General features: G+C 42.8%; 43 protein-coding genes and 3 pseudogenes (2 of these 46 only partly in view). 25 read left to right on the top strand and 21 right to left on the bottom strand.

All coding sequences use genetic code 11. The features are described 5' to 3' along the window. A protein-coding gene (locus P4S60_RS02450; protein WP_337114894.1) for a YdbH domain-containing protein crosses the window boundary here: on the bottom strand, positions 1–2,274 show its 5' portion. It extends 195 nt beyond the left edge of the window; the window shows 2,274 of its 2,469 coding nt (coding positions 1–2,274); the start codon lies at positions 2,272–2,274; the stop codon falls past the left edge of the window. A gap of 141 nt (positions 2,275–2,415) precedes the next feature. Beyond that, positions 2,416–6,300 carry a phosphoribosylformylglycinamidine synthase gene (gene purL, locus P4S60_RS02445; protein ID WP_337114893.1) on the bottom strand — a complete coding sequence of 1,295 codons (3,885 nt, stop codon included), beginning with the start codon at positions 6,298–6,300 and terminating at the stop codon, positions 2,416–2,418. 311 nt (positions 6,301–6,611) lie between these two features. Here purL and mltF point away from each other — a divergent pair. Then, positions 6,612–8,080, top strand: a pseudogene (mltF, locus tag P4S60_RS02440) (membrane-bound lytic murein transglycosylase MltF). 368 nt (positions 8,081–8,448) lie between these two features. Further along, entirely contained in the window at positions 8,449–8,619 is a 171-nt protein-coding gene (locus P4S60_RS02435) for a hypothetical protein (protein WP_167350237.1), read from the top strand. Here P4S60_RS02435 and tadA read toward each other — a convergent pair whose 3' ends face one another. Continuing rightward, the gene (tadA, locus tag P4S60_RS02430) at positions 8,620–9,117 is read right to left on the bottom strand and encodes a tRNA adenosine(34) deaminase TadA (RefSeq protein WP_337114892.1); all 498 of its coding nucleotides are present in this window, start codon (positions 9,115–9,117) and stop codon (positions 8,620–8,622) included. A gap of 180 nt (positions 9,118–9,297) precedes the next feature. On the opposite strand from tadA, the gene P4S60_RS02425 reads away from it, so the two are divergent. Then, positions 9,298–10,602 (top strand): inosine/guanosine kinase, encoded by a 1,305-nt coding sequence (locus P4S60_RS02425; protein WP_063703044.1) that lies wholly within the window; start codon positions 9,298–9,300, stop codon positions 10,600–10,602. A 6-nt stretch (positions 10,603–10,608) separates the two neighbouring features. Here P4S60_RS02425 and glsB read toward each other — a convergent pair whose 3' ends face one another. From glsB to ftsY, 5 genes are all read right to left on the bottom strand, one after another. Beyond that, on the bottom strand, positions 10,609–11,529 hold the full coding sequence (glsB, locus tag P4S60_RS02420) for a glutaminase B (RefSeq protein ID WP_337114891.1): 921 nt from the start codon (positions 11,527–11,529) through the stop codon (positions 10,609–10,611). 80 nt (positions 11,530–11,609) lie between these two features. Then, positions 11,610–12,473 (bottom strand): RNA polymerase sigma factor RpoH, encoded by an 864-nt coding sequence (gene rpoH, locus P4S60_RS02415; protein WP_054551048.1) that lies wholly within the window; start codon positions 12,471–12,473, stop codon positions 11,610–11,612. Positions 12,474–12,859: 386 nt separating this feature from the next. Then, a complete protein-coding gene (gene ftsX, locus P4S60_RS02410) occupies positions 12,860–13,846 on the bottom strand; it encodes a permease-like cell division protein FtsX (RefSeq protein WP_337114890.1) in 987 nt (328 codons plus the stop codon). Further along, positions 13,843–14,520, bottom strand: coding sequence for a cell division ATP-binding protein FtsE (ftsE, locus tag P4S60_RS02405; protein WP_054560978.1), 678 nt, complete (start codon positions 14,518–14,520; stop codon positions 13,843–13,845). The genes ftsX and ftsE overlap by 4 nt, the downstream gene beginning before the upstream one ends. A 53-nt stretch (positions 14,521–14,573) precedes the next feature. Continuing rightward, complete coding sequence (gene ftsY, locus P4S60_RS02400; RefSeq protein ID WP_337114889.1) at positions 14,574–16,415, bottom strand: signal recognition particle-docking protein FtsY; 1,842 nt, start codon at positions 16,413–16,415, stop codon at positions 14,574–14,576. A gap of 193 nt (positions 16,416–16,608) precedes the next feature. Between ftsY and rsmD the strand changes: the two genes are divergently transcribed. The 13 genes and pseudogenes from rsmD to P4S60_RS02335 all read left to right on the top strand — a co-directional run bounded on the left by rsmD (position 16,609) and on the right by P4S60_RS02335 (position 31,914). After that, positions 16,609–17,226, top strand: a complete 618-nt coding sequence (gene rsmD / locus P4S60_RS02395; protein WP_337114888.1) for a 16S rRNA (guanine(966)-N(2))-methyltransferase RsmD — start codon at positions 16,609–16,611, stop codon at positions 17,224–17,226. Between the two features lie 145 nt (positions 17,227–17,371). Beyond that, complete coding sequence (gene rpsU, locus P4S60_RS02390) at positions 17,372–17,587, top strand: 30S ribosomal protein S21 (protein WP_002957797.1); 216 nt, start codon at positions 17,372–17,374, stop codon at positions 17,585–17,587. A 21-nt stretch (positions 17,588–17,608) separates the two neighbouring features. Beyond that, complete coding sequence (locus P4S60_RS02385; RefSeq protein WP_062568695.1) at positions 17,609–18,055, top strand: GatB/YqeY domain-containing protein; 447 nt, start codon at positions 17,609–17,611, stop codon at positions 18,053–18,055. A 136-nt stretch (positions 18,056–18,191) separates the two neighbouring features. After that, entirely contained in the window at positions 18,192–19,943 is a 1,752-nt protein-coding gene (dnaG, locus tag P4S60_RS02380) for a DNA primase (protein ID WP_119852442.1), read from the top strand. A gap of 123 nt (positions 19,944–20,066) precedes the next feature. Further along, positions 20,067–21,929 carry an RNA polymerase sigma factor RpoD gene (rpoD, locus tag P4S60_RS02375; RefSeq protein WP_337114887.1) on the top strand — a complete coding sequence of 621 codons (1,863 nt, stop codon included), beginning with the start codon at positions 20,067–20,069 and terminating at the stop codon, positions 21,927–21,929. Positions 21,930–21,993: 64 nt separating this feature from the next. Continuing rightward, a pseudogene (prmA, locus tag P4S60_RS02370) lies at positions 21,994–22,874 on the top strand (50S ribosomal protein L11 methyltransferase). A gap of 268 nt (positions 22,875–23,142) precedes the next feature. Further along, positions 23,143–24,114, top strand: coding sequence for a tRNA dihydrouridine synthase DusB (gene dusB, locus P4S60_RS02365; RefSeq protein WP_171038310.1), 972 nt, complete (start codon positions 23,143–23,145; stop codon positions 24,112–24,114). Positions 24,115–24,135: 21 nt separating this feature from the next. Next, complete coding sequence (gene fis / locus P4S60_RS02360) at positions 24,136–24,426, top strand: DNA-binding transcriptional regulator Fis (protein WP_002957804.1); 291 nt, start codon at positions 24,136–24,138, stop codon at positions 24,424–24,426. A gap of 229 nt (positions 24,427–24,655) precedes the next feature. Continuing rightward, entirely contained in the window at positions 24,656–26,242 is a 1,587-nt protein-coding gene (gene purH / locus P4S60_RS02355) for a bifunctional phosphoribosylaminoimidazolecarboxamide formyltransferase/IMP cyclohydrolase (RefSeq protein ID WP_337114886.1), read from the top strand. 99 nt (positions 26,243–26,341) lie between these two features. Beyond that, positions 26,342–27,163, top strand: coding sequence for a class I SAM-dependent methyltransferase (locus P4S60_RS02350; RefSeq protein WP_337114885.1), 822 nt, complete (start codon positions 26,342–26,344; stop codon positions 27,161–27,163). A gap of 15 nt (positions 27,164–27,178) precedes the next feature. Continuing rightward, on the top strand, positions 27,179–28,465 hold the full coding sequence (purD, locus tag P4S60_RS02345; RefSeq protein WP_337114884.1) for a phosphoribosylamine--glycine ligase: 1,287 nt from the start codon (positions 27,179–27,181) through the stop codon (positions 28,463–28,465). Between the two features lie 94 nt (positions 28,466–28,559). Next, positions 28,560–31,058 (top strand): EAL domain-containing protein, encoded by a 2,499-nt coding sequence (locus P4S60_RS02340; protein WP_337114883.1) that lies wholly within the window; start codon positions 28,560–28,562, stop codon positions 31,056–31,058. 46 nt (positions 31,059–31,104) lie between these two features. Then, entirely contained in the window at positions 31,105–31,914 is an 810-nt protein-coding gene (locus tag P4S60_RS02335; RefSeq protein ID WP_337114882.1) for a DUF2797 domain-containing protein, read from the top strand. On the opposite strand, the gene P4S60_RS02330 is transcribed toward P4S60_RS02335, so the two are convergent. Beyond that, the gene (locus P4S60_RS02330) at positions 31,911–34,415 is read right to left on the bottom strand and encodes an EAL domain-containing protein (RefSeq protein ID WP_337114881.1); all 2,505 of its coding nucleotides are present in this window, start codon (positions 34,413–34,415) and stop codon (positions 31,911–31,913) included. The two genes, P4S60_RS02335 and P4S60_RS02330, sit on opposite strands and share 4 nt — an antisense overlap. A 78-nt stretch (positions 34,416–34,493) precedes the next feature. Here P4S60_RS02330 and P4S60_RS02325 point away from each other — a divergent pair, with 78 nt between their 5' ends. Further along, positions 34,494–34,787, top strand: a complete 294-nt coding sequence (locus P4S60_RS02325; protein ID WP_337114880.1) for a hypothetical protein — start codon at positions 34,494–34,496, stop codon at positions 34,785–34,787. Here P4S60_RS02325 and P4S60_RS02320 read toward each other — a convergent pair. The 6 genes from P4S60_RS02320 to P4S60_RS02295 all read right to left on the bottom strand — a co-directional run bounded on the left by P4S60_RS02320 (position 34,784) and on the right by P4S60_RS02295 (position 39,723). Further along, entirely contained in the window at positions 34,784–35,704 is a 921-nt protein-coding gene (locus P4S60_RS02320) for a histone deacetylase family protein (RefSeq protein WP_337114879.1), read from the bottom strand. The genes P4S60_RS02325 and P4S60_RS02320 overlap by 4 nt on opposite strands. A gap of 68 nt (positions 35,705–35,772) precedes the next feature. Then, the gene (locus tag P4S60_RS02315; RefSeq protein ID WP_337114878.1) at positions 35,773–37,320 is read right to left on the bottom strand and encodes a serine hydrolase; all 1,548 of its coding nucleotides are present in this window, start codon (positions 37,318–37,320) and stop codon (positions 35,773–35,775) included. Beyond that, complete coding sequence (locus P4S60_RS02310) at positions 37,317–37,832, bottom strand: gamma-glutamylcyclotransferase family protein (protein WP_119852453.1); 516 nt, start codon at positions 37,830–37,832, stop codon at positions 37,317–37,319. The genes P4S60_RS02315 and P4S60_RS02310 overlap by 4 nt, the downstream gene beginning before the upstream one ends. A 7-nt stretch (positions 37,833–37,839) precedes the next feature. Continuing rightward, the gene (locus P4S60_RS02305) at positions 37,840–38,460 is read right to left on the bottom strand and encodes a LysE family translocator (RefSeq protein WP_119852454.1); all 621 of its coding nucleotides are present in this window, start codon (positions 38,458–38,460) and stop codon (positions 37,840–37,842) included. A gap of 6 nt (positions 38,461–38,466) precedes the next feature. Next, positions 38,467–39,249 carry a hypothetical protein gene (locus P4S60_RS02300; RefSeq protein ID WP_063703008.1) on the bottom strand — a complete coding sequence of 261 codons (783 nt, stop codon included), beginning with the start codon at positions 39,247–39,249 and terminating at the stop codon, positions 38,467–38,469. A gap of 3 nt (positions 39,250–39,252) precedes the next feature. Next, on the bottom strand, positions 39,253–39,723 hold the full coding sequence (locus P4S60_RS02295) for a CreA family protein (RefSeq protein ID WP_055196731.1): 471 nt from the start codon (positions 39,721–39,723) through the stop codon (positions 39,253–39,255). A gap of 103 nt (positions 39,724–39,826) precedes the next feature. Between P4S60_RS02295 and P4S60_RS02290 the strand changes: the two genes are divergently transcribed. Continuing rightward, positions 39,827–40,414 (top strand): outer membrane beta-barrel protein, encoded by a 588-nt coding sequence (locus P4S60_RS02290; RefSeq protein WP_337114877.1) that lies wholly within the window; start codon positions 39,827–39,829, stop codon positions 40,412–40,414. Positions 40,415–40,424: 10 nt separating this feature from the next. Next, a complete protein-coding gene (locus tag P4S60_RS02285; protein ID WP_054560998.1) occupies positions 40,425–40,754 on the top strand; it encodes a 5-carboxymethyl-2-hydroxymuconate Delta-isomerase in 330 nt (109 codons plus the stop codon). Here the strand turns inward: P4S60_RS02285 and P4S60_RS02280 are convergent, their stop codons facing one another. Next, on the bottom strand, positions 40,755–42,884 hold the full coding sequence (locus P4S60_RS02280) for a winged helix-turn-helix domain-containing protein (protein ID WP_337114876.1): 2,130 nt from the start codon (positions 42,882–42,884) through the stop codon (positions 40,755–40,757). A gap of 330 nt (positions 42,885–43,214) precedes the next feature. On the opposite strand from P4S60_RS02280, the pseudogene P4S60_RS02270 reads away from it, so the two are divergent. After that, positions 43,215–46,234, top strand: a pseudogene (locus tag P4S60_RS02270) (TonB-dependent receptor domain-containing protein). Positions 46,235–46,306: 72 nt separating this feature from the next. Here the strand turns inward: P4S60_RS02270 and zapE are convergent. Next, positions 46,307–47,413, bottom strand: coding sequence for a cell division protein ZapE (zapE, locus tag P4S60_RS02265; RefSeq protein WP_337114873.1), 1,107 nt, complete (start codon positions 47,411–47,413; stop codon positions 46,307–46,309). Between the two features lie 58 nt (positions 47,414–47,471). On the opposite strand from zapE, the gene rsuA reads away from it, so the two are divergent. Continuing rightward, positions 47,472–48,170, top strand: coding sequence for a 16S rRNA pseudouridine(516) synthase RsuA (gene rsuA, locus P4S60_RS02260; RefSeq protein ID WP_337114872.1), 699 nt, complete (start codon positions 47,472–47,474; stop codon positions 48,168–48,170). Positions 48,171–48,324: 154 nt separating this feature from the next. Further along, on the top strand, positions 48,325–49,899 hold the full coding sequence (locus P4S60_RS02255; protein WP_337116814.1) for a methyl-accepting chemotaxis protein: 1,575 nt from the start codon (positions 48,325–48,327) through the stop codon (positions 49,897–49,899). Between the two features lie 61 nt (positions 49,900–49,960). Here the strand turns inward: P4S60_RS02255 and P4S60_RS02250 are convergent, their stop codons facing one another. Together P4S60_RS02250 and P4S60_RS02245 are read right to left on the bottom strand one after the other, a co-directional pair. Next, a complete protein-coding gene (locus P4S60_RS02250; protein WP_442961471.1) occupies positions 49,961–50,635 on the bottom strand; it encodes a YggN family protein in 675 nt (224 codons plus the stop codon). 477 nt (positions 50,636–51,112) lie between these two features. Continuing rightward, on the bottom strand, positions 51,113–53,542 hold the full coding sequence (locus P4S60_RS02245; protein ID WP_337114871.1) for a zinc-dependent metalloprotease: 2,430 nt from the start codon (positions 53,540–53,542) through the stop codon (positions 51,113–51,115). 160 nt (positions 53,543–53,702) lie between these two features. Between P4S60_RS02245 and P4S60_RS02240 the strand changes: the two genes are divergently transcribed. From P4S60_RS02240 to P4S60_RS02230, 3 genes are all read left to right on the top strand, one after another. Further along, positions 53,703–54,671: a class 1 fructose-bisphosphatase gene (locus P4S60_RS02240; protein WP_337114870.1), complete on the top strand. Its 969-nt coding sequence runs from the start codon at positions 53,703–53,705 to the stop codon at positions 54,669–54,671. A gap of 190 nt (positions 54,672–54,861) precedes the next feature. Continuing rightward, a complete protein-coding gene (rluA, locus tag P4S60_RS02235; protein ID WP_337114869.1) occupies positions 54,862–55,515 on the top strand; it encodes a bifunctional tRNA pseudouridine(32) synthase/23S rRNA pseudouridine(746) synthase RluA in 654 nt (217 codons plus the stop codon). An 80-nt stretch (positions 55,516–55,595) separates the two neighbouring features. Next, positions 55,596–56,519, top strand: a complete 924-nt coding sequence (locus P4S60_RS02230) for a DUF3530 family protein (protein ID WP_337114868.1) — start codon at positions 55,596–55,598, stop codon at positions 56,517–56,519. On the opposite strand, the gene djlA is transcribed toward P4S60_RS02230, so the two are convergent. Further along, the gene (gene djlA / locus P4S60_RS02225; protein WP_337114867.1) at positions 56,502–57,374 is read right to left on the bottom strand and encodes a co-chaperone DjlA; all 873 of its coding nucleotides are present in this window, start codon (positions 57,372–57,374) and stop codon (positions 56,502–56,504) included. The genes P4S60_RS02230 and djlA overlap by 18 nt on opposite strands. Positions 57,375–57,397: 23 nt before the next feature. Then, on the bottom strand, positions 57,398–57,671 hold the final stretch of the coding sequence (murU, locus tag P4S60_RS02220; protein ID WP_337114866.1) for an N-acetylmuramate alpha-1-phosphate uridylyltransferase MurU. Its footprint extends 383 nt past the window's final position; 274 of the gene's 657 nt are visible here — the last part of the coding sequence; its start codon lies beyond the right edge, outside the window; its stop codon occupies positions 57,398–57,400.

The following is a 57,671-nucleotide window of genomic DNA, read 5'->3' as shown; positions in this document are numbered from 1 at the left end:
AACACTGCTACGTAGTTTTTTAATATCTAAATTCTCAAGTAAACTCAGCGTGGTACTCAGTTCCTGTTGCTGCGCTTTTACAGCGTCAAAACCCGCATTATTGGTGATCAGTAATTTACCATCACCCTGATTAACTAACTGCCCTTGCTTTACCTCAATGCCCTGTTTACTTATTACTACGGGTAAGGTGCCTGCTAAGCGGCCACTTAAGCTAATCCCTGATTCAGCATCAAGGGTGACCAATTTGCTGGCATCAATGTTTTCAAATTTAACAGTCGCTGTTTGGTTATCACTGAGTGGGCAGTACTTATTCACCACAAATGCCCCGCCCATAACCTGACCAGTTAGATTAGCTGCACAAGGCTGATTAGCCGTTACCTGCAACTGACCTTGTATATTTTTGACCACGGCACCTGCGCGCAGTTCATTGAGTGTAAATTTAGTCGCTGCAATATTAAGCTGCCCTGAATTAAACGTGCCGTTCAAATTCACTGCAAAATCATTCGCTAGATAATCATTATAAAGCGCACTGAATTTACTTATTTGCACGCGCCCTTGTGCTTGTTGAAGATTTACATCCCCTTTTATAATGCCTGAAACAACCCCATCAGTGACGGTAGCAAGCGGCTCAAACTGAGCAATTATTGGGTTTAGCTTGGATACTGCCTGCTCTGGTATCACCAATTCAAATGGGTGAGCAACCTCAGACATATGATGACTAACAAGTGCTTCAAAACCATCTGCAAATACATGATGCGTTGCCTGCAAGGCGCGGCTTTGAAGAGCCTTTGAAACAACAGACAATTTATTTAAGGTGAGCTCTGCTGTTGATAATTTAGCGGCCGTGGTTTTGGCATCAATATCAACAAATAACTCCCCCACACTGAGATCTGTACCAAGAGTAAGCTCATTGCTGATTTTTGCTGCATTCATATCATCGTAAGTTAATGATTTAACCTTGCTGTTAGCTTTAACAACTAGGTGCTGCTGGGCATTATGCTCAGCGTCAATCGCGCTGCTAAAATCAGTTATCTGTGCACCCGATATTAAGGCATTTTTAACACTGATATTGGTATTCAGTTTAGCTGTAGGGCGAGTAAATAAGTCATCGATATTTAGCTTTCCTTTAGCCCCAATACCCTCAACCAGAGCACCGTCAGCCTGAAAATCTAAAAATGCTGGTAATGACTCCATTGAAAGTTGAAAATCAGCGCTAACGCTGCTTTCATGCAAATGCGCATTGAGTTTAAGCTCATCTATATCTTTACTATTAAAATCAAAGCTAACTTGGCTATTAAGTGATGCGAGCGGCTCCAGCAAAGAAAGGGTGATATTACTGACTATCACTTCACTTTGCCCTTCTATGGCTTGCAGCTTTACGATTGGGGCTGATAGCAGCTTATCTTTTAAACTAACTGGTTTTTCAATGTGTAACTGCCAAGTAAGCGGTAACTGGGCTTCAATAAATGATTGATGCTGTTGGTCTGCGATGGTGTTTAAGCAGTCTCGGTTTGCACTAAGTTGATTTTGTAAAGCTGATAAATCCGCGTATAAATGCTGTTGATTTAATTGATACTTAGCACTCAATTGCCCTTCACTAGCAAAACCTAAGTCGCATTGCGCTAGAGCATGCTGATAACTTGCATTGATTGAGCTTTCAATTGCAACTGTAATTCCATCAAACTTAATCTGTGACTGAGTGGTAAAATGGCTGCTTGTTGGCAATGTTACGAATCGTTCAGCCACTTGCTCATCAAACGTGATGTTGGCTTTGACTTCATAATTAGATATTGCAACGTCTGCATTAAGATCCCGCGAAATCGTAAAATGGTTTAGGCGTTTTTCTTGTATCGCCAACCTAACAGGGGTGTCGGTAAACGGTGAGACTACATCAAGCTGCTCAATGCTTATTAGCGGTCTTTGCTCGGGTAATACCAAGGCAAGCTTTTTAAATTCAGTCTTTGAAGCGTTTGGTTGTTGTTTATTTGCAAGGTCACTAACGATGAGGTTAGCGCGAGAAACACTAACCTGTTGCTTATTCGCAATTATGCCAGCTAACTCAATTTGCTGTCCTTGGTAGGTTAAGCATAATTTCTCGATATTCAAATCAAGCTTGCGAGTTAATGACCAATCAACACAGTGAAGCGCAACGCCATTTTTACTGAGCATAGGCGTTAAGTACCACGATGTCAGTGGTAGTCTGAACAGATACGCCAGCAGTGCAATGCTTAGCACGATCCCTAGCAACCCAATACACGCTCGCTTAAAACTCAAAAAACTCTCCTTGCCTTTGAACTTACACTTACTAGCAACTAGCGTCATTATAAACAAAAAGGCCACACATGATAGTGCAGCCTTTTTAGTTTAAACGGTTTGTATGAACCTAGCTTGTATAGCTAGGTACATAACTAAGTTCTAGCCAACGTTTTTACGAGCGTTGCGGAACATACGCATCCATGGGCTATCTTCGCGCCACTCATCTGGGTGCCATGAGTTAGCAACCGTACGGAATACACGCTCTGGGTGCGGCATCATCACCGTTGCACGACCATCAGTAGACGTAATACCTGTGATACCTTCTGGTGAACCATTCGGGTTAGCTGGGTATTGCGTTGTTGGGTTACCGTAGTTATCAACAAACTTCACTGCCACAGTACCTGACTCAAGCGCTGCTTTAACTGCATCAGCGTTTGCGAACTCAGCATGACCTTCACCATGTGAAACAGCGATAGGCATACGTGAACCAGCCATACCATTAAAGAATACCGATGGGTTTTCTTGCACTTCTACAAGGCTAAAGCGAGCTTCAAAACGCTCTGACTTATTCGTTACGAAACGTGGCCAGTGCTCAGTGCCTGGGATCAATTCTTTCAATGTTGAAAGCATTTGACAGCCATTACACACACCTAAGCTGAATGTATCTTCGCGGTGGAAGAAGCTTTGGAACTGCTCACGCGCCATCTCATTAAATAAGATTGACTTAGCCCAGCCTTCACCTGCGCCTAATACGTCACCGTAAGAGAAACCACCACATGCCACTAAGCCTTTAAATTGCTCAAGTGTTAAACGACCTTCAAGAATGTCGCTCATGTGCACGTCAACCGCAGCAAAGCCTGCACGGTTAAATGCCGCAGCCATTTCTAAGTGAGAGTTAACGCCTTGCTCACGTAGAATCGCCATTTTCGGCTTCGCACCAGTTGCAATGTAAGGCGCTGCAACATCTTCGTTTAAGTCAAAGCTTAGTTTTACGTTAAGGCCTGGGTCTTTTGCGTCAAACTTAGCATCAAACTCTTGCTTAGCACACTCAGGGTTATCACGACGTGCCTGCATTTGGTAAGTTGTTTCTGCCCAAATAGTACGAAGCTCAGTACGCGTATGGTTAAGAACCACATCATCACCACGAGTGAATAGCACGCGGTCATCAGCGTTTAGTGCACCAATTTCATGACTGATAGCTGCTAAGCCGTGATCTGCAAGAACTGCTTTCACTGCGTCTAAATCCGCGTTTGCCACTTGGATAACCGCACCTAGCTCTTCATTATAAAGCGCTTCGATGTCTGAACCTGTTAAGCCAGCAAGGTCAACAGTTACACCCGTGTGACCAGCAAATGCCATTTCAGCGATAGTCGTGAATAAACCACCATCAGAACGGTCATGGTAAGCAAGTAACTTGTTATCAGCAACAAGCGCTTGCATTGCTTCATAGAAACCTTTTAATAGTGCTGGGTTATCAACATCAGGTGTCACATCACCTAGTTGCTTATAAACCTGTGCAAGGCTTGATGCGCCCATACGGTTTTGACCCGCACCTAAATCAACTAATAGTAGTGATGACTCACCTTTATCAGTACGAAGTTCTGGTGTCACTGTTTTACGAACATCTTCAACACGACCAAAAGCAGTAATGATCAGTGATAATGGTGCAGTAACTGATTTTTGCTCACCGTTTTCATCCCATTGAGTTTTCATCGACATTGAGTCTTTACCCACAGGGATAGTTAAACCAAGCGCCGGACAAAGCTCTTCACCCACCGCTTTAACAGCTTCGTAAAGACCTGCATCTTCGCCAGGGTGACCTGCAGCAGCCATCCAGTTTGCAGATAGCTTGATATTTTCAAGGCCACCGATGTTAGCACACGCGATGTTCGTTAGTGACTCAGCCACAGCTAAACGAGCAGAAGCACCGTAGTTTAAAAGTGCAGCTGGTGTACGTTCACCTAGTGACATTGCTTCACCGTGGTAAGTATCAAACGCGGCGGCTGTTACCGCACAGTTTGCTACTGGCACCTGCCAAGGACCGACCATTTGGTCACGCGCAACTAAACCCGTTACCGTACGGTCACCAATGGTGATTAAGAATGTTTTTTCAGCAATCGTTGGTAAGCGTAATAAACGCTGTGCAGCATCTGCCGCATCAATGTTAGCAACGTCTAATGGCTGTGATTGCGCTTTTTTAGATTCCACTTCACGGTGCATTTTTGGTGCTTTACCAAGTAAAACATCAAGCGGAAGATCAACAGGGTTGTTACCGAAGTGGCTATCTTCAACCGTTAAGTGACGCTCTTCTGTCGCTTCACCAATAACCGCATATTGTGCACGTTCACGTTTACAGATTGCTTCAAAGCGCGCGAAGTCTTCAGCAGCAACCGCTAATACGTAACGCTCTTGAGATTCGTTACACCAAATTTCGTGTGGTGCCATACCCGGCTCATCGTTTGGAATATCACGAAGTTGGAATTTACCACCACGACCACCGTCGTCTACAAGCTCAGGGAATGCGTTTGAAAGACCACCTGCACCCACATCGTGGATGAAAGCGATTGGGTTTGCATCACCTAGCTGCCAACATTTATCGATAACTTCCTGACAACGACGTTCCATTTCTGGGTTTTCACGTTGTACCGATGCAAAGTCTAAGTCTTCGTTTGATTGGCCTGATGTCATACTAGATGCAGCACCACCACCAAGACCGATGTTCATTGCCGGACCACCTAGTGCGATAAGTTTTGCACCTACAGGGATTTCACCTTTTTGAACATGCTCAGAACGAATGTTACCTAAACCACCTGCAAGCATGATTGGCTTGTGGTAACCACGTACTTCTTCGCCATTATGGCTTGATACTTTTTCTTCGTATGTACGGAAGTAACCAAGTAAGTTAGGACGACCAAATTCGTTATTGAATGCCGCGCCACCTAATGGACCTTCAGTCATGATATCCAGTGCATTAACGATACGACCTGGCTTACCAAAATCGCTTTCCCATGGTTGCTCGTAACCAGGAATTCGTAGGTTAGATACAGTGAAACCAACTAAACCGGCTTTAGGCTTAGAACCACGCCCTGTAGCACCTTCATCACGAATTTCACCACCAGAACCTGTTGATGCACCCGAGAATGGCGCAATCGCTGTTGGGTGGTTGTGCGTTTCAACTTTCATCAAGATTTCGATGTTCTCTTGATGGTATGCGTACTCGCCTTCACTATTCGGGAAGAAACGACCCGCTACAGAACCCTTCATTACCGCGACGTTATCTTTATATGCAGATAACACGTTTTCAGGGTGTTGCTCATAGGTATTTTTGATCATTTTGAACAATGATTTTGGCTGTTCGATGCCATCGATTGTCCAATCAGCGTTAAAGATTTTATGACGACAATGCTCAGAGTTTGCTTGTGCAAACATGAATAATTCGATGTCGTTCGGGTTACGCCCTAACTTTTGGAAGTTTTCTACCAAGTAATCAATTTCGTCTTCTGCAAGCGCAAAACCTTGCTCAACGTTTGCTTTTGCAAGCGCTTCACGGCCACCACCTAAAATGTCAACTGATGACATTGGACGTGGTTCGTCGTGACGGAATAATTTAGCTGCATCAGCCATATCCTCGTGCGTTGCTTCAGTCATACGGTCATGTAATAACGCTGCAACTTCAGCTGTTTGCTCAGCTGATAAATTACCTTCAACGTAGTATGCAATACCACGCTCAACACGGTGAACTTGGCTTAAGCCACAGTTATGTGCGATATCAGTTGCTTTTGATGCCCAAGGCGAGATAGTACCAGGGCGCGGCGTTACAAGAATTAACGTGCCAGCAGGGGTGTGCTCAGCAATCGTTGGACCATAAGTAAGCAGCTTTTCAAGCTTTGTTTGCTCATCAGCTGAAAGCTCAGCTGTAAGATCAGCAAAATGCATGAACTCAGCGTAAACGTCAGTGACTGGAAGTTGTGCCTGTTGGCAACGCGCTAAAATTTTCTGAACTCTAAAATCGGAAAGTGCTGGTGCACCACGAAGGATCAACATAGGTATTTTCATCCGGGGTTAGGGATTGAACGATATTTTAGGCGCATATTATAGTGCAAATAACGTCTAGATTTAACTCAAAATTACGCTTTTATTTAAATAATCTTCATAACCGCTATTATGGTCGCAACAATTAACCAACTTAGTACTCTATATTTCTTTGCAGGTTCTTGTTCTGTATGACTTATCTCTCAGCGACCCTGTTATTGTTATTAATTTTTAAATAGATAACTAAAACTATTCGCCAAGTGACGCGGCTTTGAAGTTTTGCTATAACGGTAAGGTAATGGTTTAAGGGGCATTTATAATCTATGCAAAAGTTACTCGCTATTTTTAGTTTAGTGCTCATGTTATGTGCGTGCGATATGCAGCAGCAATCTTCGCAGCTTGCACATATCAAGGCACAGAACAAAATTAGAGTCGGCACATTAGCTGGCGCGAGTAATTACTATCAAGCACCACAAGGTGTGCAAGGCTTTGAATATGAGTTAGCGCAAGAATTTGCAGACTATGTTGGTGTTGAACTCGAAATGGTGCCTTTTTTCAACCTCTCCGATATGTTTGCGCGTTTAGAAAGTGGTGATTTAGATCTTATTGCCTCGGGTCTTACCTATAATACAATTCGTGCTGAGCATTATCGGTTTGGCCCCACCTATCGTAGCATTAGCCAAAAACTAGTTTATAAACAAGGCCGTAATAGACCTCGTGAGTTTGCAGATTTAACAGGCAACCTGACTGTTCTAGCCAAAAGCAGTCACTCGTTGGCACTACAACAATTAAAACAGCTCAATCCAGAACTTAGCTGGAACGAAACAGAAGACATGGATGAAGAAGAGCTTTTACAAGCTGTCATCGACGGTGAAATTGATTACACCTTAGCAGATTCACACACCCTATCACTATTTCGCCGCTATCACCCAAATTTGAGTATAGGTTTCTCGGTTACCCGCAATGACCCTATCGCTTGGCTACTTAGAAAAGATGGTGACGACTCATTATATGCCTTAATGGTGCCATTTTTTGGCGATGTAAAACAAAGCAACCAGCTTTATGTGCTAGAAGAAAAATACTTCGGTCATGTTCGCCAATTCAATTATGTGAATACGCTAGCGTATATCGAAGCAATAAAAGACACTTTACCTAAGTACCAACCTTGGTTCGAGCAATACGCAGGTAACATAGATTGGCGACTACTCGCCGCGCTGAGCTACCAAGAATCAATGTGGAACCCAAAAGCGAAGTCACCAACGGGTGTGCGTGGCATAATGATGCTCACTCAAGCAACGGCAAAACATGTTGGTGTAAGCAACCGCCTAGCTCCAGAGCAAAATATCAAAGGGGGGCTGAGTATTTAGAACAATTAATTTCTCGCATTCCAGACCGTATTCCGCAACCCGATCGAACCTGGTTTGCCTTAGCGTCTTACAATGTCGGCTGGGGACACGTAAATGACGCGCGGATTATTACCGAACAAGAAGGGGCAAGCCCCGACAAATGGGCTGATGTAAAAAAACGCTTACCGCTTTTAATTAAAAAACGTTATTACCGTAAAACCAAATATGGTTATGCTCGGGGCGATGTTGCTGTACAGTATGTTGATAACATTCGTCGTTATTACGATGCCTTGGTTTGGCTTGATGAAAATGATGCAATTGCGGATCCCGAGAGCGAGCAACAAACCGCTGAAGAAGCAAAACCAGCAACAGAGGCGAGCGAAATAAAGCCAAGCGACAACACTCACCAAAGCAACACAGAGCAACAGAAGTCAGAAAACAACTAACTTCAAGCACCGAAATCTGTTTACTTGTCATCAAATGATCATTATCTTCTATTAGGGTTTGTTGACCTTTCAGGATTAAAGTTTGTTCAATCTAGGGGCGAATTAATCGCGGCGCGAGATTTGTAACCTCGCGGACTAAGTAAAACTTGAGCAACAAAGAGTTAATCGCCCCTAGGAAGAACCCGAAGGGCAGCGCGTGTTTGCCATTTATCCGTCGTTATCACCTATTTATGTGGAACAACCACACTACATAGGTTTTGCCTTGGCTAAATACCAAACACACTGCTGCAAAGTTAACCTCGAAAGATAAACAAACCCTATTTATGGAATGGACCATGCCATGCTTTACTCTCACTTAAGGAGCACACATGTTAAAAAGAAGACGCAAGACACATAAGTTCAAGCGTAATGTTATTTACTCGACAGCGACACGCCGTCGTATCATGCTGCGTAACACGCATAAAAAAGTTATTTGGCGTCGCCGCTTATTTGCGATGCAGTTAATGGAAGCTCAAATTCCTGCAACGCCGGTTGTATAACTAGGCGTTGCGAGCTGCCAGCTTTGCCGCCTTTTTCTCTTCTCTACGACGCTTAAAAAACGCAGATATCACCGCCCCACACAGCTCCCCCATAACATCGCTGGTTACCTCAACTTGGTGATTAAGTCTGGGTTCTTGTAGCAAATTCATAATTGATCCTGCCGATCCCGTTTTTGCATCTTTGGCACCAAACACTAATCGCTTTATACGACTATGAACCAACAAGCCTGCGCACATCGAACAGGGCTCTAACGTTACATATAAGGTGCAATCTATTAGTCGATAATTATTAAGTACTTTACCTGCTTCGCGGATTGCCATCATTTCAGCATGAGCAGATGGATCGTTATCGGTAATTGAGCGGTTATAGCCATAAGATATCAGTTGATTGTCTTTTACCAGCACAGCACCAACCGGAATTTCATTAATCGCAGCCGCTTCATTGGCGTAGTTTAATGCTTTTTCCATCCAATACTCGTCGCTAAATTGTTCGCTCATATATCACACAAATCTTGTAAAACTGTGAGTAATTATACCTAGTTAGTAAATAAAAAGGGCAATAAATACTGCTACACTAAAAAATTAACGCAAATTTTAGCGGCTTTTTCATGGCTCAATGGACCCATATTGCGCTATAATCTCGCGCTTTTTTTATTTAGCTTACAACACGGGTAGCAAATGAAATTTCCTGGACGCCGCAGGCATAAACATTATTTTCCGGTGGAAGCCAAAGATCCACTAACAAATCAACTTAACTCAACCGAACGACTACAACGTAGTTATATTACGGGTATCGACCAAATTGTGGTGGATATTGAAGCGAAAGTTGATCAAGCTTTCCTAGATGAATTTCAATTGCGCCGTGGCATGTCGCAAGTGATCGATAGCGATATTACCAATGCGTTATACGACAGACTGAAACTCGACAACATGATCGACTATGAGTTTGCCGGTGGTACGGTGGGTAACACCATGCACAACTACTCAACCCTAGCTGATGACCGCTCGGTGCTGTTAGGGGTAATGAGTGAAAATATCAAAATCGGCAGCTATGCATATCGTTTTTTATGTAATACTTCTAGCCGCGTTGATCTTGATTATCTTCAACCTGTCGATGGCCCAATTGGTCGCTGTTTTACTCTTATTGACGAAACCGGTGAACGTACCTTCGCGATCAGCGCAGGACTTATGAATCACCTTCGTCCTGAATCTATCGATAAAGAACTCATCGAGAACTCTTCAGCATTGGTGATCAGCGCATACTTAATGCGTACGCAAGGTGATGAAACCATGACTGAAGCTACCATGCAGGCAGTGAAATATGCCAATGATGCGGGTGTGCCTGTGGTTTTAACACTCGGTACTAAGTTCTTAATTGAACAAGACCCAACTTGGTGGGCAGAGTTTGTCAAAAAGCATGTCGACATTCTTGCGATGAACGAAGAAGAAGGTTTAGCTATCACTGGCTTTGAAGATCCACTTTTAGCTGCTGACAAAGCACTAGACTGGACTGATTTAGTTATTTGTACGGCCGGCGAAAAAGGCTTGTTTATGGCAGGTTACGTAGACGAATCTTTCAAGCGTGAGACAGAGTATCCGCTCTTGCCAGGCGCTATTGCTGACTTTAACCGTTATGAATTTTCGCGCGCAATGCGCAAAGAGGACTGCCAACACCCAATTCGTGCATACAGCCACACCGCACCGTTTATGGGTGGTCCAGACAGCATTAAAAATACCAATGGTGCGGGCGACTGTGCGCTAGCTGCGGTACTGCATGACTTATCAGCAAACGTTTATCACAAACTTAATGTGGCAAACTCAGCGAAACATCAGCAGCCAGCTATGACGTACTCATCGCTTGCACAAATTAGTAAATACGCTAACCGTGCAAGTTATGAAGTACTTGTTCAGCACTCGCCACGTTTATCGCGTGGTTTACCTGAACGTGAAGATTGTTTAGAGCAAGTTTACTGGGATCAGTAATCTCCACTAAAAAATCGAAATATCAAGTTTCTGGGATAAACGCTCAAGGGCCGCTATCCCAGCTACTGAGTTACCATACGAGTTAAGTCTTGGTGCCCAAACAGCCACAGTAAATTGATTCGGTAGCACAGCTAATATGGTACCCGACACCCCTGACTTACCCGGCATGCCAACACGGTAGCCAAAATCCCCTGCAGCATCGTATAAACCACTGGTAAACAATAACGAGTTTAGTTGTTTATTTTGCCTTGCACTCAACACTTTATTGCTGTTGGCATCTTTGCCTTGATTAGCAAGGTAATTGTAAGCTTTTGCTAATTCTACGCAGTTCAGTTCAATAGCACAGAAGTTAAAATAGGCCCATAACACATCATCAACTTCATTATTAAAGTTGCCGAATGACTTCATTAGATGCGCCATCGCGGCATTACGATGACGAAACTCATACTCAGAATTTGCCACTTTCTTATCAATAACAACCTGAGCATTCCCTGATAACTGACGAAATGACTCAAGCATTGAATGCATCGGTGCAGATAAACGGCTATATAAAGCATCACAGGTAACAATCGCACCAGCGTTGATAAATGGGTTGCGTGGTATGCCTTGTTCAAATTCAAGCTGTGTAAGAGAGTTAAAAGCAGTGCCTGAAGGCTCTTTACCAACTCGTTGCCACAGCTCATCACCATAACGTTGAAGTGCTAAGGTTAAGGTCATTACCTTAGACACAGATTGAATCGTGAATCGCGCACCACAATCACCCGCACAATAGGTTTGCCCATCCACTGTATGAATCGCAATAGCGAACTGGTTTGGCTCAACCTCTGCAAGCGCAGGAATATAATCAGCAACCTTACCTTGGCTCAGTAATGGTTGAACTTCTTTTGTGATTTCATCTAATACTTGTTGATAATCAATCTGTGACATACCGCGTCCTTTAAAACAAAAAGCCCCGCATTTGCGAGGCTTTGTAGTCTACTAAAGATGGTTTGCTATAGCGATTGCTATTAGCTCATTGCTGATTGCAGCTTTTTCATCGCTGTTTTTTCTAGCTGGCGAACACGCTCTGCAGAAACGTTATATTTCTCAGCAAGCTCTTGCAGTGTTGCTTTGTCGTCAGCTAACCAACGCGCACTTACGATGTCTTGTGAGCGCTCATCAAGGGTTTTTAACGCGCTGAATAAACGTGCATGAGACTGTTCTTGCCATTGCTGCTCTTCGATATCATCAGCAAGGTCAGCACTGCCATCTGTTAAATACTGTACTGGCGAGTATGTGCTTGTCGGTGCGTCGTCATTGTCGTCGCCCGTTAAGTCAAAGCCCATATCTTGGCCACTCATACGTGATTCCATCTCACGTACTTCTTTTTCACTTACACCTAGCTCATTAGCAACGGTGCTAACCTCTGCTTGGTTAAACCAACCTAAACGCTTTTTGTTTTTACGTAGGTTGAAGAATAATTTACGTTGCGCTTTTGTTGTTGCAACTTTCACGATACGCCAGTTTTTAAGTACGTATTCATGAATTTCGGCTTTGATCCAGTGTACTGCGAATGAAACTAAGCGAACACCTACACTTGGGTCGAAACGTTTTACCGCTTTCATCAGACCAATGTTACCTTCCTGAATTAAATCAGCTTGCGGTAAGCCATAACCTGAATAGCTTTTCGCAATATGAGCAACAAAGCGTAGATGCGACATAATGAGTTGCTTCGCAGCTTCAAGATCACCTTCTTCCTGAAGACGTGTCGCCAACTGCTTTTCTTTCTCTGCATCAAGCATAGGAATAGTGCTAACCGCTTGAAGGTAGCCGTCCATACTTGCGCTCTGTTGACCTGCAGTAAGTGCCATTGCGTATAAATCTTTACTCATTTTTCACCTCAGTGATAAACATTTGAAACCATCTTAGCACTCTTTAAGCGAGAGTGCTAACTTCAATTAAAAACTTTTTTAAAGTTCAAATCAAGTGGTTTTTGCATCTATTTTTAGTCTACGCTAACACGCTGAATAAGCGATGAATTCTAGCCTGGAGTGATATTTTGATAAATTAACAGCGACTACTATTTATCGCTAAAAGAGCAGTGTAACAAAAAATTCATACCAATCGTGTTAAGTTACTGACCAATTATAGCGACAGATAAATGAAGTGATAACAAGGCATATATTTTGACATGTAGTAGTTCTACATGAAAAATTTATAACGCAGTTAGCGCTTTATTTAGCTCGCTAGATTGGTTAAATACTTAAGTAGATTGGTATTACACTTTATCGGGTTCAATTTCTTTTATGTAGCGGTTAACTGATAGGTAAGAACCAACAAATCCTAAGCCTGTTGCAAGCGCGACTAAAATGCCAAACTCTGAGAGTGTTAAACCAATTAAATCAAAGCTGGTTTCATAAACACCCGCCACATCACTTACAGCAGCACCAAGCCACCACATCATTAATGCAACACAAATAAAAGAGAATAAACCGCCAATAATACCGTACCAAATCCCTGTCCATAAAAATGGTGCATGAATAAAGGTATTTGTCGCCCCAACTAACTTCATCACTTGAATTTCATCTTTCTTATCCATGATTGATAAGCGGATAGTATTACCAATGATCAGGGTGACGGAGGTTAATAATAGTAGAGCAATGGTGATCACGCTTTCTTTTAATAAACTTAAAAGTGCATTTAATCGCTCAAGCCAAGCAATATCGAGTTTACCAAAATCAACTTCTCTTTCGGCTTCAAGCTTTTGCAGTAATTGTTTTGCTGTATTTGGCTGACGGTATCGTGCTGTCGGTGTAACAATAACAACATCTGGTAACGGGTTCGCATCTAAATATTCAAGTGCTTGGCCAAATCCTGATACTTGTTTAAATTCAGTGAGGGCGTCGCCCTTTGATACAAACTCCACTTTATCTACTTCAGGGTAGAGTGCTAAACGCTTAACCAAGGTTTGTGTTTGTTGTTCGCTCATAGTTTCTTTTACGAACAACGAAATCTCTGCTGCATCTTCAAAGCCAGTACTTACTTGCGAGACATTTTTAACCACTAAATAAAGTGTCGCTGGCAGCGTTAAGCTTAATCCTAATACGGCAATGGTCATCATTGAAGCAAGAGGTGTTCGCCACATTTCACCTAAGCTATGCACACCTTGACGAATAAGATTAATAAAGAAGAAATAAGGCGCTGCTAAAAATGACTTTTTCTGACGTTCGTTTTGGCTGTTGCGGCTTTTAAACAATAAACTCATAGTGCCCCCTCAGCTAACGGATCGTCAATCATACGGCCATCTTTCAGTGTTAGGCTGCGATAACGCATACGCGCAATTAAGCCAATGTCATGGGTTGCAATCAGTACGGTTGTGCCATGATTATTAAAGTCTTCGAATAAACGTAATATGTCCATTGAAAGCTCAGGGTCTAAGTTACCGGTTGGCTCATCAGCTAATAGAATTGGCGGTGAATTGACAATAGCACGAGCAATACCAACACGCTGCTGCTCACCACCTGATAAGGTTGCTGGATTACACTTCGCTTTATCAAGTAACCCAACTTTATCAAGCGCACCGTGAACACGTTTAGCTATTTGCTTGTGGTGCGTGCCTTCAATAATTAAAGGTAAGGCAACATTATCAAACACAGAGTAACGTTCTAGTAAGCGGTGATTCTGAAAGATGATACCAATGTCGCGGCGCACATAAGGGATCTGGCGTGATTTAACCGCATTCAAATCAACACCATTAATAAGCACCTGCCCGGCTGATGGACGCTCCATCAAGCTAATAAGCTTCAATAGGGTACTTTTACCTGCACCACTGTGCCCGGTTAAAAAGGCCAGTTCGCCAGGCTTGATATGAAAGCTGACTTTTTCAAGGGCACGATGGCCGCCTGGGTATGTTTTACTGACTTGCTGAAAATTTATCATTTTAGTTATCAATCATCTTGCAGCGAAAAAGGGAGCAAGCTCCCTTTAGTTAATTATGCGTCATCCTCGTCTTGGCTAAATAGTGCATCAATAAAGTCACTACTATTAAAGGTACGTAAATCATCAATACCTTCACCAACACCGATGTAACGAATTGGGATATTAAATTTATCTGCAACGGCGAAAATCACACCACCTTTAGCGGTACCATCTAGTTTAGATAAAGTAATGCCCGTTAAACCAACACATTCATTAAATAATTTAACTTGGCTAATTGCGTTTTGACCTGTACCTGCATCAATAGTTAGCATAACTTCATGCGGTGCATCTGGGTCAATTTTCTTCATTACACGGGCAATTTTTTCAAGCTCTTGCATTAGGTTATCTTTATTTTGCAAGCGGCCTGCTGTATCGGCGATTAACACGTCAACATTACGGGCTTTTGCCGCCTGAAATGCATCAAAAACCACTGACGCACTGTCTGCACCTGTATGTTGAGCAATCACAGGAATGCTATTACGCTCACCCCATACTTGCAGCTGTTCAACCGCTGCAGCACGGAAGGTATCACCCGCAGCAAGCATCACTGACTTACCTTCGTTTTGGAACTGCTTCGCTAATTTACCAATCGTGGTGGTTTTACCTACACCATTTACACCCACCATTAAGATAACAAATGGCTTTTTCTCACCACTTACAACCAACGGCTGCTCAGCGGTTTTAAGCATACTAGCCATTTCTTGCTTCATTAACTCATATAAAGCATCGCCATCTTTTAACTGCTTACGATCAGCGGCATCCGTTAGGTTATCAATCAACTTCATTGTTGTATCAACACCTAAATCGGCTGTCAGTAATTGTGTTTCTAGTTCTTCAAATAACTCATCGTCAATTTTCTTACCGCTAAATATAGACGCAAAACCAGAACCGATATTAACGCGAGTTTTTAATAGACCTTTTTTAAGGCGTGCAAAGAAACCTTCTTTCTTAGGTTTTTCAGCAGCGGCTTGAGCAGCTTTCTCTTGCTCTAGGCGCTCTGCTTCCGCTTTTTCTTCCGCGATGCGCTCTTGTTCTAAACGTTCCGCTTCTGCTTTCTCTGCCGCGATACGTTCTTGCTCTAAGCGTTCAGCTTCTGCTTTCTCTGTAGCAATGCGCTCTTGCTCTAAACGTTCAGTTTCTGCTTTTTCTGCCGCGATGCGTTCTTGCTCTAAGCGTTCCGCTTGTGCTTTCTCTGCCGCGATACGCTCTTGCTCTACACGTTCAGCTTCTACCTTTTCTGCCGCAATGCGTTCTTGCTCTAAACGTTCAGCTTCTACCTTTTCTGCAGCGATACGCTCTTGCTCTAAACGTTCAGCTTCTGTCTCTTGCTCTAAACGTTCCGCCTCAGCCTTTTCTGCAGCGATACGTTCTTGTTCTAAACGTTCAGCTTCTAACTTTTCTGCAGCGATACGCTCTTGCTCTAAACGTTCAGCTTCTGCCTTTTCTGCCGTAATGCGTTCTTGTTCTAAACGTTCCGCCTCAGCCTTTTCTGCAGCGATACGTTCTTGTTCTAAACGTTCAGCTTCTAGTTTTTCTGCAGCGATACGCTCTTGCTCTACACGTTCAGCTTCTGCCTTTTCTGCCTCAATGCGTTCTTGTTCTAAACGTTCCGCCTCAGCCTTTTCTGCAGCGATACGCTCTTGCTCTAAACGTTCTGCTTCTAACTGTTCTGCGGCAATGCGTTCTTGTTCTAAACGTTCAGCTTCTGCCTTTTCGGCTTCAATTCGCTGTTGTTCTTCTATTTGCTTCTGGTTATCAGCCTCTTTTGCTGCTTGCTCTGCTTGTTGCTTATCTGATTTGCCAAAACCAAACCAAGACAGGAATTTACTTTTTTTGCCATACTTGCTAATAACCACTTATAAAAATCTGATAAACTTACATGAATAATAGTTTGGTGACAGTTCAGCATTTTAGCCAAACATAAACAGGTACCATCTATCGCTAAGGTCGCAATACTATCACTTTTAGCGCAGTAGAAAAATGACACGCTAGCTATTGCATACAATATTATCTGAGCTAGGGGTCAGTTACCAATGATTAGTGAGTTAAATGAGAAAAAAATCAACAGCTAACCGCCAAGTGAAAGCAACGAACAATAAATCAGCAAATGGCTTTATTCGTATCATTAGCGGACAATTTCGAGGTAGGAAACTCCCTGTAAAAGATGTGCAAGGATTACGTCCAACCACAGATCGCATTAAAGAAACGGTGTTTAACTGGCTAATGCAAGATACCCGAGGCGCAGCTGTTCTTGACTGCTTTGCCGGTTCTGGCGGCTTAGGGTTTGAAGCTTTATCTCGCTTTGCAGAACGCGCTACCTTTTTTGAGCTCGATAAAGGTGCCGCTCTTCAGCTAAAAGAAAACATTAGCACGCTTAAATTAGATAATGCAGCGATTAAACAAGATAATAGCCTTTCTCTATTAGCTAATAATGCGCAAAACGAGCAATTTGATTTGGTTTTTGTTGACCCCCCATTTCGACAAAACTTAGCTGAAAAAACTTGTTTTTTACTCGAAGAAAATAACTGGTTAACTGCCCAAGCGTTAATATATGTTGAAGTCGAAAGCGAGTTAAATAGCCTTAACATTCCAGATAACTGGATGCTTTTAAAAGAAAAAACTGCCGGACAAGTGATTTGCCGCTTATATCAGCGAGAGGCAAATTAACACTGTTTTGCAAACGTAGTTTCTGTTAATATTATCCTTTACATGTGGTGTTGCTTCGGATTACAATACCGCACCATTTTTGAACCACTTGATCGTTATTTGATCAACTTGAGCAACGCTCATTATTTAGGTAGGTGAATTTTTAATGCCAGTAATTAAAGTAAGAGAGAACGAACCGTTTGACGTAGCACTTCGTCGCTTCAAGCGTTCATGTGAAAAAGCAGGTATCCTTTCAGAAGTTCGTCGTCGCGAACACTATGAAAAACCAACAGCTGAGCGTAAGCGTAAAAAAGCTGCTGCAGTAAAGCGTCACATGAAGAAGCTTTCTCGCGATAACGCACGTCGCGTTAAATTATACTAATCAGTATTTGGTCTTGTATAAATGAGCCTTTTATTAACGCTAAAAGATGCGCAAAAAGATGCGATGAAGGCAAAAGACAAAGAACGTCTTAAGCCAATCCGCATGGTACTTGCAGCAATCAAGCAACGTGAAATAGACGAGCAAATTACACTTGATGACGACGGTATTACCGCTGTTCTAGTGAAGCTTGTAAAACAACGTCGCGATTCTTACACCCAGTACATTGATGCGGGTCGTGAAGATTTAGCTGAAATTGAAGCCAATGAGATTAAAGCACTTGAAGAATTCTTACCTCAACAACTGAGTGAAGAAGAAATCATTGCTCTTATTGACTCGGCTATTGCTGATACAAATGCAGCGGGTATGCAAGACATGGGTAAGGTAATGGGAGTTATCAAAAGCAAAGCTGAAGGTCGTGCCGATTTAGGTAAGATTTCTGGCTTAATCAAGCAACGATTAACTGCCTAACCCCCACATACAGATGTATGATTCAAGCAAACCGAGCCTAGTGCTCGGTTTCTTGCTTTTAGTCTTTCATAAACACAGTAATTGTGTTCAAATCTTATTTTAGAACGCAAAGATAGCGCAGGAAAAAACAACAGCTATGGCCGGAAAGATCCCTCGACAGTTTATTGATGATTTACTCGCCCGCACAGATATTGTTGAGTTAATTGATTCGAGAGTTGGCCTAAAAAAAGCAGGTAAAGACTACCAAGCCTGTTGCCCATTCCACAACGAAAAGTCACCCTCTTTTACCGTTTCTCAAGATAAACAGTTTTACCACTGCTTTGGTTGTGGCGCCAATGGCAATGCAATTTCATTTGTTATGGAATACGACAAATTAGAATTCGTTGATGCCATTGAAGAGTTAGCGAGTATGCTCAATTTAGACGTACCTCGTGAACAAGGTGGCAGCTCAGGCCCACAACGTACAGCCGAACAAAAGCGCTCTGATTACGATTTAATGTTACACGCAGCACGCTTTTATCAGCATCAATTAAAGCATCATGCCAACTCGAAAACGGTTATCGACTATATCAAAGGTCGTGGCTTAAGCGGAGAAACAGCGAAAAAGTTCATGATTGGCTATGCTCCGAGCGAATGGGAAGCGCTATGCCAGCAACTTGGCCGCAATAAAGATCAAAAAGAGCAGCTCATTGAGCTAAAGCTTGCGTCTGAAAAGTCGCCAGGTCGTCAATTTGACTTTTTCCGTGACCGACTCATGTTCCCTATTCGCGATAAACGTGGTCGAGTTATTGCATTTGGTGGCCGAGTTATGCAGGCGGATCAAGGTCCTAAGTACCTTAACTCACCAGAAACCCGTATCTTCCACAAAGGCTTTGAGCTCTATGGTTTATACGAAGCAAAGCAAGCTCACAAAAAGCTCGACCATATTTTAATTGTTGAAGGCTACATGGATGTCGTTGCTCTAGCCGAGCAAGGCATTGAATATGCCGTTGCCGCCCTTGGCACAGCAACCACTGCAGAGCATATGCACACTTTATTTAGAACCACAGATAAAGTGATTTGTTGTTACGATGGTGACCGCGCTGGTCGTGATGCAGCATGGCGAGCGCTTGAGAATGCGCTTCCTTATCTTGCAGATGGTAAATCATTGAAGTTCGTGTTTTTACCAGACGGTGAAGACCCTGATTCGCTAGTACAAAAAGAAGGTAAAGACGCTTTTGAAGCAAGATTAAGTGAAGCAGATGATTTTACCAAGGTGCTGTTTAATAAGCTCAGCCAAGAGGTTGATCTCACTCAAGATGCAGGTAAAGCAAAACTACTCAGTGATGCCCTACCGCTAATTGAAAAAATCCCCAGTGATTTTTACCAAGAAAATATTTTGGAACATCTTGGCCGTTTAATTGGTCGTACGCGGGAGCAATTAAATAACCGCGTTAAATCGCCAAAACAGCAACATGCTATTGAACGAAAATTTAAAATCACACCGATGCGCCAAGCCATTGGGATTTTATTGCAACACCCTAATTTGGCGACCAGCATAGCCTATATGCCAGAATTAGCAGAAATGAAAATCGCGGGCATTGAATTATTTTTACGCATTCAGCATTTAGCCCTAGAGCGTGAAGGTGTCACCACCGCACAAATTTTAGAGTCATTTAGAGATGGCGCTGAATATGACGCGCTAGTGAAATTAGCAACTTGGCAGCACCAAATAAATGACGATCGTTTAGAGACGGTTTTTAAAAATACTTTTAAATTTATTGAAGACCAGTGTTTAAATTATCGACTAGAGACCCTATTAATAAAAGACAAAACCCAAGGCTTAAGCAGCGAAGAAAGGCTAGAATGCCACTTACTGACACAAGCGTTAAAAGGCAGCAACAGCTAGTCAGAATTGAATAATGCTGTTATACTGTGCTATTCACTGCGTCTAGTTAGTTTTCGTGTCGCTTAATTAATAAGCGAGCTGGCGCCTGTTGTATCAACTTTCAGAGTGGAAGAATAAATCTCTATGGATCCAACTCCTCAGTCACAATTAAAGCTTCTGATTCAAAAAGGTAAAGAGCAAGGTTATTTAACTTTTGCAGAAGTTAATGATCACCTTCCACAAGACATTATCGACTCAGATCAGGTAGAAGATATCATTAGCATGATTAATGACATGGGTATCCAGGTAAGCGAAAGCGCACCTGATGCTGATGAATTAATGATGCAAGAAACAACGACAGACGAAGACGCAGCAGAAGCCGCGGCCGCTGCACTTGCGACTGTAGAAAAAGAGATCGGTCGAACAACTGACCCTGTCCGTATGTATATGCGTGAAATGGGTACTGTTGAACTTCTTACACGTGAAGGCGAAATCGTAATCGCTAAACGTATTGAGGAAGGTATTAACCAAGTACAGATTTCTGTTGCTGAATACCCAGAAGCAATCACTTATCTACTAGAGCAATGGGACAAATTTGAAGCTGAAGAAATGCGCTTAAGCGACATTATTTCAGGTTTCTTTGATCCTAATAATGAAGACGAATCACAAATTTCTGCTACTCATATCGGTTCAGAGTTAAACGAAGAACAGCTTGACGACGAAGACGACGAAGCTGATGACGAAGATGAAGATGAAGATGGCGATGATGATAGTGACGGTGATGGCGACACAGGTCCTGATCCTGAAGAAGCCCGCATTCACTTTGAAAACTTACGTGATCTTTATAATAAAGCGCGTGATACATTCGAAGAGAAAGGTCGCTCACACCCTGATTCACTAGTAGCTATTGCAGAAATCGGCGAACTATTTAAAACGTTTAAATTAGTGCCAAAACAGTTTGACCGCATGGTAAACAACATGCGCGATATGATGGACCGCGTTCGCGTTCAAGAACGTATCATCATGAAGCAAGCTGTACAAATTGCGAAGTTACCGAAAAAGAACTTCATCAAGCATTTTGCTAACAACGAAACAGATTCAAGCTGGATTGACCTTGAAATTGCTGCAAACGAGAAATACTCAGTAGCACTTGAAGAAGTTAAGCCAGAGATCATTCGTTGTATTAATAAGTTATGTGCAATTGAAGAAAGCACAGGCCTTAGCATCGAGCGTATTAAAGACATCAACCGTCGTATGAGTATCGGTGAAGCGAAAGCTCGTCGTGCGAAAAAAGAAATGGTTGAAGCGAACTTACGTCTTGTAATTTCGATTGCGAAAAAATACACCAACCGTGGTTTACAATTCTTAGACCTTATCCAAGAGGGTAACATTGGTCTAATGAAAGCGGTTGATAAGTTCGAATACCGCCGTGGTTATAAGTTCTCAACTTATGCGACATGGTGGATCCGTCAAGCAATCACGCGTTCGATTGCTGACCAAGCACGTACCATCCGTATTCCTGTGCACATGATTGAGACGATCAACAAGCTAAACCGTATCTCTCGTCAAATGCTACAAGAGATGGGTCGTGAGCCGAGCCCAGAAGAATTAGCTGAGCGTATGTTAATGCCTGAAGACAAGATCCGTAAGGTACTTAAAATCGCAAAAGAGCCAATTTCAATGGAAACACCAATCGGTGATGATGAAGATTCGCACTTAGGTGACTTCATTGAAGATACCACTATCGACTCACCTATTGATTCTGCAACAATGGAATCATTACGTGGCGCTACAAACGACGTATTAGCAGGCTTAACAGCCCGTGAAGCTAAAGTATTACGTATGCGTTTCGGTATCGATATGAACACTGACCATACATTAGAAGAAGTAGGTAAACAGTTTGACGTAACACGTGAGCGTATTCGTCAAATCGAAGCGAAAGCGTTACGTAAATTACGTCACCCTTCTCGTTCTGACTTACTTAAAAGCTTCTTAGATGCTAAGTAATTTAGTATCGCATTATTAACTAAAAGGCCGCTGTTGCGGCCTTTTTTCTATTCGAGAGATATTCATGGCTTGGATCCAAATTCGCATCAATGCAAACGCTGACAACGCAGAATTAATCAGCGACTTATTAATGGACACTGGCAGTGCGTCAGTAACCTATGTTGACGCCAAAGATACCCCAATTTATGAGCCAAAGCTTGGTACCGTTCAACTATGGGCTGATACCACTGTGATTGGCCTTTATGACGCAAACCACGATATGGACAGCGTTGTAGAGACACTCAAAGCTGAAGCAACACTTGCCGATCAGCTTGTTTATAAAATTGAACAGCTAGAAGATAAAGATTGGGAACGTGAATGGATGGATAACTTCCACCCAATTCAATTCGGTGAGCGCTTATGGATCTGCCCAAGCTGGCGTGATATTCCCGATCCTAATGCTGTTAATGTATTACTCGATCCGGGTCTTGCTTTTGGCACCGGTACCCATGCAACGACTGCACTTTGTTTAAAATGGCTAGAAAGCCAAGATTTAACAGGTAAAACCGTGGTCGACTTTGGTTGTGGCTCGGGTATTTTAGGAATAGCAGCGATCAAACTAGGCGCTGAGCGTATGATTGGTATCGATATTGATCCTCAAGCTCTTGAAGCTAGCCGAGATAACGCGCGCGTAATGGCGTTGCAGATAAACTAGAAGTCTATTTACCAGAAGATCAGCCTGAGTTTACAGCTGATATTGTCGTGGCGAATATTCTTGCGCAACCGCTTCGCGAACTACATGAAGTGATCTTAGGTCTTTTAAAACCGAATGGTAAAATTGCCATGTCGGGTATTTTAGAAGAACAAGCTCAGTCTGTAGCCGACGTTTATGCGCCATTTTTAGCGCTTGATGAGATTGCAGTTGAAGGTGAATGGACCCGAGTCAGTGGTACTAAGCACGCTTAACAGCTAAAGAGTATTTACTCTAATCTAATAGGTAAAGCCAGTATTTAACAGGCTTTACCTTATTTTTACAGTTAGTAGTTTCTCACTTTTCGAACAGCAAAAATATTTTTGTTCAAATATCAAACAAATCAACCTTTCCGTCAAACTGTTATCAAATGTCAATACAAAAAGGGCAAAAAAAAGTCACTTTTGTTCAATTTATAGCCTTTGATTTTTGCAAAAAAAACCGTAAACTTAGCGCCCCTTGAAAAGAGGCCTATTGAATAACGTGCGTATCGGTTCATACCAACTTGAGAACAACGTAATTGTCGCGCCAATGGCAGGCATTACAGACAGACCATTTAGACAACTTTGCCGTCGCTTAGGTGCAGGCCTAGCTGTTTCTGAAATGCTCTCGTCAAACCCGAAAGTATGGAAAACCGAAAAATCGATGAACCGTATGGATCACAGCGGTGAGTCGGGAATTCGCTCGGTGCAAATCGCCGGAGCCGATCCTGAGCTTATGGCGCAGGCAGCACAATTCAATGTCAGCAATGGTGCACAGATCATAGATATTAATATGGGGTGCCCTGCTAAAAAAGTGAATAAGAAACTCGCAGGCTCTGCCTTATTACAGTTTCCTGAATTAGTACAAGAGATACTCGATGCCGTTGTAAATGCTGTTGATGTCCCTGTCACTTTAAAAATCCGTACTGGATGGGATCAGGATAACCGTAATGGTGTCGAGATTGCGAGAATTGCTGAACGTTATGGCATTGCCTCACTGGCGGTACATGGGCGAACGCGCGCATGTATGTATAAAGGTGAAGCTGAATACGCCACGATTAGGGAAATAAAACGTTCAGTGTCTATCCCTGTCGTTGCCAATGGTGATATTACTTCACCAGAAAAAGCAAAGCAGGTTTTGGATTATACGGGTGCAGATGCCATTATGATTGGTCGAGCCGCCCAAGGTCGCCCTTGGATTTTTAGGGAGATAGACCACTATTTGCGAACTGGAGAACATTTGCCAGCACCTGAAATTGCAGAGGTGCGTAGCATTTTGATGGAGCATTTAGACAATCTTCATCAGTTTTACGGGGAGCCAATGGGAGCGCGTATCGCTCGAAAGCATGTATCTTGGTATTTGCAAACCCATGACAGTGACGGTCAGTTTAGGCGAGTATTTAATGCGTTAGATAACCCACAGGCACAAGTCGACGCATTAGAAGAATACTTTAAAACACTAGCAGCTAACTAAGAAAGAAAGAGACATATAACGATGTTCGAACAAAACGTGACTTCTCCATTTATCACAAACCCTCATGTACAGTCACACGAGAAACCACAGCCGTTGCGTGATGCAGTGAAAAAAGCTGTTCATCACTACTTAAAGCAACTTAATGGTCAAGACGTACAAGACGTGTACGACCTTGTTCTTTCTGAGCTAGAAGCACCATTACTTGAAGAAGTAATGACGTACACACGTGGTAACCAAACTCGTGCTGCAATCTTACTAGGTATCAACCGTGGTACTTTACGTAAAAAGCTTAAAAAATACGGCATGAACTAATACCCGTTATATTGAATCCGTAATCATTCTAACGAGCTATCGTTATAATTGCTTACAGCTTCATAGTAACTGGTAATAAGTTATTGAAAAAAGCACCTTAGGGTGCTTTTTTTATAGCTGTTAAAAACTATGCAAAATCCTCACGCTTTAAACGTCGTTTTTTAAAGCATATTCAGTTAAAATACCGCCTTTCTAAGCTAGCTCAAACATTGAGGTAATCAAAACTACAATGGATACACATCGTCCAATTCGTCGCGCACTATTAAGTGTGTCAGATAAAACCGGTATCGTTGAATTTGCTCGCGCTCTTGAAGCACAAGGCGTGGATATTTTATCAACTGGCGGTACTTGCAAATTACTTGCTGATAACGGCATCAAAGTCACTGAAGTATCTGACCATACTGGTCACCCTGAGATCATGGATGGTCGCGTAAAAACACTTCATCCAAAAATTCACGGCGGCATCCTAGCGCGTCGCGGTCAAGATGAAGACGTAATGAGCGAGAATAACATCTCTGCTATCGATATCGTTGTAGTTAACTTATACCCCTTCGCAAACACTGTTGCGAAAGAAGACTGCAGCCTAGAAGATGCGATTGAAAACATTGATATCGGTGGCCCAACTATGGTTCGCGTCGCGGCGAAAAACCATAAAGACGTGACTATCGTGGTAAATGCAAAAGATTACGACCGTGTAATCAGCGAAATGCAAAGCAACAACGGCTCAACAACGTATAAAACACGTTTTGACTTAGCAATCGCGGCTTACGAGCACACAGCTCAGTACGATGGCATGATTGCAAACTACTTCGGCAAAATGGTTCCTGACTACACAAAAGAAGCTGCTGAAGAGACTAAATTCCCACGCACTATCAACATGCAGTTTACTAAAAAGCAAGATATGCGCTACGGTGAGAACTCACACCAAGACGCTGCTTTTTATGTTGAAAACGACTTAACTGAAGCATCTGTTGCGACTGCGGTTCAACTGCAAGGTAAAGCTCTTTCTTACAACAACATTGCTGACACTGACGCAGCATTAGAGTGTGTAAAAGAATTCGACGTACCAGCGTGTGTTATCGTAAAACATGCGAACCCTTGTGGTGTGTCAATTGGTGACAACATTCTTGAAGCCTATGACCGTGCATTCAAAACTGACCCTACATCAGCATTTGGTGGCATCATCGCATTCAATAAAGAACTTGATGCAGACACCGCTGAAGCAATTGTTTCTCGTCAATTCGTTGAAGTTATCATTGCACCTAAAGTATCTGAAGCAGCTGCACAAATCGTATCTGCTAAGCAAAACGTTCGTTTATTAGAATGTGGTGAATGGACGGGTAATGCAACAGGTCACGACATCAAGCGTGTTAATGGCGGTATTCTAGTTCAAGACCGCGACCTAGGCATGGTAACGCAAGGCGACCTTAAAGTTGTATCTAAGCGTCAACCAACTGAGCAAGAATTAAAAGATTTATTATTCTGCTGGAAAGTAGCTAAATTCGTTAAGTCTAACGCAATCGTTTATGCACGTGACGGTATGACGATTGGTGTAGGTGCAGGTCAAATGAGCCGCGTTTACTCAGCGAAAATTGCTGGTATCAAAGCTGCTGACGAAAACCTTGAAGTAAAAGGTTCAGTTATGGCATCGGATGCATTCTTCCCATTCCGTGACGGTATTGATGCAGCTGCAGAAGCTGGCATCACCGCTGTTATTCAACCAGGTGGTTCAATGCGCGATGAAGAAGTTATCGCTGCAGCTGACGAAGCTGGTATGGCAATGGTATTTACAGGTATGCGCCATTTCCGCCACTAATCACATAAAGGGTTAAGCAAATAGCTTAACCCTTTTTGTTTGCCACAAATTCACGTATTCTGATTAATAATAATTACCCATATAATGAAGGAACAGATGATGAAATTTGCCGTAAAATCGTTACTTGTTGCAAGCCTTGCACTGACATCAGCACAGGCTTTAAGCCATGGCCATGAATCAGCGCTTACACAAGCCGTGCAATCAAGCGAACGTGATGCTAAAAATAGCGCACGTGATCAATATCGCCATCCAGTTGAGACACTTGAGTTCTTTGGCTTCAAGCCAAGCATGACCGTTGTTGAAATTGCACCGGGCGGTGGTTGGTACAGTGAAATCCTTGCACCGGCTGTTAAAGGCCATGGTGTTTACTACGCGGCACATTTCCCTGCTGATTCTGACGTGGGTTATTACCAACGTTCATTAGCTGGTTTTAAGAAAAAGATGAGCGATGACGCACGCTTCAGTGAAGTAAAACTGACTGAGTTTGCGCCAGTGACGCATCTTGATATTGCACCAGCGGGTAGCGCAGATCTTGTCTTAACATTTAGAAATGTACACAACTGGTACATGGGTAAAGATAAAGAAGGCGCGTTAAGTGCGTTTAAAGCATTTTATAAAGCACTTAAACCAGGCGGCACTTTAGGTGTGGTTGAACACCGCCTACCTGAAGCGCGCAATGATGAAGATCAGAAATCATCAGGTTATATGAAGCAAAGCTATGTAGTTGATATTGCAAAGCAAGCTGGCTTTGAACTGGTGGCAAGCAGTGACATTAATGCAAACCCACTTGATACAGCAGATCACCCTAAAGGGGTGTGGACACTACCACCAAGCCTTCGTTTAGGCGAGCAAGATGCCGCGAAGTATAAAGCAATTGGTGAAAGTGATCGTATGACGCTGAAGTTTAAAAAACCGCTATAAATAGGATTATACGCCATGAATGTACTTGTCATCGGCAGTGGCGGCCGCGAACACGCTCTTGCGTTTAAGGCTGCACAAAATACTAAAGTAAACACCGTTTTCGTCGCGCCAGGTAACGCAGGTACTGCACTTGAGCCAAAACTAGAAAACGTTGCTATCAATGTTGAAGACCTAGCAGGTTTAGTTACTTTTGCTAAAGAAAACAACGTTGAATTAACCATTGTTGGTCCAGAAGTACCGCTTGTTTTAGGTGTAGTTGATACATTCCGTGAAAACGGTCTAGCTATCTTTGGCCCAACAGCAGGTGCTGCACAGCTAGAAGGCTCTAAGTCATTCACTAAAGACTTCTTAGCACGTCACGACATTCCAACAGCTGATTACCAAACGTTTGAACAAATCGACCCTGCACTGGCTTACCTAAAAGAAAAAGGTGCGCCAATTGTTGTTAAAGCTGATGGCTTAGCAGCTGGTAAAGGCGTTATCGTTGCGATGACTGAGCTTGAAGCTGAAGAAGCTATTCGCGATATGCTTGCAGGCAACAGCTTCGGTGAAGCGGGTAGCCGTGTAGTTATCGAAGAGTTCTTAGAAGGTGAAGAAGCTTCTTTCATCGTGATGGTTGATGGCAAAAACGTACTGCCATTTGCAACCAGCCAAGACCACAAACGCGCTTACAATGGTGACCAAGGTCCAAACACTGGCGGCATGGGTGCATACTCACCGGCACCAGTAGTGACTGATGAAATTCACCATCGTATTATGAACGAAGTGATCTACCCAACGGTTGAAGGCATGGCAAAAGAAGGCCACCCTTACACTGGTTTCTTATACGCAGGTTTAATGATCACCGCTGATGGCACGCCAAAAGTAATCGAATACAACTGTCGTTTTGGCGACCCTGAAACGCAACCTATGATGCTTCGTCTTAAGTCTGATCTTGTTGAACTTATCGAAGCGGCTAACCGTGAAGAACTAGATAAAACAGCAATCGAATTCGACCCACGTGCAGCAGTCGGTGTTGTATTAGCAGCTAAAGGCTACCCAGATAGCTACCCGAAAGGTGATGCAATCAGCGGCTTACAAGTTACTTACCCTGAAGGTGAGAAAGTATTCCACGCAGGGACTAAGCAAGACGGCGACAACGTAGTAACAGCTGGCGGTCGTGTACTGTGTGCTACGGCACTTGGCAACACAGTAACTGAAGCGCAGCAACGTGCTTATAAACTGATTGATCAAATCAGCTGGGAAGGCATGGAATATCGTACTGATATCGCTTACCGTGCTATTGCTCGCGAACAGAATTAAGGTCAAACCAGTCTAATTCTGAAAAAAGCGCAGTTTATCTGCGCTTTTTTAATGCTACACTGTTAAGAACATTTACCTAGATAAAGAACTAATTTTGAATAATAAAGCACTGAAATATAACTTTGTTTCATTTCTTATTCTGACAATTTTGTTTTTTATCATTGCTACCCTAGCTGCACATTTAGCCAGCCCTACCCGCTACACCATAGATAAAACAGCCCCCATCTACAGTAATACGGCCTATCGAATAGATACCAGTAAAGCGCTGACTCTCAAGCAGTTTTTAGCTGAACCAGACAAGCTGAAACATCGCCCTTTTAAAGATGTTAAATGGGATTTAGCGGCGCAAGATTATTGGTTAAAGCTTGATTTAGAAAACCGCCAAACAAAGCCTGTGGAGCTGGCAATTCACTTTGATAACCCTATGGTTGATTACCTTAGCGTTTATCATGTTGATGATAAAGGGCAGCTTATAGATACAACCGAGCTGGGTGATAAAGTATCTGGTCTTAGTTTGTTTCAGTACAGTACACCGCACAGCATGCTTACAATGCAGGGCTATGAACAAACATCCCTCATTATAAAAATAGATACGGTGGGTATTAGCAAAACACCTATTAATATTTATGGTGAAAAAGAGTTTCAAGACCTACTACGTTCGCAATCAGGAATTTGGGGGATCTTCATTGGTGTGCTGATCATGGCTGCCCTGTATAACTTGGTATTATTTTTAGGGATCCGTGACCGCGTCTACCTTATTTATATAGGCTACATCATCTCAGCACTGCTACTTATGGGCTCAGTGCTCGGCTTTGGTTTTTATTTATGGCCGTTATCGTGGCAAATCTTTTTTAATGAGCAAGTGGTCTTCAGTAACTATGCGATTGCATTTTTCACCGTCGCGTTCTGCACCATGTTCTTACGCTACCATAAAGATAATTGTCGCCTATACAAGCTCAGTATCAGCTTTTTAGCCCTGCTGTTTAGTCTCAGTCTTATCAGCTTTTTTATGCTGGAATACCATTCTTCAAAAATCTTTTTTGCCATCATGGTGCCGTTATACATTTTATGTATTTGCATGATTTACAAAAAGTTGGTGAGCGGTTTTCGCTGGGCAAAGTTTTATGTCATGTCGTGGGTACCACTGATTGTAGGCGCTGCCATTCAGCCTTTAGAACTAACGGGCTTTATTCCTTATAGCTTTGCAGTTAGGCACATATTTTTAGTCGCCATTCTCTGTGAGATTGTGCTTATGGCAATGGCGCTGGCAGACCGCGTTCGTTATCAACGTGAAAAAGCGCTTTATCATGCAACCCATACTCAACAGACTGAGCTACTTAACCAAGCAATGCTCAAACAAGCCTATATGGCAATTACCTCGGAGCAAAGACTCGCTAACCTTTGCTTAGTGAAAATCGAGCAATTTAATGCCCTAATGAGTATTCTAAAGCCAAGCCAAAGCAGCCAAATAATTATCACTGTGGCTCAATCACTAGAGCATCAAATTAATAAGAATAGGCAATTTATTAATTTAGAATCGGCGTTAGATAACAGTCCAAAAGTAGCTGACTTAGGCAATGGTGTACTGGCTTTTATTTCTACCAAAATTCAATCGCAAGCAGAGCTGCACCAAGAACTTAGCAACTTATGCAAACAGCTGCCTAAGCAATATAAAGTGGCGGGCTTAGACCTGCAGCTTTACTACCGCTATAGCATTACCGAACCGGTGAGTGATGATGGCTTTGATATTTGGCTACAACGTGGCTACTTAGGGTTGTCACAAAAGCAGCAAAACATCGACTTTAACACACCGCATATCGATATGGATGTCAGCCTTGCCGCCGAGTTACAACAAGCAATGCGAAGCAATACCTTAGCCATTTACTTACAGCCCATTATTAATTTACGCGACGGTGCTATCTGTGGCGCAGAGGCATTGTTACGCTGGCCTACAGCGGGTAAATACCTGGATATTGAGCAACTCATTTTATTGGCTGAACGTACTGGTTTAATTAACGAGTTGAGCTTATGGGTAATTGATCAGGCTTGCCTAGCCGCTGCCCAGCTTAATCGACAAGGCTATCGCGAGCATACCATTAGCGTTAATTTAAGTGCCAAGAATCTCGCCATCCCCAAGCTTGTCGAAAAAGTCGAAAACACCATTTTAAAACATGGTATTACTGCGGATCAGTTAAAGTTTGAGTTAACTGAGTTTGCGCTTATAAAAAACCATGATGAAATGGTCAGCTTTATCTGCGAACTTAACAAACTCGGTAGCAAGGTGGTACTCGATGACTTTGGTACTGGTTATTCGTCGTTAAACTACTTGGTAAATTATTCATTTAGCACGATTAAAGTCGATAAGAGCTTTATTCTGGATTTAGTAAATAACACCACCAACCAAGTAGTGGTAAAAACGGCCATTGATATGGCTCATAACCTTGATATGAATATCACCATCGAAGGCATTGAAGACCAAGAAACAGAAAAAATGCTGATCAAGATGGGCGCAGATCAAGGGCAAGGCTATTATTACAGCAAAGCGGTGCCGATTAATGAGTATCTAAGCTTTATTGCCTCACAATTTAAATAGGCCGTGTTACACTGCCTTTTTTAACATCTTTAGGGGCCATGTAAAGATGCAAGGTACGATCAGAAAATTAAAGTCGACACTGACCTCTCCTGTCGAATATCAATTACCTATCGGTGATGAGCTAGTTTCATTAAATGACTATATTGGTAAGCCGCTCACGCTGACTTTCACCGGCAATATTTTTTGCTGTAACTGTGGTAAGAAAACCAAGAAAAGCTACTCTCAAGGCCACTGTTTTGTCTGTATGCGTAAACTGGCTAGCTGTGACATGTGTATCATGAAACCTGAAACGTGCCATTTTGATAAGGGCACCTGTCGTGAGCCACAGTGGGGTGAAGAAAACTGCATGATCCCGCATTACGTTTATTTAGCCAACACCTCAGGCCTAAAAGTAGGTATTACCCGCCATACTCAAATTCCTACACGCTGGATTGACCAAGGTGCGACGCAAGCTTTACCTATCTTCAAAGTACAAACCCGTCTTCAATCGGGTTTAGTTGAGGTTGCTTTAGCCGAGTTTATTGCTGATAAAACCAATTGGCGAAACATGCTGAAAGGCCAATCTGAAGCGATTGATTTAAAAGCCGCTGCCAGAGAGTTGATCCCACAAATTGATGCTAAGTTGAGTGAACTTGCAGAGCTATTTGGCGCAACAGCCATTAAAAAGCTCGATGAAGATGTAGTTGAGCTAGACTACCCAGTAAGTGAATACCCAAGCAAAATCAGCTCTTTCAATTTTGATAAAGCACCAGAAGTATCAGGTATTTTAAAAGGCATTAAAGGCCAGTACTTAATTTTTGATACTGGCGTCATTAATATTCGTAAGTTTACTTCTTACGAAATTCGCCTAGCTTAAGCTCTTTTTTCGGTATTGAGATAAAAATCATACCATTGCTGCTTCGCTATTGGCCGGCAAAAGTAATAACCTTGAATGGTATCGCAGTTAAGTGAACGTAAGTAATTTAACTGCTCTACTTTCTCCACCCCTTCTGCGACAACATGAATACTTAAACTTTTCGCAAGGCTAATAATCGCCGTGACAATTTCACTATTCCCGTATTCATCGGGCACTTTTGCGATAAAACTGGCATCTATTTTTAACGTATCAATTGGCAGTTTGGTTAAGTAACTTAAAGCCGAATAGCCCGTTCCAAAGTCATCTAACGTAATATGCACACCTAGTTTTTTAAGCGCGAGTAACTCTTGCTTAGCCTCACTAAAGTGGCTGATAAAACAGCTTTCAGTAAGCTCTACTTCAAGCTTGTGTGGGTCTACATCGTAACACTCTAGTAAACGCTCAACATTCGACGCTAGTTGCCCCTGACGTAAGTGATTTGCCGAGATATTAATTGCTAATCGCCCTGCTTCAATGCCCTGTTGCTGCCACTTTTCTAACTCTTTACAGGCCTGCTCGATGACCCATAAATCAAGTTTCACAATTAGGCCAAGTTCTTCAGCAAGGGGAATAAATTTAGCAGGTGATATCACCCCAAGGTTTGGCTCATGCCAACGTAAGAGTGCCTCTACCCCTAAAATTTTGCCTGAATTTAACTGCTGCTTAGGTTGGAAATAAAGCTCAAACTCATCGCTTTCGATGGCGTTTTGTAATCGGCTCATCATTGCCAATCGCTCTAAAGAGCGTGCATTCATCGCAGGCTTGAATAATTGAAATGAATTACGCCCCACTTCTTTAGCACGGTACATAGCAATATCTGCATGCTTAAGCAGTGTAGCGCTATCTACGCCATCATCAGGGTAAACCGCGGCGCCAATTGAGGCTGTAATCGCAACCACGTGCTCGTTAATAGCAAGCGGCATACTCACTTGCTGCAAGACTTGTTCGGCAAAGTTGAGCAGTGTTTCAACCCGATTTACTTCGCATAATAAAACAAACTCATCGCCACCTAAGCGTGCAAGGGTATCCCCTTCAGGAAGAATTGATAAAATACGCTCTGCCACTTGCTGCAATAAGTTATCGCCAGCGTCATGCCCTAAGCTGTCGTTGACCTCTTTAAAGCGGTCTAAGTCGATAAACATCACCGCTAATAGATCATGGTTTCGTTTGGCAGAACTCAGTGCAATAGAGAGTCTGTCGTGAAATAAGCGCCGATTTGGCAGGCCTGTTAGCTCATCGTAATAGGCGAGCTGGGCAATTTTTTCTTCTGCACGTTTACGCTCTGTAATGTCGCTAAAAATTGCTGCATAAAGTATTTCATCAAAGTTAGGATCTTTAATCTGGATAATGGTGAGCCACTCGACAAACTCTTCACCATCTTTTTTGCAATTGCAGATCTCGCCCTGCCAGACCCCTTCGTATTCAATGGCATGCCACATTTTTTGATAAAACGAGCGGCTATGTTTTGTAGAGCTTAAAATATTGGGGCGCTTACCGATTACTTCATGCTCGGCAAAGCCGGTCAGTTTAGTAAAAGCTGGGTTAACTTGAATAATCGTGCCGTCTTTACGGGTTAGCATGATGCCATCGAGTGAGGCATCAATAATTTTATTTGCCAAAAACAAGTTACGTTGTGACTTTTGTAAAGCAATATCACGCTGCTCAATTGCCCGCTCAAGTTCGCAGCAATAAGCTGATTCAATCTCTGTGATCAAATCAGCAAATGAAATCACCCCGCAAATTTCATCATCTCTGACCACCAAATGACGCACATTACGCTCTGTCATAGTGCGATACGCATCAAATAAACTGCTTTCACAATCAATTTCAATTAACGGGTAGCTGGAATATTGCCAACAAGGGTTTAGCCACTCGGTTTGAATTATCAGCTCAACAATATCACGCTGAGTAATAATACCGTGCAGTTCAAGCTCTTGGTTATAAATCAGTACACTATCAAGGCGGCCTACACGCATCAGTTGCACAACCTCTTCTATCGGAGTTTGCGCATCCACTATCTCTAGGTCAGTGCGATACTGCTCATGAATAGGCCGAAATTGTAAGTAGTGGTCCAAACCTTGGTTATGCACAATATCTGAAAGGTTTAACATACCTGCAGGCTGGTTCTCGCTATCCATCACCAATAAATGGCGAATGCCATGCTGTTGAAAACGCAAGGTTGCATCACTGACAGAGCATTGATTTGGTACCGTAATAACAGGCGCTGACATGACCTCGTGAATGGCTAGGTTTTTATAAAGCGGGCTGCTGATGTCAATTTTCAAACAATCAGCTTCCGTCCAAATCCCAACAACAGACTGCTCATGCTTGATAAAAATCGCCGTCACATTGTGAACATGCATCAACCTCACCGCATCGACCAAAGGCGTATGCGCAGGACACGATACCAGCTTTTGCGAAAAGACATCACTCACCTTTTGATGTCGTCTTGGTTGATTCATAAGTCGACTTTCCTAGTTCTTACATGAATTGGCAATTATAATCATTTCAACCTTGGCAACTTTGACACAGGACAATAAATGCACTCATCATTTCCTAAGATTATTCTTTCAGATCATGAATTGGCATTAGTAGAAGATGCAGCCGATATAGAAAGCTTTGTATATGGCTTAAGTGAAGAGCAGCAGCAAGAAGCTATACTACTTTTGGCAACAGGGCAGTATGTCAACTTACAGGGAAAAAATGTAAAAGCGTTAACTGACGTTGAGCTTGCTAATAAAGTGACAGCGCATCTAGCACAAGAAGGAGTATGCTGTTTAAGTAAGGTTATTCGGCTTACACCAACGCAAGCCTTTGCGATGCTGGCAGACTAAGGGGCATCCACCAGCGCTTTAATGTGCGCAACGGCACTACGCCCAAGGGCTGATAATGCATAGCCCCCTTCAAGATAAGAGATAATCCCTTTGCAATCTTGTTGCTGACAAAACTCTGCTAATTGTGTGGTTAACCATGCATAATCGTCTTCAACAAACTTCAAGCTTGCCATGTCATCTTCAAGGTGAGCATCAAACCCGGCGCTAATAAACAATAGTTCAGGTTTAAATTCATTGAGTTTTGGTAGCCACTGCTCAAGATAAACAGCTTTTAAGTCATTACCATCACTGGCAATTGGCAGCGGTGAGTTCACTAACGTCGCGTTATTTTCAACGGCAGTATTTGGGTAAAATGGGTGTTGAAACAAAGAGCAGAACAACACAGTGTCATCATTTAAAAAGATATCTTGTGTGCCGTTGCCATGGTGTACATCAAAGTCCAAAATAGCGATGCGTTTTACACCTTTGCTTTGCGCGTATTTCACGGCAATGGCTAGGTTATTAAAAACGCAAAATCCTGCAGAGGTACTGCGGTTTGCATGATGCCCTGGTGGTCTAACAGAACAAAACGCGGCATCCAGCTTATCTGCAAGGATTTCATCAACGGCGAGTAATCCAGCGCCAACGGCTCGTTCAATCGCTTTCATTGAATCTGGGCACAACCATGTGTCGCCGTCTAACTCAGCAAGCCCTTCAGCGGGAATTGTTTGCTCTACGTGACTAACCAAAGATTCATCATGAGCACGTAAAAAGTCGTCGCGGCTGGCTTTAGGAGCTTGTAAGTGAGTAATTGCCACATCAACACCACTTGCTAGCAAGCGGTCGGTGATCACATCTAAACGCGCGGGGCATTCGGGGTGATCCTCAATCATTTTATGTTTACGACAAAATGGATGTGAGATAACTGCCGTTCTCATAATACGCTCCTTGAATTATTTTCCCCCAGTATAACAAAGCCACCTAACGGTGGCTTTGCGACTTTGGTTTACTTTTTAGCGCGTAAATCTAAATTTCTAAAGTCAAAACTAAAGTCTGTCACCGCCGTTGAGACAGCGCGCATTTTCGCACTACTCACTCGATTATCTGGGCTCATTTGAAACTCAATGTAAGCATCTGCTTCAAGTAACTTTTCATCCCACTTAACAATGAACGTATTGCCGGTGTAATGCTCAAGCTGACCTTTCAAACGCTTTGTATGTGTAAAATCAATACGTAGCTGATCATTTAACTCTTCAATAACCACATCACCATACCAGTTATCGTGCAGCGTGCCTGTGTAGTTGATGTTCGGTAATTTTGGTTGATAATCCGCAGGTGTTTCTGGTTTTGCGTTTGCGTAAGCTTCTTTTTTACCTTCAAAGTGCTTTTTGGCAAGATCTTCAACCCAGTCTTTATCTTCAAGATCTAATACATCTTCTAGCACTTCATAGGTCACTGCAGAGAGCGCGCTAAACGCTTGCTGGTTACTCAAAATAACAATACCGAGGTTTTTCTCAGGTACTAAAGTCACTTGAGACACCATACCTAAGATACCACCACCGTGGCCTAGCTTTTTAATGCCGTGGAAATCTTCAATGCTCCAACCTAAACCATAACCTCTAAATTGTTGGTGGTAAGCTTCATAAGCACTTTTTGATGCCATTGAGGTAATGTGCGGATGCCACATTTGTTGCTGCTGCTTTTCAGTGAATAACTGCTGGCCATTTGGCATTTTGCCATGAGCAAGCTGCGTGCGTAGCCATTGGCTCATGTCGCTCACGCTTGATGCAATCGCACCAGCGCCACGAAAATCTTCAAGGTAGTTCACAAAAAATGGATGAAGTTGGCCATCCATTGGAATATGACCCGTCGCCCAGTTTTTATTGCTACTAGGAATACGTGAAAAACCTGCACGTGAGTTTTTCATATCAAGTGGCTGAAGAATATTCTTCTCGATGTAATCATTCCAGCTCATGCCTGAAACACGGGCTACTACCTCACCGGCTGTTACAAACATTAAGTTGTTATACGCGTATTTACTGCGAAAGCTACTCGCTGGTTTTAAGTATTTTAGACCTGCGATGATTTCCTCAATTGATTTGTCAGTATCTGGCCAAATCATTAAGTCGCCTTGTCCTAACCCCAAACCGCTACGGTGGCTTAGTAAATCGCGAATGGTCATTTCACGCGTGACATAAGGGTCATAAAGACGAAACTCTGGTAGATGATCAATCACTTTGTCATCCCAACTCAGCTTACCTTCATCAATTAATTTAGCTAACGCTGCTGCGGTGAATGCTTTGGTGTTTGACGCGATACCGAATAAGGTGTCTTTATTTACTTTTTTACCCGTATCAAGGTTTGCGATACCAAAGCCTTTCGCTAATACGACTTTATCATTTTCAACAATCGCCACTGCCATACCCGGCACATCAAAACGTGCCATTGAAGTTTCGATTACTTTTTCAATTTTCTTACTATCGATATCAGCATAACTGTAAAACGAACAGCTTGATAACAGCGCCGCGGCAACGGCTAATTTACGAAATGTCATAATGTCCCTTGGTGATTTTTATTGTTGTGAATAGCGAACTCTCTCGCTGCTCGGGTTTTATCTGGATCATCGCAACTTGGTCTTGCGAGTATTGCTTCACTGTAATGATTTGGTACACCTGCTTCAAGCGCTCCGCGATGAACATGCTGAAGATACCAGTCGAATGGCAGTAAAGACTCATCTAAGGTGTTAGCAATATAACAATGGGCAGCAAGTTGCTCGCCATCAATGAGTTCAACGGTAATATCCACACAGTCATAACGCGGCCCTTCAATGTCATCTAAAATCGACTTTTCAGCTTCGTTTAACTGATACACAACGCCATACACTAAGGCATCTAGCTGCGCTGTTTTACGCACGCTGCATTTCGCCGAGCCATCGGTACTCACCATATCAAACGTCAGCTCATAGCCTTTTAAAATAGCTGTGCCCACCCGCTTTGCTTCAGGCAACCTTGCCAGCAATCGACTCGATGACATATTTGAACCAAATGAAAAGTTATACAGCGCCATATTCACCTCACACAACAACACGAATAGCTAAGGCAATTAAGATCACCCCAATGCCTCTATCAAACCAGTATCCGCTTTTTAAGAAAAATGCTCGCACTGATGCTTTTGATAACACCAATGATAAAAATGAAAACCACAGCCAAGTCGCCATTGCCATATACACGCCATAACCAGCCTGCACTAAAACTGGTGTGTCAGGGCTAATCACAAGAGTAAACAACGACATAAAGAACAGTGTTGCTTTGGGGTTAAGGGCATTGGTAAAAAAGCCGCGTCGAAATGCTTTATACACAGATTCAGGCTCAGCAGGAGCAAGAGTTTGCTGCGTGCTATCGGTAGGTTTTGCGCTTCGTAAAGCTTGCACACCTAAGTAAGCCAAATAAGCCCCCGCAAGGTATTTTAAAGCCATGAATAAGCTAGGTGACTGCGATAAAATTAACGCCACACCTAATACACAATAAGCAATATGCAAAAGAATAGCCGCACCAACACCGGCACTGGTCCACAGCGCATTTTTACGACCCTGTTGAATACTTTGCTTGAGTACAATTGCAAAATCAGGGCCTGGGCTTGCTACTGCAAAAAAGTGAGCAATGGCTATCAATAAAAACTCATCTAAATACTGCACTGAATATCACCCTACTGCTTGTTCATCTAATGCCAATAACAACGGATTTGCACTGTCACTCACCAATGCTTTAATTTGCTTTTGCGCTTTTTTATATTGGCTGCGTAAATGGGGCTTTAAAAACTTCTTCGACTGATTATCCCCTTTAAAATGAGTAACTAGCGCATGCATAAATAGCGTTTGTGGCTCAGTCAGCGCCGCTTGGCGATTGGCATAAGGGTTATAACCGCAGCCGCAGCCACCTTTAAATTGATACACCGTATTACTCATCATCACCCCAAAGCCTAAATAGCATGCCAACGCATCGCTCGCTTGCGGTAAGTACTCTTTGCCGCCGGGCGGTAAGACACCCACATGATGAATCAAAATGGTCGCTAAGGTACCAGCAAAACTTGCCACTAAATCTTGTGGTTGATTGATTTGGTTCGGGTTAAACGAGATATTTACCGGATGATTTGCCGGTACAATTAAACTTGCCTCGCTACCGCGTAAACTGTCTTGAAACTCAAAATGCGGAAACACCTGAGGTGTAAGCCCAGATGGCGCAACTAAGTTAATTGGCCACGCCTGCATACCCGCATACTCAACAACCCGACTAAATACCTTTTCAGCCATTTCACTGACGCTCGACACCCTATCCGGAAAGAACTGCCCGTTAGGTAAAATGATTTGCGTGTGTTTTAAAAAATATTCACTATCAAAGTGCTCAACAGCCCATAAAAAGGTATCGATTAACCACTGCTGCTCTTGCTCATCAACAACTGGAGCTGACTTAAATAACGCTAACATAAACTACTCTTGTGATTGTGCCCATTGCCATGCATCCGTATTGTAAAGAGGCACAGTTGATAAAGCATGATGATGGCTGCCGCTCGACTCTTTCGTTGAATAAGACAAATATAATAAAGTGCGTGTTGGCGCATCATAAATACGACGTACTTTTAACGATTTAAACAAAATACTTTTCGATGATTTAAATACCACTTCGCCCGATTTACTGCGGTCAATTTGTTGTAATTGGTCAGCGGTAATGGGGCCTGTTTGACGACAGGCAATAGACATATCGGATGGATCAGCAAAATCAAGGTTCGCTTCAATATGGCTAATGTGACAAGTTACACCGCTTATAAGCGGGTCTTGTTGTGATACCACTTTAATATCTTTGGTAGTAAATAATCCCAAACTCACCGAAGCAGCATCATCCGAGCAACCGCTCAACAAAATCAGTGGCGCAGTAAGTGCAGCTAATTTTAGTAACTTCACCCTAGTGTTCCTTATTAAAAAGCGATAGTTGTCCGTTTACAACGATTTGCTTGCTATGTTTCAATACTATCTCAAAATATCTTCAACAACGAGCACCTAAACAATGAAAAAATCGCTTGGTTTACTGTGTTTAATGTTATTAAGTAGTACCGCTCACGCTGACTACTCTATTAGCGCTGGTTTCGGCAAAAACTTTACTAACTCGGTGCAAACCGAAGAAAACCTTAAAATTGAGCTTGAGGATGACAGCCATTTTACTGTCAGTCTAGATAGAACCATTGATAATGCTCGTTATGGCTTCTTTTATTCAGCAACCGAACTTGATATGAAAGGCCAAACCAACAAGCAAGTCGAGATGCAATACCTGCTATTTCAAAGTGCCGTAGAAGTGCCATTAGCTGACCGTGTAGTTGGTTTTGTTGGTGCCCAAATTGGCGCAAACCACGTCAGCACTGACTTTGCCGACTCTGATACATATTTTACATCAGGCCTTTATGCTGGCGCAGATTATTTATTTACTGAACAAGCTCGGGTTTATGTTGAAACTCGCTGGCTGGCAACTATTGTAAATAATGCAAGTAACGTATCGTGCACATTGCCAACATCAGAAGACAATCAATGTCTATGGCACTTTGATGGTGATGTGTTAAACCAATTTCAGACAAACATCGGTTTTAGTTACCGCTTTTAAGGAAAACCCCATGCCGCACATTGTTATAGAACACTCAGAAGACTTGCCAATTCTGCCACAAGTGTTAGTTGAAAAAGTTCACCAAGCCGTTTTTGACTCAGGCTTATTTGAGCTTTCGACCATAAAGACTCGTGCAATTGCTTATCAGCATTACGAATTAGGTGAAGGCAAAGATGGCTTTATTCACATCGGCGCATCAATCATGGCAGGCAGAACCATAGAACAAAAGCAAATGCTCAGTGAGCAATTACTAAGTTGCTTAAGAACATACTGCCGCCGCTCGTATAGCTTAAGCGTTAATATTTACGATATGGATGCTGATATCTACCGTAAGTGTTAATTACTTTGGTAAATAAGCTGCAGGTAAGCGCTTGATTTCTATCTCAGGCGATAAGTACGCGGTGTAAACTAGCCAACGCTCATTGGGTATGTAGGTCAAGCCCGATGAGCGACTGTAAGCTCGCTCTGGTAAGGCAATTAAATCATGATGCTGCTTGCTTGCTAAGTCATAGTAGCTAATACGGTAATCACCTAAGCGTTCTTTATAGTAATAAATACGCCCTTCATGGTACGCGTTTTTTGCCACCAACAACCAGGCATAACTGCGCGCTAATTTAATATCATTCACCAGCATTTCTTCAACCCCCGTATCATGGTGTTTAATCCAAATAGCATGGTGCGAATTGGTAAATAATATATCGCCCGTTTGTGTTTCAACGCCATATTGCGCAGGCACGTCAACTGCTTTACCGAGGTTTTTTCCTGTTAAGTCATAACGGTAAAGGTAATCACCATCAGACACCAAAATATGCTGGCTATCCGCGCTAAACTTGGGTTTAACAGCATGACTAAATGGCAGTTTGATTTGTTGGCTTTGCTCTACTTTGAAATCATAAAAATATAAGCGGGTGCTACCATTATCGTACAATGAAAACAAAATATAGCGCCCATCAGCTGACCAAGTTGGATCACGAATTTCTCCCGTGTTATGTGCAAAGTCAGTAAGCTGCTTTCGCGAGCTGCTATCGGGGTTAACAATCCAAAGCTGTGAACTGCCTGATTCATTCGACACATACAGCAGTTTATTTTGCTGCTGATTATATTCAGGAAATAGCGAACTAAAGTTGGTCGACAACATAGAAAACGGCGAGTTAGCCACTTGCTCGTCTATTTTCAAACGCGTGATCACCTTATCTAAATCCCACTGATGATAATAAACACTGCCATCGCTACTGTAATTAGGCGAGCTCATGCCCGCGATTTGCGTGTTAATTAGGGTTTGATCATTAATATCGTAAAAATAGCCATACCGTTTGCCGCCCTCAACTGCACTAAACGCCAATTGTTCTTTAGATGGATGCCAATCCACACCATGAATATCAACAAAGTCATGAGTTAAGCGTTGGCTTTGTCCTGTTTTTACATCAATTAAAAACAGCGCTTTTTGATTGTTTTTAACATTACGTGTAACCACAACTCGCTGTGCATCAGGCGAAAACGACACAGACTCATACACAGTTTCACAGTCATCATTACAAGGAATAACTGTTTCTTTTGTTTGTTTAGCCTGTAAATCAAGCAGTTTGATACGAGTGGCATAGTCACCAGACTCACTAGTGTGCTCAGCAATGTAGGCTAAGGTTTTACCATCACTACTGATATCAAGATCAGGCGCATAGTTATTACTGCACTGCCCTAGCACGACACTAGTGGCATTTATCAAAGAGAGTTTTACAATTTCACAGACATCTGACGCCATACGGTAATAATATAATGTGTTTGCATCAGGGCTAAACACTGAGCGGCCTTCTGTAAACGGTGAGTCCGTTAATTGCTTTGCTGGGTGCTCAGGAAAATGTAAATCCCGTAAATACAGGTTATTTGGTTTACCAAGTTGTCGCCATGAATACACCAAATAATGCTGATCATCAGAAATTGAAGGATAAATCTCACGACCAGGGCTTGCCGTCACGCTTTCGATGCTATTAAGCGGCAACACAAAGCTTGAATTTGTTTGCTTAGCAGGCGAAGAGAACAACCAATACATCACAACTAGGCTAATGACACACAAAGCCACAAACAGCTGGCGGATTTGCGCAGTAGTGATACTAAAACCCACTGACTTTTCTTTATCGGTTGTATCTATTGACTCGGGCTTTAACAAAACGCGATAACCCGTTTTTCGTAATGTCTCTATGTAAGTTTGTTCTGGGTCGAGTTCCTTGAATGCTTTCCGTAAATGCCAAATTGCATTTGTTAAGGCTTTTTCACCCACGTAAAAATTGCCTTCCCAAACACTATTGATGAGCTCTTCACGGGTGATTGGTTCAGGGTAACGCGCCACTAAGCAAGCTAACAACTCAATAAACTTAGGCTGCAAAAGCTGTTCACTGCCATTACAGATCAGTTTATTTTCGAGTGGGTTAACAATACATGAGCCCAGCTGATAAACGCGATTAGATGTTTCCATTAACTCTAAATAAAACCCCATTTTAGAAGTACAGCAGTATAAAGCCCTATCAATTTATCGTAAAAGTGGTTCTTTCACCAGCTTTAACGTTGCAAAACAGTTAACAATGAATATTTCTTAAACTATTGATCTTAAATAAATAGATATTCAATAGATGTAAAATAGAGACATAAACGAGCCACCTAAGATTGTAGTTAAGTTCACATTCCTATAAAAATTTTTACGTCAATACCGACCAACCAGAGTGTTGCTCACTGTAAATTTTAACTGCCCTTAAAAAGAGCATCACTCTGGTTCTAAAAACTAAAAATAAAACAACTAGGAACGCCTGTGAGAAATCTACTAACCAAACCTTGTGCTATTGCACTTGCTGTTGCCAGTGGTTTTAGCCAACACGCATTTGCCAATGAGGCTGAGATTGCCCGCACTGCCAAGACCACCCCAACAGCCAATGAACAAACTGAAGAGCCTGAAAAAATCGTCGTAACGGGTTCACGTATTAAACGCGATAGCTTTTCAATTCCAACACCGCTGGTCACAATGGACCGAGAAGCCATTGCCGATACAGGTTTAACCAACTTATCGGATATTTTGGTTGATAACATGCCTGCACTGAGTGAGAGCATAGGTAATACCACCAGCCAATCAAGTGTTTCAGCGACCGGTTTATCAACGGTTCAACTTAGAGATTTAGGCGCTAATCGTACCCTCACACTGATTGATGGTCGTCGTGTTGTTTCTAATAGCTACAGCGGCAACTATGTCAGTTTAAACACTATTCCGAGCGGCATGGTTGAGCGCGTTGAAATAATCAGTGGCGGTGCATCGGCAACCTATGGTGCCGATGCTGTAGCGGGTGTGGTGAATATTATCACCCAATCAAAAAAGAAGGCTTTGATTTTAAAGCTAATACAGGTGAAACCACCGATGGTGGCGGTAAAGAGTTTACCCTTGATTTAAATTACGGCAGTTCATTTGCTGACGAGCGTGGTTATGCTTACTTCAGTGCTAACTGGGACCGTGATTTCGGTATGAGCTATTACGACCGTAAACGTGCGCAAGTCGAAGACGCTTATCGTTACGATGATGATCAGATGTGTAACCAAATGCTGACTAATGACGGTTATCAGTGTATGCGCGATATCACACAAGCTGATTGGGTAAGTAAGAGCGACGGTATTCCGGGCGGTGTGTTCTTAGAAAATAATAACAACGACACTCAGTTTTGGTATGACGGTCAAACCTTACGTGATGATTGGAAAGGCAACGAAGAAATTTACGGTGTCAATTCAAATCAATACGTGATGCTTGATGTACCAAGCGATAACGTTTCTGCGGCAGTTAAAATTGATTATGACTTAACTGACGATGTAATGTTTTACGCGCAAGTTCAATACAGTGAAAGTGGCTCGTTTAACGATAAGTCACCTGAAGATGAATACGAAGGTGCCTATGTACCACGTTACGACCCTACCACGGGCGAGCCTCTTGCAGATGTGGCACCGGGCTATATCCCAATCGACAACCCGTATGTTCCACAAGAAATCCTTGATGCTAACCCATATAAAAATCGCATTTATTGGGATCGTCGCTTCAGTGAAGTGGGTAATATCAGCACCGATAATACCCGTAAAACGATACGTAGCTGGGCAGGTCTTCAAGGCACCCTATTTAACGGCGAGTGGGACTGGGATCTATCAGCAAGTTATGGTCGTTTCACCCAGCACCAACTTCGTAGCAATGAGTTAAATACCGTAAAACTTAATCAAGCTTTGCAAGCTGAACAGTTAGCAGATGGCACAATTCAATGTATTGATGAAGCTGCTCGCGCAGAGGGCTGTGTACCAATTAACCTATTTGGTGAAGGCTCTGTCACCGAAGAAATGGCTGCTTGGATCCGCACCAACCCAATTATTGATACTGAAATAAAACAATATGGCGTGGTTGGCTACATAACAGGTGACTTATTTGAATTGCCAGCAGGCTCCGTATCTGCGGTATTTGGTGGTGAATACCGTAAAGATAGTCAGGACCTTTCAACCAGCGATGATATGAAAGGCGGCGGCATTACCTTTAACTATGTACCAAATTTTTATGGTGAAGTTGAAGTCTATGAAGCCTTTGCAGAACTTGCAATCCCGCTGTTAAAAGATGCCCCTTTAGCAAAAAGCCTAAGCGCAGAAACCTCATTACGTTTAGCAAATTACAGCATGGATAATGTGGATACCGTTGCCAGCTACAAGCTAGGCGTATTTTGGGAGCCAGTCGAAGGCTATGCATTTAGAGCAAACTACGCCCGTGCTCAACGTGCGCCAACAATCACAGAGCTTATGTCACCACCGCGTGGCGATTACGACAGCTATGATGATATTTGTGATGGTTTAACGGCAACATCAACCAAACCAGGTCACGATAACTGCCGCAAAGAGCCTACGTTAGCTGCGCAACTTGCTGCTGATCCAGACTTTGAATTTAGCGATGAGAACAATAGCTACTCACCGGGGACTGGTAACGAAAATCTAAAAGAGGAAACCGCAGATACTTACACCTTTGGTATCACCGTCGCTCCAGCATTTTTAGAAAACTTTAATCTTGCAGTTGATTACTACGATATTGCCATTGTTGATGCGATTTCGCAGATCAGTAATGAAAACATCATGCGTGAGTGTTACAACTCTGAAGCTGCATGGGGCGAAGACAACGTATTTTGTAATGACATTACCCGCAACAGCGAAGGTAATATTATTAAAATTTTACAACGTCAATATAACCTCGATGAGCTAACTGCTCGCGGTTACGATGTAGTTGCACAGTACAAACTCGATTTAGATAACCTAGGTCAGTTATCGTTTAAACTGGATTACAACCATGTAATCGAAAACTCGCAAACCTATGAAGGGCTTGATGGCAGCTTAGTGACTAGCCACTACGCAGGTTACGGTAGCAGCAAAGATAAAGCTTCAATGTCAGTGACATGGCGTAACGACAACTTACGTATTCGCTGGCGCACTAATTACTTAGGCTCATTCATTGCAAGCCAGAGTCTTGAAGAAGATTATCAAGAGTATATTGCCGAAAACGATGCTCGCTGTGAGGCTGGTGAAGATACCTGTATCAGTAACCCAGAGAAACTTGCCTACCAAGATTATGGCTCGTTCTTAAAACACAGTATTTCAGCGTCTTACACCATGTCACTGAGTGAGCAGAGCCAACTGCGCGTATTCGGTGGTGTAAATAACGTGTTCGATAATAAAGGGGATTTCTACCCTTCAGGACGCGGTAATTACTATAGCGCATACGGCGGTGGTGCAGGTCGATACGTGTATGTAGGTGCTCAATATAGCTTTTAAGCACATATGAAGATCCCCAGCTAGGCTGACAACAAAGGCGCATTTTTAATGCGCCTTTTATCTTTTCGAATTCTACCAGTTTTGCATCTCAACTAATCGAGACTCGGTACGCGCATACTCAAATGCCAGCTTTTGGCCTTGATATAAATCGCTAATACCCACCTCGGCCGAAATCACCAGTAATCGATTGCGATCATAAAACTCATCAACCAAAGCAATAAAGCGCCTTGCTTCATCATCTAAAAAGTGTTCTTGTAAATCCTGCTTTTCTCGCTGATAGCTATCTTCAATACCATGCACAATTTGTTTGCCCGTGGCTCCACGCCCCATGACCGGCACATCGACTAAATAAACGCGCTGAAAACGCTCTGCCAAATAAATATAATCCGCGGTGCTCCTAGGTCCTGAGCAAAGCGCCATAAAATCAAACATAATGGCGTCTTGAGCGAGCAAGATACAGCTAAGCTCGCGATGGCAAATCGCTATCGTTGTTTGCCTTTGTACTGATTGCTCTTGCTTCAAAAAGCGCTCTGTTAGCGCCTCTTTGTTATCAATAAAGTAGTGTTCGGTTTGTTTGCCAAAGCGAAAACGATGATCTTTGTCGCCTTCGACACTCAAAATATGGCAATGCTCATTTAATAAATCGATTGTCGGTAAAAATCGTGCTCGCTGTAAACCATTACGATATAACTGCTCCGGTTGGCAGTTTGAGGTCGCCACCAACACCACTTGCTGCTCAAACAAGGCGTTGAACAAGCCACCTAAAATCATGGCATCGCCAATATCAGACACAAAAAACTCATCAAAACATATCAAGCGAATGTGCTCTGCCCACTCTTTAGCAATCACAGTCAGCGGATTTTTCTGCCCTTGCAGCTGAGTTAAGCGCTCATGCACTTGTTTCATAAAATGATGAAAGTGCAAACGCTGTTTGGCTTCAATGTTAACAAGCTTAAAAAACACGTCCATTAACATAGATTTACCACGCCCTACTGGGCCATATAAATAAACCCCTTTTACTGGCTTTGCGCTTTGCCACCAATGGCTTGGTGCAGCTAATTCTGTGGCTAGATTATCAAGAGCATTAATCGCTGTGCGCTGGGCACGGTCTTCTTGCAAATCACCTTTGGCTATTTGCGCTTGGTAATGCTGTAATATTTGTCCTTGCTGTACTGTCATAGGTAACTAGTATCCGCTATACTCGCCGCCATTGTAGCCGACTAAAAATGTGATCCCAATGAAATTTCCATGCCGTTTAGATAAATTTATCAGCCATATTGCCGAGTTACCGCGCAGTAAGACCAGAGCTGGTATTAAACGCAAATACGCCACTGTTAATGGTGAGGTGATTACCTCATTCGATTTGTCTGTAACACAAGATGATGATATTCGCTGGCAAGGTGAGCCTCTGGTATTTTTAGGTAAACGCTACTACATGCTACATAAGCCAGCAGGTTATGTATGCGCCAATAAAGATGACCTTCACCCAACGGTATTTGATTTACTTGATGAGCCAAACATGAGCGACTTTCATGTTGCAGGTCGCTTAGATATCGATACCACAGGGTTAGTGATCATCACCAATGATGGCGACTGGTCACATAAAGTTACAGCACCAAAGCACAACAAATTCAAAACGTATTTAGTTGAAACTCAAGAACCTATTGATGATGAAGCGATTGCAGCGTTAGAGCAAGGGGTGCAATTGCACAATGAAAAAGAGCTCACCCGCCCTGCGATTGTTGAAAAGCTTGCAAGCTACAGCTTACGCCTTTCAATTTGCGAAGGTAAATACCATCAAGTTAAGCGAATGCTTGCCGCCGTAGGTAATAAAGTTGTTGAATTACATCGTGAAAAAATAGCTGACATCACCCTCGACGAAAGCCTTGCAAGCGGTGAATATCGTGCACTTACAGAAGCCGAACTGAAGCTCTAAATAGGTACTTGAGCAAAAGTCATGATAACGCTGTCATTTTTCCTTAATAAAACCAGACAAACGTGGTAAAAGTTAACAGGGGAAATAATAAAGGAGGCTGACTGTGTTATCAGGACTAGCTTTAAAAACAAAAATCACCTTATTTGCTATCGCTATGTTTATTGCGTTATCTGCGATAGCGTTACTCGGCTTACAATCTTTACGCCATGCCAGCGAAAGCGACAACATCGCGCGTATCAACCAGCTCATGAAGAGCACCACCAATATTGTTGAGCAATTTGAGTTGATGGTTAAAAACAATCAACTCGAAGAAGCACAGGCAAAAAAACTCGCTATTCAGGTACTTCGAGAAAATAAATACCACGACTCAGAATATGTGTATGTCGTCGACAACAACTTAGATTTTGTCGCCACGCCGCACGACCCTGAACTGCACGGCACCAGCTTTAACGACTTCAAAGATGCCAGCGGCAACAGCATCGGCCGTATGGTCGAAAAGCTAGTAGGCAACACAACCAATAAAATCATCACCTACCACTGGGATTCAGTGCGAGATGGTGAAACCGTTGATTTAACCTCTGTAGTACAAAAAACACCGCTGTTTGGCTGGTATGTTGGTACAGGCATTAGCGCCAAAGAAGTTGATGAACGTTATTGGAATACTGCAAAGTGGTTGCTGGGCTTATCTATGCTTATTGCCATTGCTTTGACCTTTGCCATTGCTCGCTTTGGCTCATCGCTCACTAATGCCTTAGGCGGCGAAATTGATGAAGTAATCGGTATTGTAAAAAACGTCTCTCGTGGCAACTTAAACTCACATATTCGCCAAGATGCCCCACCTGAGAGCATTATTGCTGCCATGCATTATATGCAACAAGGGTTACGTGGCGTTGTTGGCGGCATTAAAGGTGTTACAGATAGCTTAAAAAATCAAAGTGTTGATAACGAGTCTCGCTCTGTTGAGCTCGATAAACTGACACGTAGCCTAAACGAAGAAACTCAAATGGTTGCTTCAGCTATTACCGAGTTAACAGCCTCAGCGCAAACCGTTGTAGAACATGCTGAACAAGCCGCTTACTCAGTGCAAGAAGCTGAGCAGCAAGGTCAAAGTGCTAGCCACTTAACTAGCGAGGCTGCCGATACCATCGCACTTTTAGAGCAGCAAATTGACAGCGCTGGTAATAACATTCAAGTGCTTGATGATGAAGTAAATAACATCGCTAATGTGCTGAGTGTTATTCAAGGTATTGCCGAACAAACTAACTTACTTGCGCTTAATGCGGCGATAGAAGCTGCCCGTGCTGGTGAGCAAGGACGAGGCTTTGCTGTAGTTGCTGATGAAGTGCGCGGACTTGCCCAGCGCACACAAACCAGCACTGAAGAAATCCGCAATATGATAGGCAAACTACAAGCTGCAACCCAAGATGCCAAATCTTCTGTTTCGCTCAGTATGAGTACCAGTGAACAAACCGTTGAAAAGTCGACTAAAGCCAATGAAGAACTAAAACGGGTTGCCAGCTCACTCAGCGCAATCGCACAAATGAGCCATCAGATAGCCATTGCTGCAAAAGAGCAGCTTGATGCCGGTGAAGACACCGCCAAACGCATCGTAACTATCTCAGACACGGCTTCACAAACGGCTGATGTATCTAATCAGGCTCATACAGCAACCGATTTGATCAAAGGCCTTACTAGCGATTTAGAAACTGAAACCGCTAAGTTTAGCTAATTCAAACAAGTAAAAACGAAAAAGCCCAGCAACTGCTGGGCTTTCTCGTTTTAAATTCGTATTAAGACTTTATTTGTACCAAATCAAAATCGGCCATCCCCGGCACCATTTGTTGTAATCGTGACTCGGTGACATCTAATGAGTTCAAACACTCACAGTACTCTGAGGCTTTCATCTCTAATTGCTCTGCTTTCTTTTGCAGTGATTTATCAATTTCTTTTGAGATGATATCCATACGCTGACCCATATCATTGATACGGTCTTCGATGTTACCTTCGCGGGATTTAAAAGCATCGCCTAGCGAAACTAAAATAGCGCCAAGTGAGCCATGCACTGCAGAGTGAATTTTTTGGCTGATTTCTTTGGTAAAAAAGTCATCGATTTTCGACAGCGACTGCGGGGCAATAAAGAAAAAGTCATCACCACGCTTAAATTTATCCATCAGTGCACGCTCAACATATTGCAGCTGAGTTTTTAGCACTTCAGGCTCTTTGTCTGACATGCCCTCAACAACTTGCTCGATGGCACTTAAACCAAGGTTTACACCATCGGTCGCCAGGTCAACAAGTTCAGGGACGGTTTGCCTAATGCCTCGACTGAACTGCTCCACAACTTTGCTTTCTTCAGGGCTTAAATCAACCCAATAACCCCGTATAAACAATTGGTTATCGTTGTTGATTTGTACGCGAGTTTGACCTTTATCAACAATACGAATGACATCATCAGTGATGATCAAGCCATGGCTTAGCTCTACATCGCATTGTTTTTTTCTAGGGTTGCGTAGCTGGAAAAGCTAGAGAATGTAATGGCCGCTGCTAACAACGAGCGAGAAAAGAACGCCATATACACCTCAAAAAGACAAAAAAGGAAGGCCGCTAGATTAGCAAATATCCAATTTTATGCAAGTAAAACGCCTAGCTATGCTAGGGCGTGTTGACCTTTTGTGATTAATTTTGCAGCAGTGTGTTTGGTATTTAGGCAAGGCAGAGCCTATGTAGTGTGGTTGTTCCACATAAATAGGCGATAACGCAGCATCAATGCCAAACACGCGCTGCCCTTCGGGTTCTTCCTAGGGGCGATTAACTCTTTGTTGCTCAATTTTTACTTAGCCCACTAGGTTACAAATCTCGCGCCGCGATTAAATCGCCCCTAGAGTGAACAAATTTTAATCCACAAAGGTCAACACGCCCTAGGTCTTTGAAGTAAAAATAGATTAAATTGGCGAACCCGGTGGCATTGGCAACACTTTAAAGTTTGCAGGCCATTCACCACTTTCTAAAAAGTGACTGATTTGCTCGCTTAAATATTGCTTAAATGCACTGTTACCAACGGATGCACTGCCTAGCATTGATTCTTGCTGGTAACTCTTTGCAAGTTTAGCTAAGTAGTAACGAAGCTGAGCTTGTACTTCGGGTGCCACCTCATTGCTTGCCACTAAGTCAGCAAACTGTTTCGCCGTTAAAAGCTGCACACGTTGGCTAATTTTACCTGCCATCCCAGAAGCAATTTTTTGCTCGAAAACTTGCTGATAAGTTTGTGCTAATAGCGCATCTAAACCATAAAATGCATCGCTTCGTGCTTGCTGCTGCGCTAAACGGTTAATGCGTTGGCTATTAAAAAGTAGGCTCAAGGTATGTGCTGCAGCAACCTCTGGCAGCGCCATCGCATCAAGCGTCAGGCCTGTGCGACCAACAATACTTTCGCGTGATTTAGATTCACCATACGCTTTTGGTGGAATAAGCGCTAATACCGACTCAGGTAAAACAAGATTCTCAGCTTTTAATGTCGCAAGTACTGCATCGGCTGCCGCTTGTTGTGTTTGCTTTGTAACAACCTGCGCCCCTTTTGGTTGTGAGCCATCGCGTACTTCGTATTCGTAATTTACACCGGCAATTAATTTAACCGCCGCTTCAACTTGATAGCGATGGAACAAGTAAAGCGGTACCAGCATTTCTTCTAATTGTGATAAAGCAGTGCCCGTTTTGATGTTCTCGATGCCAAAGCTCGTCAGCGCTTGTTTACGAACATCAAGTACACGCATCAGCTCATCACTCGGTGAACTTCCGTTATCCCATAAATGCCCTGTTGGGTGAGCGCCACCTTGAGCGCGGGCATCACTGTCTGAAATAAATTCCAGCCCTTTGCTTTTGTTCTCAGCTAAAATAGCAGCCAATTGCTGTGCTTCATCTTGATTAGTGAAATCACTATAACCATATTTAATAACTTGGGTGTCCCACACGCCCATGCCAGCAGCATAGCCTCGGCTTACATCTAATTTACCTTGCTCATTAAAGCTCAGTAGTGGGTGTGGATAATCCATTACAGAGGCTCTGTCTGCCACTGACGCTGCAAAGTTATGCGAAATACCTAAAGTATGCCCTACTTCATGAGCGCTTAATTGACGAATACGATCAAGTGCCATGGCTTGTAAACGCTTAGCCACTTCATTGCCTTCAAAATAGGGAGCTGCTAATGCTTCTGCAATTAGGATATCTTGACGTACACGAAGTGAACCTAGTGTCACATGACCTTTGATAATTTCGCCAGTTCGCGGGTCAATCACGGAGCTGCCGTATGACCAACCACGTGTTGCACGGTGCACCCATTGAATTACGTTGTAGCGAATATCCATAGGGTCGGCATCATCAGGGAGCACTTTAACGATAAAAGCATTCTTGTAGCCTGCTGCATTAAAGGCATCATTCCACCATTTAGCCCCATCAAGTAACGCTGTTTTAACTGGCTCGGGTACGCCCGGATCTAAGTAATAAACAATCGGCTCAACGGGCTCGCTGATTGGCAGGCTCGGATCTTTTTTCGCTAAACGATGACGTGGGATGTAACGCACATACATAGACTCACCCAGCGCTGCCGCATAATCTTTGTGCTCAATGCTCCAAAAACCTGCTTGAGGGTGGAACTTGCGCGGGGTGTAGTTATCGTCCGGTAACTCAATTAATGAGTGATGCATATGTACTGTAAGCGCATAAGGGTCTGCGCTCACTTGGCGTACATACTTACCTGGGTTATTACCTTGAAAAGTAAGTACGGCTTCTAGTTCAGTATTTTTTTCAAACGCTTTTGAGCGTGCTAAATATACCGCACTGCGGTTGCTATCTAAGTTAAAACTTCCCTGCCCGGTTGCCGATAAACGACGGCTTACACCATGAACATCGCTTAATAAATAAGGGGTGTAATCCACAAGTACAGCAGTGTCTGACTGAGCGACAACACTAAAGCCCGCTAAAATACTCGATGCGAACGCCTCTTTAATACTTTGTTGTTCTGCAAGGTTATTAGTATTAGCGCGGTAATAAGTATTGATAGCTCTTAGCATCACCTTATCGCCAAAACGCTCAAACTGCACTAAATGTGTGTCACCTAACTGACCGCGATCTAAGCCAATATCATTTGAACCAACACCGTAAGGTAGGCTTTGTTGTAGTAAAAATTGTTGCTCGAGTTTATCCACCTCAAGATACAATTTGCCGTTTTCTGTGTCGTAGTAAAATGAAAAATAGCCTGAAAAATGAGTCATTTTTTCAGTAAAATCATTTATAGGCTTAATTGCTGCGTGTGCTTGAGTTATCATAGTAAGTAGCACAGCTAAGAGCAGATATCGTAGTAATGGTATTTTTTGCATAATCTTATCTTTGTTATTCGCGTTTTAAATACTGTATAGGTATTAAGCAGTATAAAGTACCGTTTATAAAAATCAGCTATTTAAGACGAAATTCAGCGCTTGCTAAGACATTCTCTCTCACACTAAAAATGTCTGGCTACAACGTTATCAGGAAAATAGAATGCGTAGACTCCCACCGGTATTGTTAGAAGATGGTTGCCCTCGTGAATTGATCTCATTGATCAGAACGGTACTTGCGGCATGTAAAGAAATTTCATTTCGTGTTGGTCAAGGCGCCCTATCTGGCGTATTAGGCTCAACCCTAGACGAAAACATTCAGGGTGAAACACAGAAAAAACTCGACGTTCTAACTAACCAACTTTTAAAAGATATTTTATTAGAATCGGGCTACGTAAAAGCCATTGCCTCTGAAGAAGAGGACTTCACCGTTGCGGGTAATCCAAATGCCAACTACATTGTTGCATTCGACCCACTTGATGGCTCATCAAATACTGATATCAACTCACTCGTTGGTACGATTTTCTCAATTATGGCGGCGCCTGAAGGGGCAGATCCAGCTGATCCTAGTATTTTTATGCAACCGGGTAAAAACCAAGTTGCAGCGGGTTATGTATTATATGGCCCATCTACCGTGCTGGCGTTAACAACCGGCAAAGGCACACGCTTTTTCACCTTAGATAAAACGCACGGAACCTTCTTATTAACGCAAGATTTTGCAAAAGTGCCTGAAGAGACCAGCGAATTTGCTATCAATGCTTCAAACCAACGTCATTGGCAACCGGCGATGCAAAATTACATCAATGACCTAATTGCTGGTGACACAGGCCCGCGTGGTCGTAACTTCAACATGCGCTGGATTGCTGCAATGGTGGGTGATGTGCACCGTGTATTATGCCGTGGTGGTATTTTTACTTACCCAACCGACACGAAAGATCCAAATAAACCTAACAAATTACGCTTACTATACGAAGCAAACCCAATGGCAATGTTAATCGAACAAGCTGGCGGTATTGCCTCAACAGGCACTGAGCGCATCATGGACATTCAACCTGACGCAATTCACCAACGTGTGGCGGTGATCTTAGGCTCGAAGAACGAAGTGGAAACGTGCTTAAGCTATCATAAGTAGTAAAGATTAAGATTTTTATACTTCTGCAAAAGACGCGATGTGCTTTCACATCGCGTTTTTTATGCTAAATACAACAAGCAGAAATAAAGAGAGTCCGACTCGTTAGCATATACTCGAAAACCTGCACTGGCATTGTGTATGCGTTCATACTCCTTTAAAATAGCGCCCTTACATATCATCGAGACTGGCCGTGTTACTCAATTATAATCCCCCAATGACACCTTATTTAAGTATTGTTTATCAAGACGATGATTTACTTATTGTGAATAAACCAAGTGGTTTACTTACTGTGCCGGGAAAAGATCCGAAACACGCCGATTGTCTTATTTCACGCGTTAATCGTGTATTTCCAACTGCGAAAATTGTTCATCGCTTAGATATGGCAACCTCTGGCATTATTTGCTTAGCCATGCACAAAGAAGCGCATCGTAATTTAAGCATTCAATTTCAAGATAGAAAAACCGCGAAACGCTACATTGCTCGTGTATTTGGTAAGCTTGAGCAACAAACAGGATCGGTAGATTTGCCACTTATTTGTGATTGGCCGAACCGCCCAAAGCAAATGGTTGATCACGACAATGGCAAACCGTCATTAACCCACTTTAAAGTACTTGAGCATGAACAGAATGCAACTCGTGTCGAGCTGACCCCTATTACTGGGCGTTCTCACCAACTACGTGTGCACATGTTGTCATTAGGTCACCCTATTTTAGGCGATAAGTTGTATGCGCATCCCGAGGCATTCGCCATGGCTCCTCGCTTACAACTGCATGCTGAAATGCTTTCCTTGGCTCACCCAGTCAGCGGTGAAACACTGATTTTTGAAGCTGCTCCTGAGTTTTAAGACAATTCGCTAAATATTTAATAAAGACTGCCGATAGTTAATTAATCACTGATTTAATTAAAGACTCAGGTAATATCGGCATGAATTTAAAACCCGCACATCGCTTACTTTACGCAGCCTGTTTTGCGTTAATGGGCAATGTGAATGCTGCCGATTTTATAAAACCCGCCCCTTGGTCAAGCTTGGTCACTAACGATATTCAACGCTTTTTACCAAGTGATGAAGTACGTACTCTGCTTGCCGGTGAAGATGAGTTCATTAGCTTATATCGTCAATCGATGGCAGCAAGCCAACGCGGGATTGTGCTCATTATTCCTGATTGGCAGCACCTACCCACTAATAATGCCGGTATTAACTTTTTGCGTAAGCAGTTAAACGAAATTGGCTATGCAACCCTTGCCATGACCATGCCTGACATTGATTGGCACCCTGCCGATATGGCAATGCCAAAGCCATCAGAAAGCTCTGAAACTGAATCTACAACACAAAGTGATGAACAAGCAGTTCCTGCTCCACCAGCCGAAACGCAACAAGCGCCGCATTTTGTTACGGGTGAACCTAATATCAGTGAAGCCGTGCTTGATGATTACAAATTAAAGCTAATTGCCAGATTCAATGCCTTGTATAACAGTGCAATGGATGAAGGTGGCAATATTATTGTGGTAGCACAAGGTGCCAGTGCGGGGCTATTGATTGAGCATTATGCTAGCTTTCCAAATAACGAACTAAACGCTTTTATTAGCCTAGGTAGTTATTTACCTAACAGTGTTCGTAACCAGCATCTCAATGCGACCCTTTCGACTATCAGCCCACCGTTACTGGATATTTTTTATAGTGAGGGTAACCCTGACACCCTGCAAAGTGTAAAAGACAGAAAACGTTGGGTAAGAAAACACGCTAAATATGACTACCGACAAAGAGAGTTATTTGGTGTGCCTTCAGAGCCTGAGCAGCACCAGCGACTGCTCAAAGAAGTAGACGGCTTTTTACGCCGCCTTTTTTAAATACTCATAAGCCGCTTGAATATCTTGGCTTTTCTTTACCGCAACTTCCATCATATGCTTTGGTAAACCTTGCGATACCAGCTTATCGGGGTGATGCTGAGCCATGAGCTTTCGATAAGCTACTTTAATCTCTCTCGCAGAAGCATCATTGTTTAAGCCTAAAAGAGCCAACGCTTGGGCGCGATTCATACCATTATTCGGTGGCACACTGTGCCCTCTTTGTTCACTATGACTGCTGCGATTTTGCTGGCTTTGTTGACGTTGCTGTTCATAAAAACGCTGTTGTTGCTGACGAAATGCAAATTCGGCTTGGTAGCGTTTTAATAAAAATGAGAACTGAGTACGTGAAATACCTAACTGCTTGCTCACCTCTTGCAATAGCTGCTTTTCTTGCTCTGCAAGGTGGCCATCAGAAAAGGCCATTTGGATTTGTATTTCGAGAAACAGTTGCAATAAATCATGACGTCGGGCAAAGCGCTCTTTAAAGTCATGAACGGTTTCTTTTAGTGAAAAGTCAGCTTCTTTACCGCTTCGAAAGGCATCTTGTGCTTCGCGACGCTCATCGCCTGAGAGCCCCATTTCGTCCATAAAGACACTGGCAGCACGAATATGCGTTTCACTAACACGGCCATTTGATTTGGCAATATGCCCCATCACTGCAAAACAGCTCGAAAAGAAAAGTGCTTGGCGTTCGTTAATATCATCGCCTTTAAACAAACCAGAGAAACCACCGGCTTTATCAAAGTCTTGTTTTAAGCTGCGATCGAACATATGGCCTAGGTATAGGCCGAGTAAGGCACCAATAAACTTGCCAAACATAAAGCCAAAACAAAAACCGAGTACTTTTCCCCACATAATCTGGCAAACCTCTGTTGTTATTACAAAGCGAAACGTTGATTGATTTCGTCGAGTCTGGCTGGTGTGCCAATGTCATCCCACTGACCTAAATAAAGTTCAGTAGAAACCTGATGCTCACTGAGCTTTTCTCGCAAAATAGGCCCAAGTGGACGAATACCAGTGCTGAGACCTTTAAAGAAATCAGCATGATAACGACTTATACCGGAAAAAGTATACTTTTGACTATCAGGGCTTAGATGACTCAGCGCAAAATCACCATCAGGATTATGCGCAGGATTTTCAACAAGGACAATA

The sequence above is a fragment of the Pseudoalteromonas sp. Hal040 genome (assembly GCF_037162425.1).
Lineage (GTDB): Bacteria > Pseudomonadota > Gammaproteobacteria > Enterobacterales > Alteromonadaceae > Pseudoalteromonas > Pseudoalteromonas gelatinilytica.
This window is presented reverse-complemented; position numbering and strand designations above follow the sequence as displayed.

Excerpts from the sequence above, each read along its gene's own strand:
- P4S60_RS02315 (WP_337114878.1), bottom strand. The coding sequence starts at position 37,320 with ATGACATTTCGTAAATTAGCCGTTGCCGCGGCGCTGTTATCAAGCTGT.
- P4S60_RS02300 (WP_063703008.1), bottom strand. The coding sequence starts at position 39,249 with ATGTTAGCGTTATTTAAGTCAGCTCCAGTTGTTGATGAGCAAGAGCAG.
- rpsU (WP_002957797.1), top strand. The coding sequence starts at position 17,372 with ATGCCAGTAATTAAAGTAAGAGAGAACGAACCGTTTGACGTAGCACTT.
- purL (WP_337114893.1), bottom strand. The coding sequence starts at position 6,300 with ATGTTGATCCTTCGTGGTGCACCAGCACTTTCCGATTTTAGAGTTCAG.
- purD (WP_337114884.1), top strand. The coding sequence starts at position 27,179 with ATGAATGTACTTGTCATCGGCAGTGGCGGCCGCGAACACGCTCTTGCG.
- P4S60_RS02330 (WP_337114881.1), bottom strand. The coding sequence starts at position 34,415 with ATGAATCAACCAAGACGACATCAAAAGGTGAGTGATGTCTTTTCGCAA.
- P4S60_RS02240 (WP_337114870.1), top strand. The coding sequence starts at position 53,703 with ATGCGTAGACTCCCACCGGTATTGTTAGAAGATGGTTGCCCTCGTGAA.
- P4S60_RS02285 (WP_054560998.1), top strand. The coding sequence starts at position 40,425 with ATGCCGCACATTGTTATAGAACACTCAGAAGACTTGCCAATTCTGCCA.
- P4S60_RS02290 (WP_337114877.1), top strand. The coding sequence starts at position 39,827 with ATGAAAAAATCGCTTGGTTTACTGTGTTTAATGTTATTAAGTAGTACC.
- P4S60_RS02350 (WP_337114885.1), top strand. The coding sequence starts at position 26,342 with ATGAAATTTGCCGTAAAATCGTTACTTGTTGCAAGCCTTGCACTGACA.
- P4S60_RS02280 (WP_337114876.1), bottom strand. The coding sequence starts at position 42,884 with ATGGAAACATCTAATCGCGTTTATCAGCTGGGCTCATGTATTGTTAAC.
- P4S60_RS02385 (WP_062568695.1), top strand. The coding sequence starts at position 17,609 with ATGAGCCTTTTATTAACGCTAAAAGATGCGCAAAAAGATGCGATGAAG.
- djlA (WP_337114867.1), bottom strand. The coding sequence starts at position 57,374 with ATGTGGGGAAAAGTACTCGGTTTTTGTTTTGGCTTTATGTTTGGCAAG.
- purH (WP_337114886.1), top strand. The coding sequence starts at position 24,656 with ATGGATACACATCGTCCAATTCGTCGCGCACTATTAAGTGTGTCAGAT.
- dnaG (WP_119852442.1), top strand. The coding sequence starts at position 18,192 with ATGGCCGGAAAGATCCCTCGACAGTTTATTGATGATTTACTCGCCCGC.
- P4S60_RS02230 (WP_337114868.1), top strand. The coding sequence starts at position 55,596 with ATGAATTTAAAACCCGCACATCGCTTACTTTACGCAGCCTGTTTTGCG.
- P4S60_RS02325 (WP_337114880.1), top strand. The coding sequence starts at position 34,494 with ATGCACTCATCATTTCCTAAGATTATTCTTTCAGATCATGAATTGGCA.
- rsuA (WP_337114872.1), top strand. The coding sequence starts at position 47,472 with ATGAAATTTCCATGCCGTTTAGATAAATTTATCAGCCATATTGCCGAG.
- P4S60_RS02320 (WP_337114879.1), bottom strand. The coding sequence starts at position 35,704 with ATGAGAACGGCAGTTATCTCACATCCATTTTGTCGTAAACATAAAATG.
- zapE (WP_337114873.1), bottom strand. The coding sequence starts at position 47,413 with ATGACAGTACAGCAAGGACAAATATTACAGCATTACCAAGCGCAAATA.
- glsB (WP_337114891.1), bottom strand. The coding sequence starts at position 11,529 with ATGTCACAGATTGATTATCAACAAGTATTAGATGAAATCACAAAAGAA.
- P4S60_RS02435 (WP_167350237.1), top strand. The coding sequence starts at position 8,449 with ATGTTAAAAAGAAGACGCAAGACACATAAGTTCAAGCGTAATGTTATT.
- rsmD (WP_337114888.1), top strand. The coding sequence starts at position 16,609 with ATGAGAAAAAAATCAACAGCTAACCGCCAAGTGAAAGCAACGAACAAT.
- rpoD (WP_337114887.1), top strand. The coding sequence starts at position 20,067 with ATGGATCCAACTCCTCAGTCACAATTAAAGCTTCTGATTCAAAAAGGT.
- rpoH (WP_054551048.1), bottom strand. The coding sequence starts at position 12,473 with ATGAGTAAAGATTTATACGCAATGGCACTTACTGCAGGTCAACAGAGC.
- fis (WP_002957804.1), top strand. The coding sequence starts at position 24,136 with ATGTTCGAACAAAACGTGACTTCTCCATTTATCACAAACCCTCATGTA.
- P4S60_RS02310 (WP_119852453.1), bottom strand. The coding sequence starts at position 37,832 with ATGGCGCTGTATAACTTTTCATTTGGTTCAAATATGTCATCGAGTCGA.
- tadA (WP_337114892.1), bottom strand. The coding sequence starts at position 9,117 with ATGAGCGAACAATTTAGCGACGAGTATTGGATGGAAAAAGCATTAAAC.
- P4S60_RS02245 (WP_337114871.1), bottom strand. The coding sequence starts at position 53,542 with ATGCAAAAAATACCATTACTACGATATCTGCTCTTAGCTGTGCTACTT.
- ftsE (WP_054560978.1), bottom strand. The coding sequence starts at position 14,520 with ATGATAAATTTTCAGCAAGTCAGTAAAACATACCCAGGCGGCCATCGT.
- P4S60_RS02335 (WP_337114882.1), top strand. The coding sequence starts at position 31,105 with ATGCAAGGTACGATCAGAAAATTAAAGTCGACACTGACCTCTCCTGTC.
- P4S60_RS02255 (WP_337116814.1), top strand. The coding sequence starts at position 48,325 with ATGTTTATTGCGTTATCTGCGATAGCGTTACTCGGCTTACAATCTTTA.
- ftsX (WP_337114890.1), bottom strand. The coding sequence starts at position 13,846 with ATGAGTTTATTGTTTAAAAGCCGCAACAGCCAAAACGAACGTCAGAAA.
- P4S60_RS02425 (WP_063703044.1), top strand. The coding sequence starts at position 9,298 with ATGAAATTTCCTGGACGCCGCAGGCATAAACATTATTTTCCGGTGGAA.